We start from the raw sequence: 56,460 nt of genomic DNA on the forward strand, positions 1-56,460 counted from the left end.
CCGGGACGACCCACCGCGGGTCCACGACGGTGACGCCGATGCCCTGGTCGGCCAGGCGGTCCGCGGCCTCGAGCCCCAGGCCCGCGAACGCGCCCACCGACACCAGCAGCACGTCTTCGCGTTCGCTGCGGCGCAGCACGTCGACGGTGCCGAACCGCTCGGCCGCGGGCACCGACTCGACCACGCCGCCCTTGGAGAACCGTAGCGCCGTCGGCCCGTCGGACACGGCGACCGCCTCGCGCAGCTCCTCGCGCAGCGTGTCGGCGTCGCGCGGCGCGGCGACCCGCATGCCCGGCACCATGCCCAGCAGGGACAGGTCCCACATGCCGTGGTGGCTGGGCCCGTCGGGGCCGGTCACGCCGGCGCGGTCGAGAACCAGCGTCACGGGCAGCCGGTGCAGCGCGACGTCCATCAGTGTCTGGTCGAACGCCCGGTTGAGGAACGTCGAGTACACGGCCACGACCGGATGCCGCCCGTCCATCGCCAGCCCGGCGGCCGACGTGACCGCGTGCTGCTCGGCGATGCCGACGTCGAACCACCGGTCCGGGTGGGCCTCCGCGAACGTGTGCAGCCCCGTCGAGCGCAGCATGGCGGCCGTGACGGCCACGACGTCCTCGCGCTCGCCGCCGAGCCGGGTCAGCTCCTCGCCGAACACCGACGTCCAGCTCGGACCCTTCGCGGGCGGCAGCCCGGTCTCCGGGTCGATCGGGTCGGTCTGGTGCATCTGGTCGGCCTCGTGGTTGACGGCCGGTTCGTAGCCGTGCCCCTTCTCCGTGGCGACGTGCACGATCACGGGGCCGCCGAACGTCTTCGCGCTCTGCAGAGCCTTCTCGAGCGCGACGACGTCGTGGCCGTCCACCGGGCCGAGGTACTTGAGCCCCAGGTCGGAGAACATGACCTGCGGGGTGAAGGCGTCCTTGATGCCCGCCTTCGCGGCGTGCAACGCGGTGTAGATCGGCTTGCCGACCACGGGGGTGTGCTGCAGCAGTTCGCGGCCGCCGTCGAGAATGCGCTCGTACCCGGGGCGCAGCCGCAGCGCGGAGAGGTGTTCGGCGATCCCGCCGATGGTCGGCGAGTACGACCGGCCGTTGTCGTTGACGACGATCACCACGGGCAGGTCCGGCTGCGCGGCGATGTTGTTGAGCGCCTCCCAGCACATGCCGCCGGTCAGCGCACCGTCGCCGACGACCGCGACCGCGTGGCGGTCGGTGTCACCGGCCAGCCGGAAGGACTTGGCCAGCCCGTCGGCGTACGACAGCGCCGTGGAGGCGTGGCTGTTCTCGATGTGGTCGTGCTCGCTCTCGTCCCGCGCCGGGTAGCCCGAGAGGCCGCCACGGCGCCGCAGACCGTCGAACTCGCCCGCGCGCCCGGTGACGATCTTGTGCACGTACGACTGGTGGCCGACGTCGAACAGCAGCGGGTCGCGCGGCGAGTCGAACACGCGGTGCAGCGCGAGCGTCAGCTCGACGACACCGAGGTTCGGACCCAGGTGCCCGCCGGTGCGGCGAACGTTGTCGACGAGGAACGTCCTGATCTCCTCCGCCAGGGCGCCGACCTGCTCGTGGTCCATCGCCTTGAGATCCGCCGGCCCGTGCACGGACTCCAGCAACGTCACTCTCCACCTCATTCGCCGTCGGTTCCCGATGCCTGACCGCTCAGTCTAGAGAGGGATCGTCGGCCCCGAGCGGTGCCATGGCGTCGCGCACCTCGCCGAGCAGGTCGCGCATCGCCTCCTCCGCTCTGCGGTACTCCCCCGCGGAGACCGCCGCCGCGACGTTCTCGTGGGCGTCCAGCGCCTCGGGCACCGGCTGCTGCGGCATCAGTCCGAGGCGGGTCCTGCCCCGCAGCACGACGGCGACGACGTCGGCCAGCGCGGCGAACATCTCGTTGCCGCTGGCCTCGAGCAGCAACGTGTGGAAGGCGATGTCGGCGTCCAGGAAGTCCGCCAGCAGGCCGCGTTCGCCGAGGCCCCGCAGCCGCGCGCCGAGTTCGACGATGCGGGTGCGCTGTTCGGCCGAGGCGTAGTAGGCCGCCGCGCCCGCGGCGAGGGGTTCGACGGCGATGCGGAGTTCGGTGAGCGAGCGGAGCTGGGCGTCGCGTCCGCTGCCGGCGAGCCGCCACCAGATCACCCTGGGATCGAAGACGTTCCACGATGTGGCGTCCTGGACGGTGATGCCGACCCTGCGGCGGGAGGTGACGAGCCCCATGGATTCGAGGATGCGCATCGTCTCCCTGGCGACGGTCCGCGAGACGCCGAACCGCTCCTGGATTCCTTCGAGGGTCAGCGTGTCCCCCGGCGCGAGCTCGCCCTCGGTGATCTCGCGCCCGATGGCCTCCAGTACCGCGCCGTGCCTGCTCTCGAACCCCGCCCTGCTCACGACCGTCCAGGCTAGCCGTGGCAGGCGGGTCGTGGGGGCGACCCGCCGCGACGGCGGTCACCGTCACACCCGTGGCGGCCGTCGCGGAGGGCGGTCACGACCCCGAATCCGCAATGGTGTTACCTTTCGATCCCAAACGTAGTATCTTTCAGCGCGACACGGCGCCCCGTCCGCGGGGCACACGCCGCGCACGTTCACCGAGGAGCGCCCATGCCAGCCACCTGTCTCGTGGTGATGGGAGTGTCCGGCGCGGGCAAGAGCACGATCGCCGCTCGCCTCGCCGACGAGCTCGGCTGGCCCATGGCCGAGGCCGACGAGTTCCATCCCGAGGCCAACATCGCCAAGATGTCGGCAGGCACTCCCCTGACCGACGCGGACCGCATGCCGTGGCTCGAGGCGCTGCGGGCGTGGGTCGACCGCCGTGCCGACGCGGGCGAGAGCGTCGTCGTGACGTGCTCGGCCCTCAAGCGGACCTACCGCGACGTCCTCCGGGGCTCGGTGTCCCGGGTGCGGTTCGTCCACCTGCGCGGTTCGGTCGACACGGTGGGCGGACGACTCTCCGGCCGCTCCGGCCACTTCATGCCGCCCGCGCTCCTGGAATCCCAGTTCGCCGATCTGGAACCCCTCGGTGAGGACGAGGACGGCGTGGCACTCGACGTGTCCGCCGATCCGGACGCGATCACCGACGCCGCGCTGGACCGTCTCGGGCTCCGGTCCGGCGGCTCCGCCGAACCGGAGTCGGACCCGAACGCGCCACGCTGAAGCAACGACGACAACGACGTCGGAAACGGAGCCGGTATGAACACCGACGAGTGGACCCAGACCCTGGGAGCAGGGCCACTACTGGGCATAGCCGGGGCCGCGGTGGCGGTCCTGCTGGTACTGATCATCGGGCTGCGCGTGCACGCCTTCCTCGCCCTGGTCGCGGTCAGCATCGCCACGGCCTTCGCGGCGGGCATCCCCGCGGGCTCGGTCATGGACACCCTGACCGACGGCTTCGGCTCGACACTCGCGAGCGTGGCGCTGCTGGTCGGCCTCGGCGCGATGCTCGGCAGACTGCTCGAGATCAGCGGCGGTGCCCAGTCGCTGACCGACGCGATGATCCGGCGGTTCGGCGAGAAACGCGCCCCGCTGGCGCTCGGCGTCGCCTCCCTGATCTTCGGGTTCCCGATCTTCTTCGACGCGGGACTCGTCGTCATGCTGCCGATCGTGTTCTCCGTGGCACGGCGGCTCGGCGGCGGTGTGCTGCGCTACGGCCTGCCCGTGGCCGGTGCGTTCTCGGTCATGCACATCTACGTGCCGCCGCACCCCGGACCGGTCGCCGCGAGCGGACTGCTCGGCGCCGACGTCGGCCTCGTGCTGCTGTTCGGCCTGATCATCGCGGTGCCGACCTGGTACATCACCAGCTACCTGTACGGCGTCATGGTCGGCAAGCGAATCGCCCTGCCCGTGCCGGAGATCCTCCGCGGCGGATCCGACTCCGCAGAGCAGGACGAGAACCCGCCCGCGGCCTCCACGGTCATCGGCCTGCTGCTCATCCCGCTGCTGATGATCTTCGCCAACACCGGACTCGACACCGCGGGCGAGGCCGGCTGGATCGACGGCGACGCGAGCTGGGCGCAGGTCGCGTCGGTGATCGGCTCGACGCCGGTCGCACTGCTGGTGACCGTGTTCGTCGCGAGCTACGTGCTCGGCACCCGCCGCGACCGCAGCCGCGGCGTCATCGAGCGGTTGCTGGACTCCTCGCTCGGCCCCGTGTGCGCCATCATCCTCATCACCGGCGCCGGCGGCATGTTCGGCGCGGTGCTGCAGGCCAGCGGCATCGGTGACGCACTCGCCGACGCGCTGTCGGGCATCGGCATGCCGGTGTTCGTGGCCGCCTACGTCATCGCCGCGGTCCTGCGCATCGCCCAGGGTTCGGCCACGGTCGCCCTCACGACGGCGGCCGGCCTGGTGCAGCCGCTGGTGATGACGGGATCGTTCTCGAGCGTCGAGGTCGTGGCGATCGTGCTGGCGCTCGCCGCCGGTTCGGTGACGGCCAGCCATGTCAACGACTCGGGTTTCTGGCTGGTCGGCCGGTTCTTCGAAATGGACACCAAGACGACGCTCAAGACCTGGACGGTCATGGAGACCACGATCGGTCTCGTCGGTTTCGGCCTCGCGGGCGTGCTCTTCCTCGTCGGCTAGCGACCGCCGCACGGCCTCCGGCGATCACCGCTGTCCCCGGTCACGGCGCAGGAACGCGCCGTGACCGGGGGCCTCGTGTCGTGGCTGAGTACGTGCCGTCACGCTCGACGACGCGACCGCGGCGGTACGTGACGTGCGCGAGGCGTCGTGAGCCTGGCCGTCGTCGACGCGTCGGTACTGACGGCCTTCTACGCCGCCTACGTCGCGCTCGCCGAGCGCCTGAACGGGACGCTGATCACCGGGGACGGCAAGCTCGCGGCAGCGAGCGGGGCCCGGTGCCGCTTCGACCTCGTCGGCTGAGCCCGCAGCCGGTTCGGGTCGGCGCGCCCGTCGGCCCGCGCGTTCAGCGCTCCAGCAGCGCGACGCATTCGACGTGGTGGGTCATGGGGAACGCGTCGAACGCGCGCAGCGCCGTCATGCGGTAGCCGTGGCCCGCGAACGTGGCGACGTCGCGGGCCAGGGCCGCCGGGTCGCAGGCGACGTAGACGACGCGGTCGGGCGCGGCACCGGCGATCGCCTCGACGATCCCGCGCCCCGCACCCTTGCGCGGCGGGTCGAGGACGACAACGTCCGCCCGTTGCTCCACTGTGGACACGATCCGTTCGACCGTGCCACAGCGCCATTCCACCTGGGAAAGGTCGGCCAGATTGGACTGTCCGTCACGGACGGCCTGCCTGCCCGACTCGACAGCAAGCACCGTGCCGCCGGTGCCGACCTGGTCGGCCAGCACCGAGGCGAACAGGCCCGCACCCGCGTACAGATCCCACACCCGGCCCGCCGCGGGCGCCGCGGCCCACTCCCCCACGACCGCGGCCAGCGCCGTCGCCGCCTGCGGATGGACCTGCCAGAAGCCGTGGGCGGCCACCCGCCACGTGCGCCCGGCCGCGTGCTCGACGGCGACGCCGCCCGACAGCTGCTTCGGCCTGCCGCCCCGGCGGATCTCCGCCAGGTGCACGGTCCCGCGCGTGTCCTCGGCGACCTCGAACTCGGTGCCCGGCCGGGCACTGCGGGCGAGCCCTTCCCGGGCGGCGCCTTCGACGGTGATCGGGCAGTCGTCCAGCGCCACGACGTCGTGGCTCCGGTGGGCCCTCAGCCCCGGCGCGCCGTCCCGGCCGGTGACGAACCGCACGCGGCTGCGCCAGCGCAGCGGCCCGCCGGACAGCTCCTCCACCTCGACGGGCCACGTGAGGCCCGCGAGCCGTTCCAGCTGCTCGGCGACCACCCGTGCCTTCAGGTCACGCTGCGCTGCGGGTGCCGCGTGCTGCCAGTCGCAGCCGCCGCACAGGCCGGGCCCCGCGACCGGGCACGGTGGTTCGACGCGGTCCGGCGAGGCCTCGAGCACGGCGATCGCATCGGCCCTGCAGAAGGACTTGCCACGGTCCTCCGTCACCCGCACCCGCACGCGCTCGCCCGGCAGCGCGTGGCGGACGAACACGACCCGGCCGTCGGCGCGGGCCACACAGTGACCGCCGTGGGCCACGTCCCCGACGTCGACGTCGAACTCCCGGCCGGTCCAGTCGGTGTCGCTCATCGGTCGTCCTTCCCGTCCACGGAGGACCCGGTCCGGCCGCCGTCGCCACCGCCGGTCCCGCCGTTGGTGAGCCCGCGCCGCACGTCGCCGGCGACCGGCCGGGGTCCGTCGGAGTCGGAGCCGTGCGCCCGTTTCGACGACTCCAGCTGCCAGGGCACGCTCGTCACCATGACGCGGGACTGGAACAACAGCCGCGTCTTGAGCCGCAGTGCGCTCTGGTTGTGCAGCACCTGCTCCCACCAGCGGCCGACCACGTACTCGGGAATGAAGATCGTCACGACGTTGCGCGGGTTGTCGCCGCGGACCCGTTTGACGTAGTCGAGCACCGGCCGGGTGATCTCCCGGTACGGCGACTCGACGACCTTCAGCGGGACCGTGAACTTCCGCCGGTTCCAGTCGTCGGTGAGCCTGCGCGTGTCACCGTCGTCGACGTTGACCGTCACCGCTTCCAGCACGTCCGGCTTGGTCGCCTTCGCGTACGCCAGTGCACGCAGGGTGGGCCGGTGGATCTGGGAGACCAGCACGATGGCGTGGTTGCGCGCGGGCAACGTCACCTCTTCGCCCTCGAACTCCTTGATCTCCTCGGCCACGTGGTCGTAGTGCCTGCGGATGCCGCGCATGAGCACGTAGATCACCGCCATCGCGACGATCGAGATCCACGCGCCCTCCAGGAACTTCGTCACGAGGACGATCACCAGCACGGCCGCGGTCATCGCCAGGCCGAAGGAGTTGATGAGCTGCGCGCGCCGCATCTGCTGCCGCGCATGCTGGTCGGTCTCGACGGCGAGCCTGCGGTTCCAGTGCCGGATCATCGCGCTCTGGCTGAGCACGAACGAGACGAACACGCCCACGATGTAGAGCTGGATCAGCTCGGTGACCTGGGCGTCGAACACCGCGACCAGCACGATCGCCAGCAGCGCCAGGAAGAGGATGCCGTTGCTGAAGGCGAGCCGGTCTCCGCGTGTGTGGAGCTGCCGGGGCAGGAACCGGTCCTGCGCCAGGATCGAGGCGAGCACGGGGAAGCCGTTGAACGCCGTGTTGGCCGCCAGCACGAGGATCAGGCCGGTGAAGAAGATGATGTACCAGATCGCGGGCGAGAATCCCCCGAACACGGCTCCGGCCAGCTGGGCGACGAGGGTCTTCTGCTCGTAGCCCTCCGGTGCGCCGATGAGCTGGTGTGCCGGGTCCTCGGCCATGATCACGCCGGTGACGTTGGCCAGGAACAGCAGTCCGAGGAACATCGTCACCGCGAGCACGCCCATCAGCAGCAGCGTCGTGGCGGCGTTCCTGCCCTTGGGTTTGCGGAACGCGGGCACCCCGTTGGCGATCGACTCGACGCCCGTCAGCGCGGCACTGCCGGTCGAGAACGCCCGCAACACGACGAACACGAAGGCGAGTCCCGCGAGGTGGTGCCCCTCGGTCGCCAGCTCGAACCCGGCGCTCTCGGCGCGCACGTCCTCGTCCCTGACGACCGTGCGGACGAAACCCCACCCGATCATGGCGAGGATGCCCACCACGAAGGCGTACGTCGGGATCGCGAACGCGGTGCCGGACTCGCGTACGCCGCGCAGGTTCCCCGCCGCCAGCACCACGATGGCCCCGACCGCGAACAGCACCTGGTGCTCGGCCACGAACGGGACCACCGAACCGATGTTCGCCGCCGCCGCGGAGATCGACACCGCGACGGTGAGCACGTAGTCGACGAGCAGCGCGCACGCCACCCCGAGCCCCCAGTTCGGCCCGTGGTTGACGGTCGCCACCTCGTAGTCGCCGCCGCCCGAGGTGTAGGCGCGGACGTTCTGCCGGTACGAGGCGACGACCGCGGCCATCACGAGCGCGATGACGACGCCGACCCACGGGCTGTAGACGTACGCCGAGGCCCCGGCTATCGAGAGGACGAGGAGGATCTCCTCGGGCGCGTAGGCCACGCTCGACATCGGGTCGGAGGCGAAGACCGGCAACGCGATGCGTTTCGGGAGCCGGGTGTGCGCCAGGCGGTCGCTCCGGAAGGGGCGGCCCAGCAGCAACCGTTTCGTCGCGGTGGCGAACTTGGACACCCGTGCAGGGTAATCACCGCCCGCGGACCGCCGGACGCCGCGGCGCGGTAGGTTGCTTCGCAGTCGCCGGTAACGCACAAGGAGGCATCAGGCACCGTGCACGTGGTGATCATGGGATGCGGCCGGGTGGGCGCATCCCTGGCCGCCGCCCTCGAACGACTCGATCACGAGGTCGCCGTCATCGACCGCGATCAGGAGGCGTTCCGCAGGCTCGGCAGCGACTTCCACGGCCAGCAGGTCGTGGGGATGGGCTTCGACCGGGACGTGCTGCTCGAGGCCGGGGTCGAACGTGCGGGCGCGTTCGCGGCGGTCTCCAGCGGCGACAACTCGAACATCATCGCCGCGCGCGTGGCGCGCGAGCTGTTCGGCGTCGAACACGTCGTGGCCCGCATCTACGACCACAAGCGCGCCGCCGTCTACGAGCGCCTGGGCATCCCGACGATCGCCACCGTGCCGTGGACGACCGACCGGTTCCTGCGCACGCTGCTGCCGGACGGCGTGGCCACGTCGTGGCGCGATCCGACGGGGTCGGTGGCGCTGCTGCAACTGCCGCTGCACGAGGGCTGGATCGGCCGCAACGTGCGGGACATCGAACGCGCCGCGGGGGTCCGAGTGGCGTTCGTCGTGCGTTTCGGCACAGGCGTGCTGCCGACGTCCACGACCGTCGTGCAGGCCGACGACGAGGTGTACGTCGCCGCGCAGTCCGGCACCGTCGGCGACGTCACCGCCGTGGCCGCCCGCGCTCCCGAGGAGGACGACTAGATGCGTGTCGCGATCGCCGGTGCCGGCGCGGTGGGCCGGTCCATCGCCTCCGAGCTCATCGAGGCCGGGCACACCGTGCTGCTGATCGAACGGCTCTCCCGCCAGTTCACCCCCGAGGTCGTCGAGGCGGCCGAGTGGGTGCTCGGCGACGCCTGCGAGATGTCGACGCTCGAGGCGTCGGGTATCGAACGCTGCGACGTCGTCATCGCCGCCACGGGCGACGACAAGGCGAACCTCGTGCTGGCGCTCCTGGCCAAGACCGAGTTCGCCGTGCGGCGCGTGGTGGCGCGCGTGAACAACCCGGCCAACGAGTGGCTGTTCAACGAGAGCTGGGGTGTCGACGTCGCGGTGTCCACGCCGCGGATGCTCGCCGCGATGGTCGAGGAGGCGGTGAGCGTCGGCGACCTGGTGCGGCTCATGACGTTCCGCAAGAGCCAGGCCAACCTCGTCGAACTGACCCTGCCCGAGGAGACACCGCTCGCGGGCACGCCCGTGGAACGGCTCAACCTGCCCCGGGACGCCGCGCTGGTGGCGATCCTGCGCGGGGAACGCGTCATCGTGCCGCAGCCGGACGATCCGGTCGAAGGCGGCGACGAGGTGCTGTTCGTGGCGCCGGAGACGGTCGAACCGGACCTGCGCGCCGCACTCGGCCGCTGAGGCACCGCCGCGACGAGGCGGCCACTGAGGCACGGCGCCGAGGCGCCCTCAGCGGCCGGCGTTCTCGCACGACCGCGTACGGCCGGACCGCAGCTGCCGAGCGCTGCCGTGGGGGTCGTCAGCGAGTCGAGGTGTCGCCGGGGTCGTCGTCCGGTGCCGCGGCGCTGCGCGTCGCGCCTGCTCCCGTCGCGCCGGCACCCGTCGCGCCGGTCGAGACCGCACCGGTCGGCACGGTTCCGGACCGCACCGTGTCCGACGGGGCCGTGTCCGACGGGGCCGTGCCGGAGGCGTCCTGCGGCGGACGGTCGTACTTCGCGCGCAGTTCGGCCTCGATCTCGGCGTCGGTGCGCTGCGCACCCTCGCGCAGGTGTTTGAGCCTGCGGTCGGAACGGCGCACGGCCCACACGACGACCAGCAGTGCCAGGCCGTAGAGCGGGTAGCCCATCGCGATCTTCGCGAACGCCAGCCAGCCCGTGTGGTCCTCGTCGTAGAGCCACTGCTGGACGACGAACCGCGCCGCGAACACGGCGGCCAGCGCGAGCGTGGCGACGTCGTAACCGCGCCGCGACGGCTTGTCCTGACGCCAGTCCATGCCGGTGCCGTTGAGGGCGTTCCACACGACCCCGGCGAGCGGCCAGCGGACGAGCACCGACAGCGCCAGCACACCGAAGTACACCGCCGACGTCCAGATGCCGAACAGGAAGAAGCCCTTGGCCTCGCCCGTGCGGTAGGCGATGAACGCGGCGATCGCGACGCCCAGGAAGCCGGAGATCGCGGGCTGTACCGGCTCCTTGCGCACGATGCGGAGAACCGTGATGGCCACGGCGCTGCCGAGTGCGATCCAGATGGCGGGCATCAGCCCGAACATCGCGTTCGCCAGCACGAACACCACGACGGGAATGCCCGAGTAGATCAGCCCGGAGACGCCGCCCATCTGTTCGAGCATCGTCGGCGCCCGTTCGGCGCCGGTGTCCTGCTCGCCCGGTGCACCGCGCGGGCCCGGCCCGGAGCCGTGTGTCTCGTCCGGCGCTGCGGTGCGGTCGGGCTCACGGTCGGGTGCAGTCACGCGGAAGTACTCCGGATCCTCTCGTCGAGCCGGCTGCGGCGTCAGGTGGGCTGCAGCAGCTCGTAGTACGGGTTGTACAGCACTTTACGGCCTTCGCGGTCCGCCATGCGGCCACGGGCCTTGATGGACCGGCCGGGCTCGATCCCGGGAATCCGCCTGCGGCCGAGCCACACGAGCGTGACCTCGTCGGTGCCGTCGAACAGCTCGGCCTCCAACGTGGCTGCCTCGCTCGCGGGACACAATTCGACACTCCGCAACCGTCCGAGAACGGTCACTTCGTCACCGCAGCGGCAGTCGCACGCGCGCTGCGCGCCGCCCGCTTCGGATTTCTCGGAGAGATCGTCGGCGTCGAGGGTCTCGACGTCGCTGGTGAGTTTCTTGACCAACCGGCTGAAGTAGCCGCCGTCCTTGGCGGGCATGTGCCTGCTCCTGTACTTCGAGGGCCCCCGACTCGGCATTCCACGGCCCGTACGTGTTCAGCGTAGCTTCCGTACGGCACAGGGAAGCCGACGGAGGTCGACTCCCGCAAGACGCCACGACGTGAGCTGCGTTATGCCCGTTCGTGGGTCGTCACCGGTGCGGGGATCCGGGTCGAGCAGGATGTCGGGGTGCCCGCCACACCGTCTCCCCGCGCGGCCCCGCCCGCCCACGCCGCCGTCCTGCCCGGAACGGGGTCGGACGAGGTGTTCGCCCGTGCCGTGTTCGCCCCGGCGCTGACCGGGGCCGGGATCGCGGTGACCGCGCCGCGGCCCCGTGCGGGCCCGACACTCGTCCGCGAGTCCCTCGCGGGACTGGACGCCGCCGCCGGGGCCGCCGACGGGCCGATCCTCGTCGGCGGCGTGTCGCTGGGAGCCCAGCTGGCCGTCGAATGGGCGCTGCGCACTCGGACGCGGTGCGCGGGCGTGCTGGCGGTGCTTCCGGCATGGACCGGCGCACCCGGCGAGGCCCCCGGCGCGGTCGCCGCCCGCGCCTCGGCGGACCTGTTGGACCGCGAAGGTCTGGAGCGCGCACTCGCCCTCTCGACCGACGGCGTGCCACCGTGGCTGGCCGCCGAGCTGACCCGGTCCTGGCGCCGACACGGCGACGGCCTCGCCGCGGGACTGCGTGCCGCGGCCGCCCACCCCGCGCCGGATCTCGACGCTCTCGCCCGCTGCCCCGTCCCGGTCGGCGTCGTCGCCTGCACCGACGACCCGGTGCATCCGGCCGCCCACGCGCGCGCGTGGGCGGAAACGCTGCCCCGGGCCGGACTGCGGGAGATGCCGCTCGCCACGTTCGGCGCCGACCCCGCCTCGGCGGGACACGCGGCACTGACCGCGTGGCGAGAAGCCGCCGGACACGGCTGAACCCGGCCTCGCCCTCGCGGAGCAGGGCCACCCGGGCTGGGTCGCGTCAGCCCTGGCCGGACTGCTGGGCCGCGATGTGCTGGGCCACCTGGTCGGGCAAGCGCACCGGCAGGGGTGTGCGCACCGGCATCGGGGCGTCACCGCGGACGACGACCGTGCCGCGCACGATGTCACGGAGCACCTCGGGCGCCTCCGCGGCCTGCGTCTGCGGCCCGGCGATCACCCCGCGCAGCATCCACCGCGGGCCGTCGACACCGATGAACCGCAGCGCCATCTCACCGATGACGGCCGACAGCTCCATCCCCCATTCACCGCGGCCGAGCGACACCTTCGCACCGTCACCGCGCAGCTGTTCGGCGAGCTCGTCGCTGACCGACCGCCACTGCCCGCCCGAGCGGGGCGCGGCGTAGGCGCTCACCGTCACCTGGCCCTGCGGCACCACGATGTGCACGGCCCGTACGTTGCCGCCCTGCTGGTCCATCTCGACCTGCACCTGCGAGCCGTCCGGCACGGGCACGCGCACCGAGCCGAGGTCCATCCGCGGCACGCCGTCGTCGGGCGCGTCCGCCTCGTCGTACGGGCCCGACGCGCCGTCGACCCGGTCCGCGGGCGAGGCGCCCGCACCGTCGTCGGCGTCACCGGCGCCGTCCGCGGTGGCCACCCGCTCGTCGCCCGAACCGGCCTCCGCGCCGGCTTCCTCCGGGTCCTGCGCCTGTCGTCGTTTCCGTCCGAAAATCCCCACTAGTTCTCCGTTCCGAGGGTCGCGTGCCCACCCGTCGAACCGTAGCCGCCCGTCCCCCGCTCGGTCGGCTCGAGTTCGCCGGTCTCGACGAACTCCGCGCGGCTCACGCGCTGCACGATCAGCTGCGCGATCCGGTCACCCCGCGCGAGCTCGACCGGCTCGGCCGGGTCGAGGTTCACGAGGCACACCTTGATCTCGCCGCGATATCCGGCGTCGATGGTGCCCGGCGTGTTCACGATCGACAGTCCGACGCGCGCTGCCAACCCCGATCGCGGGTGCACAAAACCCGCGTAACCGGACGGCAGCGCGATCGCCACCCCGGTTCCCACCACGGCGCGCTCCCCCGGGGCGAGCACGACGTCCCGCGTGGTCACGAGGTCGGCTCCGGCATCGTCGGGCCGGGCGTACGACGGGACGGGAACGTCGGGATCGACGCGGGAGAACAGGACCTGCACGCTGGACACGGCTGGCGAGACTACCCTGGACCCGTGAGCACGAGTGCACGCGCGCGCCCCGACGGCGACGACCCGGCGCCCGACCCCGACGACGCCCAGGGCAACCACGGGAGCGACCGGGACACGAACCCCGCGGCCGACGCCGAGGTCCGATTCAGTGAACGGCTGTACATGGCGTGGTGGGGCTGGCCGCTGCCCCTCGTCGGCGCCGCCCTGCTCGCCGCGGAGGTCCACATGGGCTATCCCGGCGTGCGTGCCTGGCTGCCGTACGTCGTCCTGCTGCCGCTGGCCGCGCTGCTGCTGCTCGGCTTCGGGCGGCTGGAGGTCCGGGTCACCGGCGGCTCCGAGCCCGAGCTGTGGGTCGGCGACGCCCACCTGCCCCTCCGGCACGTCGGCGCGGTCGACGTCGTCGACAAGGACATGCGGCGCCGGACACTCGGGCCCGAGCTCGACCCCGCGGCGTTCGTCGTCAACCGTGGGTGGATCGCCACGCTCGTGCGCGTCGAGGTGACCGACCCGGAGGATCCGACGCCGTACTGGCTGTTCAGCACCCGCCACCCCGAGCGTCTCGCCACGCTGCTGCGGGAGGCGCGGCCGCCGCTCCGGGTCGACCCCGCGGCAGCGGACGCGCCGTCCGCCGACGACTGACGGGCCGTCCCGCCTCCGCGGTCCCCGCCGACACCGGCGGCTCGTCGGCGCCGGCGGCCCGTCGGCATCGCGACACGACCACCGCGCAACACGACGAGAGCGGCCGGGTGATGGCACCCATCACCCGGCCGCTCTCGTGTCGCCTGTGTCGCCCCCCTCCGCCGCCGGTCCCGCCGTGGGCGGGCCCGGATCACGCGCAGTCGCGGCAGATCAGCTCGGAACCCGATTCCTCCGCGAGCCTGCTGCGGTGGTGCACCAGGAAGCACACCGAGCAGGTGAACTCGTCGGCCTGCTTCGGCACGACCTTCACGGTCAGGTCCTCACCGGACAGCCCCGACAGATCGGCGCCCGGAAGCTCGAAATTCTCGGCGCTCACGTCCTCGTCCACGTCGACGACGCCGGACTGGTTCTCGTTGCGCCGCGCCTTCAGTTCCTCCAGCGAGTCTTCGGCGAGCTCGTCCGCTTCACTGCGGCGCGGAGCGTCGTAGTCGGTCGCCATTGTCCTTCACCCCTGCGATCAGCAATTCTCTCGATACGCGACCGTCGGAGGCGATCTCCGGCGGTCCTGTCGCTTCCGCTGGTCAACGTTCCAGCGCCTGTGTTTGTGCCCGGGAAAAAGGTGAGTGTCGTCTCATCGGTGTTGCCACCTGCGTCACACACCGCCACAGCCCGGGAGCCCGGAGAGGGTAGCCCACCGCGTACCCGGCTCCACAGCAGGTCACCCCGACCTTGCGGCATGTCACTCGAGCGGGTCATTTGATTTCGACAACGGCGGGCTACCCGGGATGTGGTGCCGCGACCCATGAACCTCGGAACACACCCTCACACCGGGCCGACGACCCCGTCGACGACGCCGTGACCGGGCCGGACGGGGTGTCCCCGGCGGGTCCCGGCCTGCGCCGCCGCTGTAACGCCTAAGCTGATCAGCGGCGACATGGACGGTAGTTGGGCGGGTATCGGCGAAGGGACGCGCAGTGGTGTCGGGGACCGGGGGCTTCCGGAGAAGCCGTGTCAAGCCGTACCGGAAGCGCAAGCCGCTGCCCGCACTGATCGTGGTGGCGGTACTGGGCCTGGCGGCGTCGGCGATCTGGATCAACGTGGTCACGTCCACGGAGGATCTGGACGAGGCGATCCGCTGCAGCCCCTCGGCACGTCCACCCGAAGGAGTGACCTTCAACCCGCAGCCGTACGACGCGCTGTCCAGCACCCAGCCCGCGCCGCCGCACCGGGTAAACGTCCAGGTGCTCAACGCCAGCGGGCTGCGCGGCGAAGCCGCGATGACCACGTCGGCCCTCGAACAGCTCGGGTTCACCCAGCTCGGCGAGCCCGCCAACGACGACGCCTACCCGAAGGGCGAAGCCTCCTGCCACGGCCAGCTCCGCTACGGCCCCAACGGCGAGGCCGCCGCCCGCACCCTCCGCCTCATCGACCCCTGCCTGCAGCTCGTCGAGGACGGCAGGAAGGACGCGACCGTCGACCTCGCCATCGGCTCGGCCTTCAACGACGTGCGGCCCACGAGCGAGGCCCTCGACGTCCTGGATCAGCTGAAGAGCTCGAGCAAGGGCGAGACGTCCGGTAGCGAGCAGTCCGCGGGCGGAGCGTCCGGCACGAGCTCACTCGTCGACCGCGAGCTCCTCGACAAGACCGAGCCCGAGCACTGCTGAAGCCGCTGTCCGCCGACGGGCACGTCCTACCCCCGGCGACCCGCGAGCGGACCGCCCGCTGCTGCGCCCACCGCCACCGGGTGCGAGCGCCCCGGTCAGATGCCGCCCATGCCGCAGTCGATCAGCGCCTCACGCAGCGGCCCGGCGATCACGGGCGAGGCCGCCAGCGTGCCGTCGATTCCGAGTTCGGCGTCCTGACCCGGCAGCGACACGACGGCACCGGCCTCCTCGGCCAGCAATGCGGCGGCCGCCCAGTCCCAGCGCGAGAGGCCGTGCTCGGCGTAGCCGTCCAGCCACCCCGCCGCGACGTGGCACAGGTCGAGCGCGGCCGAACCGCCCCTCCGGATGTCCCGCACCCGGCCGAGCAGCTCGGCGACCATGGCGGCCTGCTTCTTCCGACGCTCGGCCACGTAGTTGAAGCCCGTGCCGATCAACGCCATGTCCAGCCCCTCGGGCCGGGACACCGCCAGCCTGCGACCGTCCAGCCACGCGCCGCCACCGCGGGAAGCCGTCCACCGGCGGCCGCTCACCGGTTCCACGACCGCGCCCGCGACGGACACGCCGTCGATCTGCGCCCCGACGGACACGGCGAACTCGGGCAGGCCGTAGAGGAAGTTCACGGTGCCGTCGATCGGGTCGGCCACCCACGTGACACCGCCGTCGCCCGCGTCACCGCCTGCCTCCTCACCGACGACGGGCTCGCCGGGCCGCAGCTCGACGAGCCGGGCGCGGATGAGCTTCTCCGAGGCCACGTCCACGGCCGTGACGACGTCGGTGCGGCTGCTCTTCGTCCGCACGTCCACGCCCGCCCCGTCGAGCATCGACTCGCGTTCGGCGGCGACGAACGCGGCCGCTTCGACGGCGACGCGCTCGGCGACGTCGAGCAGGTCGGCGTGCGGCACGGCACCGGCACCGGCGGAGTCGTCCGCGGGGGCGGAACGGTGTGGTTCGGGGGTTTCGGATTCGGGTTCGATCGCGTCCACGGGACCTATAGGACCACACCCCGGCCCCGGTCCCGCTACAGTCTCCGGCCAGGAATCTGAATCGAGCAGGAAGGGGCGACGCCGATGGCGGCGACGCGGGGGTTCGGCATCGACGTCGGCGGGAGCGGGATCAAGGGCGCTCTCGTCGACCTCGACACGGGCGAGTTCATCGGCGACCGAATGCGCATCGAGACGCCGCATCCGGCCACGCCCGACGCCGTGGCGGACGTCGTGGGCGAGATCGTCCGGCACTTCGAGTGGGACGGCCCCGTCGGTGTGACGCTCCCCGCCGTCGTCAAGCAGGGGGTGGCCCACACCGCGGCCAACATCGACCCCAGCTGGATCGGCACGGACGCCGACGCCCTGTTCGCGGAGCGGCTCGGCCGCGCGCGCGAGGACGTCGCCATGCTCAACGACGCCGACGCTGCGGGCCTGGCCGAGATGCGCTTCGGTGACCCGGCGGTGCGTCGCGGCGTCGTCGCGCTGCTGACGTTCGGCACCGGCATCGGCAGCGCCCTGTTCGACGACGGCAAGCTCATGCCCAACACCGAGTTCGGCCACATCGAGGTCGACGGCCACGACGGCGAGACCAGGGCCGCCGCGTCGGTGAAGGACCGCGAGGGTCTCTCGTACCCGGAATGGGCGGCGCGCGTGGATCGTTATCTGACCGTGCTCGAGAACCTGATCTGGCCGGACCGGTTCGTCGTCGGCGGCGGGGTGAGCAAGAAGTCCGACAAATGGGTACCCCTGCTGACGAACCGCACGCCGGTCGTGGCGGCATCGCTGCAGAACAACGCGGGGATCGTCGGCGCGGCCGCGGCCGCCGCCGAGGGCATCGAACCCTGACCACCGGCCCGGCCGCACCACCGTCGACACCCCGGCGGCCGGGCGGACGGTGGGTTTCCGACGGCGAAAAACATGATCGCGCCCCGACTCCGTGGGGCGACGTCGTTACAATGGAACACGGCCCTCGACTGCGGGATGCGAAACCGCAGGCCGGGGGCATGTCCCCCGAATCCAAGGCAGCCGGGACGCATGCGTACCGGTTCGTCATGATCGACCGCTGCGAAAGGGCGTACGTGGCAGCCGCAAAGACCGCAACCCGAAGCGGGCCGAAGACAACGAGCGCCGCCGAGCAAGCGACAGCCGAGGAGACGGCGGCCGCCGACGGCGCCGAGGCGCCGGAAGCGACAGCGACCAAGCCTGCGCGCAAGACGGCCGCGAAGAAGTCTTCCGCCAAGTCCACCAAGACGGCCAAGTCGGAGGGTTCCGCCAAGGCGAAGCCCAAGGCCGACGGCGAGGAACCCGACCTCGACGGCGCCGATGTCGAGGACGTCGACCTGTCCGACCTCGACGTCGACGCGGTCGAGGTGGATGTCGTCGACGCCACGGTGACCGAGGAGGACGCCGAGGAGGCCGAGGCCGAATCCGAGGAGGCTCCGAGCGGCAAGAAGAAGCAGCAGACCGCCGACGGTGACTTCGTCTGGGACGAGGAGGAGTCGGAGGCCCTGCGGCAGGCCCGCAAGGACGCCGAGCTCACCGCGTCGGCCGACTCGGTCCGCGCCTACCTGAAGCAGATCGGCAAGGTCGCCCTCCTCAACGCGGAGGAAGAGGTCGAGCTCGCCAAGCGCATCGAGGCCGGCCTGTACGCCTCCGAGCGCATGCGCGTCATCGAGGAAAAGGGCGAGAAGCTCACCACTCAGATGCGCCGCGACCTGAAGTGGATCATCCGCGACGGCGAGCGTGCCAAGAGCCACCTGCTCGAGGCGAACCTGCGACTCGTCGTGTCGCTGGCCAAGCGCTACACCGGCCGCGGCATGGCGTTCCTGGATCTGATCCAGGAGGGCAACCTGGGCCTGATCCGTGCGGTCGAGAAGTTCGACTACACCAAGGGCTTCAAGTTCTCCACCTACGCCACGTGGTGGATCCGCCAGGCGATCACCCGCGCGATGGCCGACCAGGCGCGCACCATCCGTATCCCGGTGCACATGGTCGAGGTCATCAACAAGCTCGGCCGCATCCAGCGTGAGCTGCTGCAGGACCTCGGCCGCGAGCCCACCCCCGAGGAGCTCGCCAAGGAGATGGACATCTCCCCGGAGAAGGTCCTGGAGATCCAGCAGTACGCCCGCGAGCCGATCTCGCTCGACCAGACCATCGGCGACGAGGGCGACTCGCAGCTCGGCGACTTCATCGAGGACTCCGAGGCGGTCGTCGCCGTCGACGCCGTGTCGTTCACGCTGCTGCAGGACCAGCTCCAGTCGGTGCTGCAGACGCTGTCCGAGCGTGAGGCCGGCGTCGTCCGGCTGCGCTTCGGCCTCACCGACGGCCAGCCGAGGACTTTAGACGAGATCGGTCAGGTCTACGGCGTCACGCGCGAGCGGATCCGCCAGATCGAGTCGAAGACGATGTCGAAGCTGCGCCACCCGTCCCGGTCGCAGGTCCTGCGGGACTACCTGGACTGACGGACGAAACCGGCGTCACGGCCCGACCATGGCCGCCGATCCGCACAGCGCGGGTCGGCGGCCATTGTCATGTCCGGCCCGATCTCGTGTCCGGCACCCTGCCGCAGGGGACGTCGTGGCCGGGATTCCGTGGTGTCCGACGATTCCGTGGTGTCCGACGTGGACGGCCGGATCGTCCCGTATGGCCGGACCGATACGGCGACGGCGCGGTTTCTCACTCTCCCGGGGAGACCGCGCCGTCCACTGTGTCCTGAGTCATGGTCCTGAGTCATGACCGGAGGGCCTGCCGCCGGCGCCATGTCGGCGCCCGCCGCGGCACCGCCTCCGCCGCGGCACCGCACCACGTCCCGTCAGGGAGGTTCGCGCACCGACTCGTCGGGGCCGCGCGAGCGCAGCAGCACGCCGCAGACGACGGCGAGAATCCCGATCGCCTCCGTGACCGCGGGCACCTGTCCCAGTACGACCAGGCCGACGACCGTCGCGGTCACCGGCAGCAGCGCCAGCAGCACCGCGAACCGCGCCTGTCCGACGCGTCGCAGCACCACCTGGTCCAGCCCGTAGGGCACGACGGTCGACAGCAGGCCGACGCCGATGCCGAGCAGGAGCAGGTCCGGTTCTCCCCACACGCCTCCGGTACCGAGCGCCAGCGGGCTCAGCACCACCGTGGCGACGGTGAAGCCGACCGCGAGACTGTCGATGCCGTTACCGCCGAGCGCCACCTTCTTGCCGAGCACGATGTAGCCGGCCCAGGCCGCCGCGGCGGCCAGCGCGAACGCCACACCCGCCGGACTGCCACTCCACTGCACGTCGGCGATCGCCAGCACGCCCGCCACGACGAGGGTCAGTGCGGCGAAGTCCCGCCTCGTGCGCGAGCCGAGCGCGGCCACCAGGACGGGGCCCACGAACTCGATGGCGGTGGCCGTTCCGAGGGGCAAGCGGGCGATCGCCTCGTAGTAGACGACGTTCATCAACGCCGTGACCACGCCGAACGTGCCCGCCAGCAGCAGCGGCCTGCCTCGCCACGCCTCCCGTCCGGGCCTGCGCCATGCGAGAAGTATCACAGCGGCCCCGAGACAACGCAGCCACGCCACGCCTGCCGGGCTCGACGCCTCGAAAAGCCATACGGCGACGGCCGCGCCCACGTAGATCGAAATTCCGCTGAGAACGAACAGGGCCGGTGCGGGAACCGCGTCGATTCGCCGTTTCGCAGCCGAGATATTCACACGACGATGGTGCCCGACCACCGAAAATGCCCTGCTGAGGGGCCTACGCGTGCCGTGGCGGTGACCACGCACGAAACGGCCGTCGACACAAGGTCTGCCACGACGTGACACACCTCCCACCGACGCGGGAACACTTGCGAGCGCCACAACGTCTGTAAGAGTGGACGGCAGCGAACAACGAAAGCGGCACCAGAGCCGACTTCGTTCTCGCGGCTGAATTGATGGCATCGGCGCGCCGATGCCGGGACGGAGGGAGACTCCCATGACTTCACCGACGCTCACCCGCCCCGAACTGACCCGCGCGGACCGTTGCGACCGGTGCGGAGCCGCTGCCCAGTTGCGAGCGGTACTCCCCAGCGGCGGCGAACTGCTCTTCTGCGGACACCACGGCCGTGAGTACGAGGCCAAGCTGAAGGAACAGGACGCCGACATTCAGCGCTGAGAAGCCATCACCAGCCGTCGACACGGCTTGTCGGGCGGCCGGGGCGGGGCGCAGCGGAGCGGGACAGAGAGCGCCGTTGTGAGACTCGCACCGACATGACATCAGCAACCGACACGCAGAAGGGGCGGAACCCGAATAATTCGGGTTCCGCCCCTTCTCGGTGCGACGCCTCGTCCCGGTTCCACGCCCGGGTGGGGCGGTCACCAGGAACCGGTCACCAGGAACGCAGGGTCGCGATCCGCTCCTCGAGCTGCTCCACGGTCGCCATCGCCGTCGGCGGGCCCCCGCAGATCCGGCGCAGCTCGTTGTGGATCGCGCCGTGCGGCTTCTTCGTCCGGTGGTGGTAGACGCCCACCAGCGTGTTGAGCTCCTTGCGCAGCGCATGGATCCGCTCCCCGACCGCCTGGGGGCGCGCCGCGGGCTCGGGTGCCGGCTCGGGCTGTTTCGGCTTCCGCCGCTGTTCGTCGGCGAGCTGCTCCTCCTGCCGTTTCCGCAGCAGTGCCCGCACCTGGTCCGGCTCCAGCAGCCCCGGTAGCCCCAGGTACTCCTGCTCCTCCTCGCTACCCGAGAACACCGCGGTGCCGAACGAGTCGCCGTCGTAGATCACCTGGTCGAGCTCGGCCGAGGCGCCCAGTGAGGTGAACGCCTTCTCCTCCTCACCGGGCTCGTCCTCGGTCCGGTTGGCCGCGAGCAGCAGCTCGTCGTCCCAGCCCTCCTTCTCCCGGTGCGGTTTGCCCAGCACGTGGTCGCGTTCGGCCTCCAGCTGGCTCGCCAGCTCGAGCAGCACCGGCACGCTCGGCAGGAAGATGCTCGCCGTCTCCCCCGGCTTGCGCGCACGCACGAACCGGCCGATGGCCTGCGCGAAGAACAGCGGTGTGGACGCGCTCGTGGCGTACACCCCGACCGCCAGCCGCGGCACGTCGACGCCTTCGGAGACCATCCGCACCGCCACCAGCCAGCGCTCCGTCGAGTCCGCGAACTCGCCGATGCGCTGCGTGGCCTTCGGGTCGTCGGAGAGCACGACGACGGGCTGCTCGCCCGCGATGCGCTGCAGGATCTTCGCGTAGGCGCGCGCGGAGTCCTGATCGCTCGCGATCACCAGACCGCCCGCGTCCGGTATGCCGTTCGCCCGCAGCTGGGACAGCCGCGTGTCGGCGGCCTGCAGCACCGACGGCACCCACTCCCCGCCCGGGTCGAGGGCGGTGCGCCAGGCCCGCGCCGTCTGTTCGGCCGTCAGCGGTTCACCCAGGCGCGCGGTGAACTCGTCCCCCGCGCTGGTGCGCCAGGACGCCTCCCCGGAGTAGGCCAGGAACACCACGGGCCGCACGACACCGTCGGCGAGCGCGTCGGAATAGTTGTAGCTGCTGTCGGCCTTGCTGCGGAGGGCCCCGTCGGCGTCCGGCTCGTAGGTGACGAACGGGATCGGCGAGTCGTCGCTGCGGAACGGCGTACCGGTCAGGGCCAGCCTGCGGACCGCAGGCGTGCACGCCTCCTCGATCGCCTCGCCCCACGACTTGGCGTCGCCGGCGTGGTGGATCTCGTCGAGGATCACCAGCGTCTTGCGGTTCTCCGTGCGTACCCGGTGCAGGTTCGGATGCGCGGCGATCTGCGCGTACGTGACCGCGACGCCCTGGTAGTCCGACGAGGTGACGCCCGTGGTGTTGCGGAAGTTCGAGTCGATCGCGATGCCCGCGGCCGCTGCGGACGACGCCCACTGGTGTTTGAGGTGTTCGGTGGGCGTGACGATCGTGATCGCGTCGATCGTGCGGTCGGACAGCAGCTCGGCGGCCACCCGCAGGCCGAACACCGTCTTACCGGCTCCCGGCGTCGCGACGGCGAGGAAGTCCTTCGGCCGCTGCGTGAGGTACTTCGTCAGGGCCCGCCGCTGCCACGCGCGCAGCGGCCGCGCCGTCGCGTCGCTGTCGGGTTCCGGTGCGGCCACGGCGCGCTCCTCGCGGCGCGTCCGAGCCGCCTCCTGGTCCGACGTCGCCGACACAGCCGATGCACTCCCCTTTCCCACCAGAACCGACCACGGCCACCGGCTCCCGGTGACCCGCTCTCGGGCGCCCGCCACGCGGCGGGCTCGCACAGCAAAACCCTCCCGCGCCGGCCGGCTCCGGTGGCGGCCGCGTGGTGAGGGCGCGTCGGAAAGAGTACCCGGACCGTCCGACGGGACCGGGCCACGGCCGGGCCCCCGAGATCGCCCGGCGAGGCGTTTTCGTGCGACACGCCCGGGCCGATGTCCCGGGCGGACGCGCCAACGCCGCCCCGATAGAGCATGCTGGGACCCGTCATGAACGACCAGAACACCGGCAGGCCCACCGGCGACGACCCGCCCGATCGGCCGGACGGGGACGACGGCGGTGGCGACGAGCGTCACCCCGGTCCGCCCGCGCGCGCCGCGGAACGCTCGCCGTCGCAGAGCGGGACCGCGCCGCGCCGCCGCAAGGGCCCGCTGCGCCTGCTCGGCCGCACGCTGAACAAGGCCTGGGAAGGCAACGTCTTCTCCGAGGCCGCCGAGGCCGCGTTCTGGCAGACGCTGTCGCTGCCGCCGCTCCTGTTGGGCCTACTGGGCAGCATCGGCTACATCGGCGACTGGTTCGGTCGGCAGGTCGTGACGCGCGTCCACGACAACATCATCGGATTCGCCGAGACGGTCTTCAGCGACAGCGTGGTCCGGCGGATCATCGAGCCGACCGTCAACGACATCCTGACCACCGGCAAGGGCGAGATCGTCTCGGTCGGTTTCCTGATCTCGCTGTGGGCCGGCTCCTCGGCCATGGCCTCGTTCGTGGACGCGATCACGGTCGCCCACGACCAGTACGGCGTCCGCAACGAGGTGTGGCAGCGGCTCTTCGCGCTGCTGCTGTACATGGCGAGCCTCGCGCTGCTGATCGTCGGCCTGCCGATCATCGCGATCGGGCCGGATCTGCTGCCCGACTTCTTCCCCACGGACTGGAGACCGACGGTGTCGGCGTGGGTCGGCACGCTGTACTACCCGACGGCGGGCCTGGCGCTCGTGCTCGCCCTCGCGACGCTGTACAAGCTGTCGCTGCCGCGCAAGCTGCCGTGGCACCGGGGCCTGCCCGGTGCCGTGCTCGCCATGGTGATCTTCCTGCTGTCCAGTGTCGGCCTGCGCCTCTACATCGGCTGGATCACCACGACCGGCTACACGTACGGCGCACTCGCCACGCCGATCGCGTTCCTGCTGTTCGCGTTCTTCATCGGGCTGGCCATCGTCGCGGGCGCCTACTTCAACAGCGCCATCCAGGAACTCTGGCCTGCCAAGCCGACCCGGCGACAGCGTCGTTCCTGGCAACGACTCGAACGCGCACGCGTCGCGGAACGGATCGAGGCCGACGAGCGGTACTCCGTCGAGGACCGCACGACGTTGCCGATCCGCAGGCCCCGGCAGGACCGCACCCCGCCGGGCGCCGCGGCACGGGAGAACCCGCCACCGGAGGACACGGCAGAGCACGACCCGGCCGACGATGCGGCCCGGCGCGCCCCGGCACCGCACGACCCGCACGCGACGGGCGACCGGGCTACCGACGCCTGACGGCTCCGCAGGGCGTGTCCGCACGATCCCGGCCGGAGCCCTGCGACCCCGGCCGGAACGCGCTACCACCGCGCGGCCGGACCCGTCACCCGGCGGGCGGGCGTGTCACTCGTCGTCGTCGCCGCCGGGAGGCAGGCCCTCGAAGATCTTCTTGCAGTCGGGGCACACCGGCGAGCCCGGCTTCGCGGACTTCGTGACGGGGAAGACCTCGCCGCAGAGCGCCACCACGTGCGTGCCCGTGACCGCGCTTTCCGCGATCTTGTTCTTCTGCACGTAGTGGAACACCTCGGGGCGGTCGTCGTCGGTGCTCTCGGTGCCCTCGGGGCGGGTGTCGACATCAGGCAGCGTTGCAGTGCTCATGCCACCAGTTTGCCACCCGCGGACACGAGAGTGGATGCCTATGGGCCAGGATTGCGCGCTGTGACCAGTACTCCCCACCACGCCGCCCGCAGGGCCGCGGACACCGCCGCCGGTCCCGTCACACTCTCGACCGAGGTCGCCGAGGCGCTCGACGCAGGCGCCGCGGTCGTCGCGCTCGAGAGCACGCTCCTCTCGCACGGCCTGCCGCCCGGCCGGAACCTGGAGGTCGCGGCCCGGCTCGAGGACACGGTACGCCGCGCGGGCGCGGTCCCCGCCACGATCGCGGTGCTGGACGGCACACCGCTGGTGGGTCTGACGGGCGCCCAGCTCGAACGGGTGTGCGCGCCGGATGCGGAGCTCGACAAGCTCTCCGCGCGCGACCTCGGCCCCGCGCTGGCCGCGGGCGGTTCGGGGGCGACCACGGTGGCGAGCACCTCGGTGCTCGCCCACGCCGCGGGCATCGACGTGTTCGCCACCGGTGGCCTCGGCGGCGTCCATCTGCCCCTGCCGGGCGAGTCGACGACGTGGGACGTCTCGGCCGACCTCGCGGTGCTCGGCCGTACGTCGATCCTCGTCGTGTGCTCCGGGATGAAGTCGATCCTGGACATCCCCGCCACGCTGGAAGTGCTCGAGACCGGCTCCGTCCCGGTGCTCGGCTACGGCGTCGACGAGTTCCCCGCGTTCTACCTGCGCTCCTCGGGGCTGCCGGTGCCGCACCGGGTCGACGGCCCCGACCGGGTCGCCGGGGCGATGACCGCGCACCGCGCGTTCTCGTCGGCGGGCATGCTGCTGGCCAACCCGATTCCTGCCGAGGCCGAGATGGATCGCGACCTGCACGACCGCCTGCTCGCGGAGGGCCTGGCTAAGGTCGGCGACGCGGCGGTGAGCGGCGCCGACGTCACGCCGGTGCTGCTGGAGCACTTCCACACCGCGTCCGGCGGCGCGAGCCTCGACGCCAACGAGGAACTCGTCGTCGCCAACGCCGAGCTGGCCTCGCGGGTCGCCGTGGAGCTCATCCGATGAGGGTCGTCGTGGTCGGCGACGCCGGCCTGGACGTGGTGGCCCGGCACGAGGGGCCGCTGGTCCACGGCGGCGACACCCGGGCGAGCGTCGGACTCACCGGTGGCGGGGCGGGTGCCAACACCGCCCTGTGGCTGCGCGCGGCGGGCGCGGATCCGGTGCTGCTGGCCCGCGTCGGCGACGACCCGGGCGGCAGGCTGCTGCGGACCGAGCTCGAAGCCGCGGGCGTGACGTGCGCGTTCGCCGTGGACGCCGACGCCGCGACCTGCTGTGTCGTCGTCCTCGTCGATCCCGACGGACAGCGCACGATGCTGCCCGACCGGGGCGCGAACAAGCACTTCTGCGCCGCCGACGTGCACACGGTGGGGCCCGCGGCACTCGCGGGGGCAGAGCACCTGCACCTGTCCGGCTACGTCCTGCTGGACCCGTCGTCGCGGCCGGCGGGCCTGGCTGCGCTGGAGGCCGCACGGGCGGCGGGAGTGCCGACCTCGGTGGATCCGCAGGCGGCCGCGCTCATCACCGACCCCGAACGGTTCCTGGCCGACGTCCGCGGGGTCGACCTGCTGCTGCCGAACGCCGCGGAGCTGGCCGCGCTCACCGGGTCCGGCGACCCGGCCGCCGCGCGCGACCTGCTCGGGCACGTGGGTGCCGTCGCCGTGACCACCGGACTCGACGGCGCCGCCTGGGTCGACCGGGACGGACTGTGGACCGTGCCCGCCCGGCCCGCGTCGTGCGTCGACAGCACCGGCGCCGGCGACGCCTTCAACGCGGGCCTGCTCACGGCACGGCTGCGTGGCGAACCGGTCCGCGACTGCCTCACCTCGGGGGTGCGGTTCGGCGCACACGTCGTGAGCCGGGTGGGCGCGCAGCCTGCGCCCGGGTCGCTGCCCGCCTGAGCACGCCCACCCTCGGGGATCGCGGCGCAGCCGTGTGCCCACCGGAGCGGCGATCGGGCTAGCTGTCGCGTCCCGGAGCCGTACCGTCGCCGTACCGCGCCTGCGGTCCGGCCTGCGCCGCCGTCTCCCCGGCGGGCGCGCCCTGCGCTCCGGCGACGTCGATCACCTGGTGCGGCGTCGCCTCCAGCCGACGGTGCTCCCGTTGATAGCGGTTGACCTCTTCGGTCTTGCGGGGTGGCCGGTCGTTGGCGACCAGCACGGCGATCCACGGCAGCGGGATCGACAGCACGAGCAGCGCCAGCGCGAGCCACCAGGTCTGGTAGAAGACGCCCGCCAGGACCAGGCAGGGGAAGCGCATCCCCATGGTGAGGACGTACTTGCGTTTCCGGGCGGCGAGCTCGTCGTCGTGGGAGGGCGCCGCCTCGGTGATCAGGACCGGATCGTCGGACCTGTCGCGTTCCTCCACCGGCCTCACCTCCACCGATCCATGCTCCCACCGCGGCCCGCGCGGCGACAGGCGGGGCGCGGGCGAGGACGTGTGATCCGATCTTCGCTCGTGGCGACCACACGCGGGCCCACGGGCGCGAGCCGTGCGACGATGACGCACCGTGAACAGTGGCGAATCCTCCGAGACCGTTCCCGCACTCACGCCCGACGTCTGCGCCCGGCTGCGCGAGGCGCTGCTCCGCTGCCGGTACGACGCCGACGGCGTCACCGACGCCCTGGGCGCGGCGGCGCACGCCGCACTGGGCCGCGGTGAGCCGCTGCCCGCGTTGCGGGCGAGCGCCGACGCCGGGGAGCTCGGCACCCTGATCCGGCTGTTCCTGCTCGGCCGCCGCGAACCGGCCGAGCAGGTCACCGCGGCCTTCGCTCCCCTGTCTGCCGCCGACGCGGTCGCCGCGGGCATTCTGCGACCCGACGGTGACGGCTTCCGGGCAGGCCTGGACATCCGGCCCCACAGCGACGGCGAGACCTCGTGGTGGGTGGTCGCCGACCTGGACTCCGACCAGCTGGGCCGCCCGGTCGACCGGGAACACGTGCTCGGCGTCGGGCACGCGTCGCTGAGCCTCGTGCGGGCGACGAGCCGCAGGCCGGTCCGGTCGCTGCTCGACCTCGGCACCGGCAACGGCGTGCAGGCGCTGCACGCCAGCACGCACGCCGAGCACATCACCGCAACGGACGTCTCCGAGCGGGCGCTCGCGCTCGCCCGCGCGACCTTCCTGCTCAACGAGCTCGACGTGGAACTCGTGCGGGGCGAGTGGTTCACCCCGGTGGCACGCCGCCGGTTCGACCAGATCGTGTGCAACCCGCCGTTCGTCGTCGGCCCGCCGCGGGTCGACTACACCTACCGCGACTCCGGCCTGGGCGGTGACGACGCGAGCGCCCTCGTCGTGCGGCAGCTGCCGTCGCTGCTCACCGACGGCGGAGTGGGACAGCTGCTGGCGTCGTGGCTGCACGTCGGCGACGAGGACTGGTCCGACCGCGTGACCCGCTGGCTGCCGCACGGCACCGACGCGTGGTTCGTGCAGCGCGACGTGGCCGATCCGGCACTGTACGTCGGCACCTGGCTGCGCGACGAGGGTTTCGACCCCCGGTCGCCGGAGGGGATCGCCAAGGCCGAGGCGTGGCTCGACTGGTTCGCCGCCCACGACGTCCGCGGGATCGGCTTCGGGTTCGTCACGCTCCGCAAGACCGCGGGCGAACCGACGATCGTGTGCGAGGACCTGCGGCAGGCCTACGACGATCCGCTAGGCACCGAGGCTGCGCTGTGGCTGGACCGGGTGGAGTGGCTGCGGTCCCGCGACGACGCGGCGTTGCTGGCCACACCGTTCCGGGTGCCGGACAGCGTCGCGCTCGAACGGATCGACGCGCCGTCGGACGAGGGCTGGGAGACGTCGATCCGGCGGCTGCACCGGCTCGACGGCCCCGGCTGGCAGCACGAGGTCGACGAGCTCGTCACCGCGCTGCTGGGCGGCTGCCGCGGTCTGCTGCCGTTGGAGGACCTGCTCGAGTTGCTGGCCGCGGCGCACGGGGAGGACGTGACGCAGCTTCGGGAGACCGCGACGCCGCTGGTCCGGGAACTCGTCCGGCACGGCATGCTCGAACCGGCCGGGGGCATTCCCGTGACGGCGCCCGCCGGGGCGGCGGTGCGATGAAGGCGGTCGTGACGAGGGTCACCGAAGCGACGGTGACCGTGGGCGACGAGGTCGTCGGAACGCTCGACAAGCCGGGTTTGTTGGTGCTGCTCGGAATTCACGTCGACGATACGTCCGACAAAGCAGACATCATGGCGCGAAAACTGCACGAAATGCGACTGCTCCGCGACGAGGAGTCGTGTGCCACCGCCGATACGCCCCTTCTCGTCGTCAGCCAATTCACCCTCTACGGCGACACCCGCAAAGGTCGGCGTCCATCGTGGACGGCCGCGGCCCGCCCGGAACAGGCCGAGCCGCTCGTGGCCGCGGTCGTCTCCGCGCTGCGGGAACGCGGTGCACACGTGGAAACCGGCCATTTCGGGGCGATGATGCAGGTTCGCAGTGTCAATGACGGTCCGTTCACGGTGCTCGTCGAGGTCTGACGCCCCGCTCCACCACCTCCCCTGCGTCTGACGCCCATCGCTCCCCCACGTGCCCGTCGACGGCGCCAAACCCGAACGTGAGGCGTTGCACAGCACCGGAAAACCCCGGGAACGATTTCGCGTGGGTCGACGTTGTTCGAGGTAACCGGCCACGAAGCCGGCCGGTGCGTAACGGATCCCCGGGTCTGATCGACTTTTCCGGGGAACACCGCGCGGCAACACACAGGCGGCGGGCGCCCGCCGCATCGCACCGCACGTGAGCCCGCCATCCGGGGAGGCAGAATGACCGTCCAGACTCTCGAACGCGAGGCCCGGGACATCCGCGACCGCGACACCGCGGCCGACGTCCCGACGCCCACGGTCGGTGCGGTCGAACCGGCCACCGTCGGCACAGGGACCGTCGGCGACGAAGCCGCCGACGCCGACACCACGGGCGCGGAGAGCGCTCTGGCGTCGATACCGGAGCCCGCCGAGCCGACGGCACGCGCCGCCCTCCAGCTCGAGGACCTCGACGCTCAGGGCCCAGCGGCCGACCTCGTCCGCGTGTACCTCAACGGTATCGGCAAGACGGCGCTGCTCAGCGCCTCCGAAGAGGTCGACCTGGCCAAGCGCATCGAGGCGGGCGTGTACGCCCAGCACCTGCTGGACTCCACCGAGGACCTCGCCGACGAACGCGCGTGGGAACTGCGGCTGGTCGCCCGCGACGGCCGCCGCGCGAAGAATCACCTCCTGCAGGCGAACCTGCGGCTGGTCGTGTCGCTGGCCAAGCGCTACACGGGCCGCGGCATGCCGCTGCTCGACCTCATCCAGGAGGGCAACCTCGGGCTGATCCGTGCGGTCGAGAAGTTCGACTACGCGAAGGGCTTCAAGTTCTCCACCTACGCCACGTGGTGGATCCGCCAGGCGATCACCCGCGGGATGGCCGACCAGGGGCGCACCATCCGCCTGCCGGTCCACCTGGTCGAGCAGGTCAACAAGCTCGCCCGCATCAAGCGGGACATGCATCAGAAGCACGGCCGCGAGGCCACCAACGAGGAGCTGGCCGCCGAATCGGGCATTCCGGTGCACAAGGTCTCCACGCTGCTCGACCACGCGCGCGACCCGGTGAGCCTCGACATGCCCGTGGGCAACGAGGAGGACGCCCCGCTGGGCGACTTCGTCGAGGACGCCGAGGCGGCCGACGCCGAGACGAGCGTCATCTCGGGGCTGCTGCACGACGACATGCGGCGGGTTCTGGGCACGCTCGACGACCGGGAGCAGAACGTCATCCGCATGCGCTACGGCCTCGACGACGGCCAGCCCCGCACGCTCGACCAGATCGGCCGCCACTTCGGCCTCTCGCGGGAGCGGGTCCGGCAGATCGAGCGCGAGGTCATGGCGAAGCTGCGGCAGGGCGAGCGGGCCGACAAGCTCCGCGCCTACGCCGGCTGAGGCCCTCCCCGCAGGTGCCGCCGAGCACCGTGCGCACCGGAAACGCGTCCCCTGGAACGCCGCGCCGCCCGATGTAACCCGGATCACGACTGGTACGGACAATCCGATGCCGAAACCACGCAACCTTTCGGCCAACCGGACGTCTACCTAGTGGGGTTAGGGCAACGCGGCACGCGTTCCACGGAGCGTGCCGGCTGTCCGTCGAAGGCCGGGTCCCTCGGGGTGGGGCCCGGCCTTCATCGTGTTCGCCCCCGGTAGGCGGCCCCGGCGACGGTGAGTCCACTCGGGGTGCCGTGATCTGCATCGCCTGCCACGCCCGGCCGATCCACCCGGCCCCGCTGTCGTTGTACTGTCGGCTCGTTTCGTGAACCGTCCTTTACCGACCGCGTGCGAGGCGAGCAGCTACCGTGACCTCTTCCACTCCCCAGTTCGAGTACACCGACGTTCTCCCGAAGGGTAAGGACACCGAGACCGAGTACCGCCTCGTCACATCCGACGGCGTCACGGTCGTCGAGGCGGCCGGGCGCCGGTTCCTCGAGGTGTCGCAGGAGGCGCTGACCACGCTGGCGCGGACCGCGATCACCGACATCCAGCATCTGCTCCGCACGTCGCACCTGCAGCAGCTGCGGTCGATCGTCGACGATCCGGAGGCCAGCGGCAACGACCGGTTCGTCGCCATGGACCTGCTGCGCAACGCCGCGATCTCCGCGGGCGGCGTGCTGCCGATGTGCCAGGACACGGGCACCGCGATCACGATCGGCAAGCGCACCGAGGGTGTCCTCACCGGCGGTTCCGACGAGGAGGCCATCTCGCGCGGCATCTTCGAGGCCTACCGCGACCTCAACCTGCGCTACTCGCAGATGGCGCCTGTGAACTTCTGGGAGGAGCGCAACACCGGCACGAACCTGCCCGCCCAGATCGAGCTGTACCACAAGGACGGCACCGATCCCGCCGACGGAACCGACCCGTCGTACGAGTTCCTGTTCATGGCCAAGGGCGGCGGTAGCGCCAACAAGACGTTCCTCTACCAGGAGACGAAGGCCGTCCTGAACCCGAAGCGGCTGGCCAAGTTCCTCGACGAGAAGCTGCGCGGGCTCGGCACCGCGGCCTGCCCCCCGTACCACCTCGCGATCGTCGTCGGCGGCATGTCGGCCGAGTACAACCTCAAGGTCGCCAAACTCGCCTCGGCCCGTGACCTCGACACCCTGCCGACCGAGGGATCGACGCTCGGCCACGGCTTCCGTGACACCGACCTCGAACAGCAGGTCCTCGAGATGACCCGGCAGTTCGGCATCGGTGCGCAGTTCGGCGGCAAGTACTTCTGCCACGACGTGCGCGTCATCCGCCTGCCCCGGCACGGCGCGTCGTGCCCGGTGGGCATCGCCGTGTCCTGCTCGGCCGACCGCCAGGCCAAGGCCAAGATCACCGCCGACGGCGTGTTCATCGAACAGCTGGAACGCGACCCGGCGCGGTTCCTGCCGGACGTCACGGACGAGGACCTGTCCGACGAGGTCGTACCGGTGGACCTGAACCGGCCCATGGACGAGATCCGCGAGCAGCTCTCGCAGCTGCCGGTGAAAACGCGGCTGAGCCTGACCGGACCGCTCGTCGTGGCACGCGACATCGCGCACTCCAAGATCGCCGAGCGGCTCGATGCCGGCGAGGAGATGCCGCAGTACCTGCGCGACCACCCGGTGTACTACGCGGGCCCGGCCAAGACGCCGGACGGCTACGCCTCGGGCTCGTTCGGGCCGACCACGGCCGGGCGTATGGACTCGTACGTCAGCCAGTTCCAGGCCGCGGGCGGATCCATGGTCATGCTCGCGAAGGGCAACCGGTCGAAGCAGGTCGCCGAGTCGTGCCAGCGACACGGCGGCTTCTACCTGGGCTCGATCGGCGGCCCCGCGGCGCGGCTCGCGCAGGACTGCATCACCAGCGTCGAGGTGCTGGAATACCCGGAGCTCGGCATGGAGGCGGTCTGGAAGATCGAGGTGGAGGACTTCCCGGCGTTCATCGTCATGGACGACAAGGGCGGGGACTTCTTCGCCGAAACCTCCGAACCGGTGCTGCAGATCTCGTTCCGCTGAGCACGCGCGGGACCCGCCCTCGGGGGCGACGTCCCGCGGCTCCGGTGGTCTCCCGGCCGCGCCCCGATGCGGCCGGGAGACCACCGGAATCGGACCGCCCGGGCCGCCTGGGCGGGTTCACAGCGCCCGGTTCACAGTGCCACGGTGGCCCGCTCCACCGTCACCGCCCCGTCGGCCACCGTTCTGCTGTCGTCACCGTTCTCCGAAGTGCTCCGCCAGTCGTTCGAGGCTCTTGCGGATGGCTGCCTCGTTCTTGCGCGGGATCGGTGACCGGTCGAACACGAACGGGATCCGTGCCGGCGCCCAGTCGAACGTCTCGGTGACATCGGTGGTGCCGTCGTCGGCCGGGGCCAGTTCCCACCGCCAGCGGTGTCCGTAGAAGTGCCGCCAGGCGATGAGGCGGTCCTGTTCGAACTCGACGACCTTGTTCGTGATGCGGTACTTCGCGCCCAGTTTCATGTCCATCGCGAACCGGGAGCCGAGCACGAGCCGTTCCGGGTTGCCGCCGCGCGCGCCGCGCACGGTGCCGGAGCCGTCGAGGATCGGATGCTTGTCCGGGTCCGTGAGCAGGGCGAAGATCTCCGGCGCGCTCGCGGGGATCCTGCGGGTGAGGCTGACCTGTCGTGTCATGCGCCCACCCTAGCCTGAACCTACTCGCCGGTAGGCTCGTTCACTCCTTGCGTTTCGTGTGTTCGAGCACCAGCGTGCGCTCCCCCAGCGGCTGGTCCAGGTCCACCGTCACCGGCGGGTACCGCATGTCCATGGTGCACATCTTCTTACCCGCGGGTTCGGTTTCGACGAGCAGGACGGTCACCGTGTCGGCGCTCTGGTCGGTCACCTCGGCGCTCGCCTCGCCGCAGCCACCCTCCTGCGCGGTGATGGTCAGTTCGGTGTCGCGGGCCGAGGCCTCCCGCGGGAAGCCTTCCGGCAGGCCCCGCGCGTTGAGCTGGGATTCGGGTACCGGACCGTTCCTCGCCTCGTGCTCGGCGGGCTGCTTCTTGAACTGCTCCGACGCGGATTCCGGCGGACCTCCGCCCGCGTCCTGTTCGCCGGGCGCCTGGCCGCAGGCCGACAACACCAGCAGGCCGGCCACCGCGCCGAGGATCGTCTGTTTCCATCTCATGTTCCTCTGGACGTAACCGCGGCCCCGGTAGGTTGCACGCGATGACGGATCGACTCGCGCGCAGACTGGGCACTCGCCAAGCCGTGGTCGTGGGCCTGAGCGCCATGGTCGGCGCGGGTGTGTACACGGCGTTCGCCCCGGCCGCGGCGGCCGCGGGCGGGGCGTTGCCCGTCGCGCTGCTGCTGGCGGCGTTCGTGGCCCACTGCAACGCCACGTCGTCGGCCCGGCTCGCCGCGCGGTACCCGGAGTCCGGCGGAACGTACGTCTACGGCCGGGAACGCCTCGGCCCGTTCTGGGGCTATCTCGCCGGCTGGGGGTTCGTCGTCGGCAAGACGGCCAGTTGTGCGGCGATGGCACTGACGGTGGTCGCGTACGCGGCGCCCGGACTCGGCCAACCGTGGCGCGGACTGCTGGCCGTGGCGGTGGTCGCGGCGATCACGACGCTCGACTACCGCGGGGTGCACCGGTCCACGCGGACCGCGGCGGTACTGGTGACGATCAGCCTGCTGGCCCTCGCCACCGCGGTCGTCGCCGCGGTCACCGCGGGACGTCCGCAGGCGAGCGGGCTCGATCCGACCGCCGGCACCGGACCGTGGGGCGTCCTGGAGGCGGCCGGGCTGCTGTTCTTCGCCTTCGCCGGGTATGCGCGCGTGGCCACGCTCGGTGAGGAGGTTCGGGACCCGGCGCGGACGATCCCGCGCGCCGTGGCGTGGGCGCTCGGACTGGTGCTGGTGGTGTACGCGGTCGTCGCGGTCGCCCTGCTCGCGACGCTCGGCCCCGACGGGATCGCGGCCGCCGAGGACCCGGTCGCCGAGGCGGTCGCCGCCACCGGGTGGACCGGCCTCGTGCCCGTGGTGCGTGTCGGCGCCGTGCTCGCCGCGCTGGGCGCTCTGCTCGCGCTACTGCTCGGCGTGTCGAGGACGGTGTTGGCCATGGCCCGCGACCGGCACCTGCCCCAGGGGCTCGCCGCGGTGCATCCGCGGTTCGGCGTGCCGCACCGGGCCGAGGTCGCCGTCGGCATCGTCGTGGCGGTCCTGGCGGCGACCGTCGACCTGCGGGAGGCCATCGGGTTCTCGTCGCTGGCCGTGCTCGTCTACTATGCCGTCGCCAACGCGAGTGCGTTCACGCTCGGCCGCAGATTCGTCCCCGTCGCCGGATTCGCGGGATGCCTGCTGCTGGCTGCGAACCTGCCGACCGCCTCCGTCCTGAGTGGACTCACCGTGCTGGCGGTGGGCGCGCTCGCCTACGCGGTCAGGCGCCGTCGATTCCGGTGAGCCTGCCGACGGCGGCGGAGAAGCCGGAACGCAGCTCGGCGACGATGTCGGCGACCGGGCGCACCTCGTTCATGCGGCCCACGATCTGGCCGACGGGCATCGACACGACCGACGGGTCGGTCGAGGCGTGGATCCGGTTGTGCGCCGGCGCCACGAGCAGGTTCTGCAACGGCATCGGCAGCGGTTTCGGGGCGTCCGGCTGCGACCACGCCTCCGTCCAGCGCGTCTTCAGCAGTCGCGCCGGTTTTCCGGTGTAGATCCGGGTTCGCACGGTGTCGGCCGACGTCGCCGCCAGCAGAGCCTCCTGCATCGGCTCCGACGACGGCATCGTCTCCAGGTACTCGCGGGTGCCCAGCCAGATCGACCCGGTCCACACCCCGGACGCGCCGAGCGCCAGCGCCGCCGCGGCCTGCCTGCCCGAACCGATCCCGCCCGCCGCCAGAACCGGTGCCCGGTCGCCGACCGCGTCGGCGATCTCCGGCAACAGCACCATCGACGCGATCTCGCCGGTGTGCCCGCCCGCCTCGTGGCCCTGCGCCACGACGAAGTCCACGCCGTTGTCGACGTGGCGCACGGCGTGCTCGGCCTTGCCCGCGAGCGCCGCCACCGGCACGCCGCGGGCGTGGGCCTGCGCGATGACGTCCGGCGGCGGAGAACCGAGCGCGTTGGCGATCAGCGCGATCGGGTGTTCGAGCGCCACGTCGACGTGCGAACGAGCCACGGAGTGCAGCCAACCCAGCACGCCGTCGCGCCGCTCGCCCTCGGGCAGTTCCGGCACGCCCAGCTGCGCGAGCGTGCGGTCGACGAACTCCCGGTGCTGCTCCGGGATCAGCGTCTCGGGGTCGATGCCCTTGACCTCGTCGGGCACCTTCGCCGGCATCACCACGTCCACGCCGTACGGCTTGCCGTCGGTGTTGGCGTCCATCCACCCGAGCACCTTGTCGAGCTCGTCGGCGTCGTTGAACCGCACGCAGCCGAGCACGCCGAGCCCGCCCGCACGGCTGATCGCGGCCGCGACGTGCTCGGACGGGGTGAAGCCGATGATCGGCACGTCGATGCCGAGGGTGTCGCACAGGGCCGTGCGCATCGATGATCCTCCTACGCTGGGTCCGGCCGGACTGCGGAGCGGGCCTGCGGCCGACTCAGGCGGCCGTCTTCTCGGTGTCGGGTGCGTGGGCGGCGGCGTGCCGCTGGGCCCACGGATAGTCGGGCTTGCCGCTGGGGAGCCGCTGCACCTGCGACACGAGCCAGATGCTGCGCGGCACCTTGTACCCGGCGACCGCACCGCGGGCGTGCTCCTCGAGCGCGGCCAGGTCGACGTCCGCTCCCGGCCGTGGTTCGACGAGTGCGCCGACGCGCTGGCCCATGCGCTCGTCCGGCACGCCGATCACAAGGGCGTCGAACACGTCGGGGTGCGATTTGAGCGCGCCTTCGACCTCCTCGGGGAACACCTTCTCCCCGCCGGTGTTGACGCACTGCGACCCTCGGCCGAGCAACGTGACGGTGCCATCCTCCTCGTAGCGGGCGTAGTCGCCGGGCACCACGTAGCGCGCTCCCCCGGCCTCGACGAAGATCGTGTCGCTCTTGGCCGCGTCCTTGTAGTAGCCGAGGGGGACGTGCCCGCGCCTGCCAATCCTGCCGACCGCGCCCGGCTCGACGGGCACGATCCCGCCGTCGTCGTCGAGCAGCACGGCGTCCTTGCCGAAGTTCACCCGCGGGCCCGCCGAGTGGTCGTCGTCGCGGCCCATCATGCCGATCCCCGTGAAGCCGCTCTCCGACGAGCCGATCGCGTCGGTCAGCACGAGGTTCGGGAACTCGCCGAGGTACTCCTGCTTCACCGACTGGGAGAACAGCGCCGCGTGGCTCGAGACGGCGACGATCGACGAGGCGTCGTACGAGCCGGCCCGGTAGGCGTCGAGCAGCGGCCTGCCCATGGCGTCGCCGACGATGGTGAGCACGTTGACCTTGTGCCGTTCGACGGCGCGCCAGATCTCGTCGGCGTCGAACTGTGGCACGAACACGACCGTGCCGCAGGCGAACAACGCCCCGAAGGCGGCCCACTGCGCCGCGCCGTGGATCAGCGGTGCCGCGGGCAGGCGCACCATCGCGCCGTCGCGGCCCTGTTCGGCGAGCGCCCACTCGTCGGGCACGTACTCCCCGGTGACGAAGTCGATCCCGCCGCCCAGCGCACGGAAGACGTCCTCGTGACGCCACATGACGCCCTTCGGGTACCCGGTCGTGCCGCCGGTGTAGAGGATGTACAGGTCGTCGCCGCTGCGCTCCGGGAACCCGCGCTCCGGCGCACCACCCGCCATCGCGTCCTCGTACCGGACGGCACCGGGCGCCGCCTCCGCGTCGCTGCCGTCGTCGACGACGAAAACGTGTTTCAGTTCCGGCAGCGACGGCAGTACCGCGGCGACGCGGTCGGAGTACTGCCGCTCGTACATCAGTGCGACGACGTCGCCGTTGTCGAGCAGATAGCTCAGCTCAGCCTCGACGTAGCGGTAGTTGACGTTGATCGCGATGGCGCGGAGCTTGTACGCCGCGAACATCGTCTCGATCATTTCCAGGGAGTTTCGGGAGTACACGCCGATGTGATCACCCTTGCCGACCCCGACGGACGCCAGGTGGTGCGCGAGCCGGTTGGCCCGCTCGTCCAGTTCGGTGTAGGTCAGGCTCCGGTCACCACAGACGACCGCGGTGCGATCGCCCGCGACGTCGACGGCGTGCTCCAGCAGGTCTGCGATGTTGAAGGCCACGACGAACAAACTAGAACATGTTATTGTTTGCGGCAATGGTGGAGTTCCACGGAACCGATCCCGGAACTCCGCGGCCGCCGAGCCGCAGCGCCGCCGGCGCTGGCCGCGCACCACCCGGCACCGCATCCCCGACGGGCGAAAGGACCCTCATGACCGACCCGCACGCTCTGGTGGAACAACGGGGACACACCCTCGTGGTGACGATGAACCGGCCGGAGGCGCGCAACGCGCTCACGGCCGACATGCTCGCGATCATGACCGAGGCCTGGGACCGGGTCGACGAGGACGCCGAGATCCGCAGCTGTGTGCTGACCGGAGCGGGCGGGACGTTCTGCGCAGGCGCGGACCTGAAGGCGATGAACAGCAACCGGCCCTCGGACGCGTTCGACAAGGGGACGTTCGACCCCAGTCGCATGGACGGCCTGCTCAAAGGCCGCCGGTTGACCAAACCGCTCATCGCCGCCGTCGAAGGTCCCGCGATCGCGGGCGGCACCGAGATCCTCCAGGGCACGGACATCCGCGTCGCGGGCGAGAGCGCGACGTTCGGCGTCTCCGAGGCGCGCTGGGGCCTGTTCCCGCTCGGCGGCTCGGCGGTGCGCCTGCCGCGGCAGGTGCCCTACACCGTCGCGGCGGAGATCCTGCTGACCGGCAGGCACATCACCGCGGCCGAAGCCCGCGACATCGGGCTGGTGGGCCGCCTCGTGCCCAACGGCAGCGCCCTGGCCACGGCTCTGGAGATCGCCGAGGTGATCGCCGCGAACGGCCCGCTCGCCGTGCAGGCCATCCTCCGCACGATGCGCGACACCGAGGGCATGCACGAGGAGGAGGCCTTCAAGCTCGAGTCGCAGTACGGCGTCGGCGTGTTCGCCAGCGAGGACGCCAAGGAGGGCCCGCGCGCCTTCGCCGAGAAACGCACCCCGAACTTCCGCGCCCGCTGACGCCGACATGCCCCCGGGGCACCCTGGTAGCATTGAGTGCGACCAGGGTGCCCCTGGGGGCGGGCAGTCCAGGCGTGTCAGCCGAGGTCGATCCGGTGCCGATGGCCGACGTGGTTATCGACAACACCGTCTTCGACGAACCGGTGATCCTCCGGACGTAGCGACGAGCTGCCGATGCTCAGCCGGACAGGTCGACGTAGTTGGCCACGTCGGCGTCGATGCCCGCCTCACGGAAGAAGTCGGCGGGCCGGAATCCGTCGGCGCGGTGCAGCTCCTCGACGGCGGCCTTCGCACCGGCAAGCGCGTCCTCCGAGGACCACCGGACGATCGTCACGGCGTTGAACCGGCCGGGGCCCGAGTGTTGTTCGAGCAGCGCGTCGTCGAGAAAACCCGGCTGCTGCCGCAGCACGGCGTGCGTGCGCCGGACCTGCTCCCAGAACCGCTCCCGGGCAGCCTCCGGTACCGCGAACTTGTCCACCCGGTGGATGACCGGCATGTCGCCTCCCACGTTGTCTCCGACGATAGGACTTCGACAAGACTCGAGGTCAAGCGTCGGATCGCACAGTTGGCGCCACCACCCCGGAATCTCCCGGACTTAGCATAAACCTTGCCTAATATAAGCCGCTCTTAATACTATGTGCGCCGTGCATGCCTTCGATGTACTGGGGGACCCGGTTCGTCGCCGAATCCTGGAGCTGCTCGTCGACGGTGAACGTGCCGCCGGCGAGCTCGGCGCGATCGTGCAGGACGAGTTCGGGATCTCGCAGCCGGGCGTCTCGCAGCATCTCAAGGTGCTGCGGGACAACGGGTTCACCCGCGTTCGCGCAGAGGGCGCTCGCCGGTTCTACGCGGTCGACCCCGACCCGCTCCAAGAGATCGACACCTGGTTGGAACGCTACCGAGCGCTCTGGGCACAGCGCCTGGACGCGTTGGACACCGAACTGCGGCGGGGCCGCCGCGACAGGAGGACGACATGACCGCCACCACCCCGCTCGGCCAGGTGCTGCGCGACGAACACGGGATGCGGCTGGAATTCGTACGCACCTACGACACCGACCCTGCCGACGTGTGGTCGGCGCTCACCGATTCCGATCGGTTGGGCCGCTGGTTCGGCACCTGGAGCGGCGATCCCGCGACCGGAACGGTGGAGCTGCGGATGGGGTTCGAGAACGACGCCGAGCCGCAGACCGTCACCATCGTCGAGTGCGAGGAACCCACGCGGTTGGTCGTCGACCTGCCCAGCCCCGAAGACACCTGGCGTCTGCAGGTCTCGCTGACCGCGAACGCCGACGACTCCACCACCCTGATCTTCGTCCAACGCCTCGCCGAGCCCTACGACGCCACCGGCGTCGGCCCGGGCTGGCACTACTACCTCGACCGACTCGGCGCCGTCATTGCCCACGCCCCCGTCGACCAGGATTGGGACACCGACTACTACCCCGCCCTCAGCGACGCCTACACACCGCCCGACTAGAACGCGAGCGCGGTCACCGGCGCCACGGTGTCAACACCAGGCAATGGGCATCCGGCAACATCGACAACGGCTCCTGGGCTGACTCCAGGATCACCGCAGTGGTGTAGCTATCTCCCACCACGGAACACCTGCTATTAGGCACATGGCGGGCTAATCCGACTGTTCGCGGGCGCGGATCCAATCACGTCGGCCGGCCAGGTAGGGCTCGATGTCGTGCACCGGGATCAGTGCGACGTCAGCGGGGTCGACGTGACGGGCGGCAAGGACGACGGCGTGCTGCTGATCCAACTCGCAGGCCGCATACCAGCAATCGCCGGTTTCCCAGAACCGGAAGGTCCGTGGTCGTCCGTCGACGACGATCTCGACCTGACGTTGGTCGGACGGTGCGCGTTCGACCGGCACGGTGGCCCTGCGGTCGCGGCGTACCTGTTCGACGTGGAGGTCTCGGACCAGGGAATCCGCGGACCCACACGTGACCAGAACGTGCAGCCAGGGGGCCTGTTCGTCGTCGGGGTCGCCGTGCTCGAGGCCGATCGTGGTGGCACGCCCCGTTCCGTCGTCGCGGAACGACCACCGACCCGTCAGCAGGATCCCGGTCCAGGCCTGGTGCCCGAAAAGTGGCAGGTCTCCCGCGGTGTCACGCATCCGGGTTTCCATGCCGGCGTAGTGACGCCAGAAGCTTCTGGACGCGCGGCGGCGGGTCATGAACCGCTTCTGTTGATAGGCGGCATGGCGTCGACGCAGCCTGCGAAGCCTCATCGCGCCATGGTTTCACAGCCGGCAGCCAGTCAACCAGTTCACGGGAGAAGGTCTCCGTGCTCAGATGGCGCGGTCGCGGCCTTCCCAGTACGGGTCGCGCAACCGGCGCTTGTACAGCTTGCCGTTGGGGTCGCGCGGCAGGCTGTCGCGGTAGTCGATGCTCTTGGGCAGCTTGAACTTCGCCAACCGGCCGCGGGCGTGGTCGAGGAGTGCCTCGGTCAGCGCGGCCGAGCCCTCGACGCCCTCGGCCGGCTGCACGACGGCCTTGATCTCCTCACCCCAGTCGTCGTGCGGCACGCCGAACACGGCGACGTCGGCGACCTTGGGATGCACGGCCAGTTCGCCTTCGATCTCGGCGGGATAGATGTTCACACCACCGGAGATGATCATGTCGCTCTTGCGGTCGTGCAGGTACAGGTAGCCGTCCTCGTCGAGGCGGCCGATGTCGCCGAGCGTGAACAGTTCGCCGACCTTCGCGCGCTCGGTCTTCTCCCTGTCGTTGTGGTACTCGAAGCGCGAACCGCCCATCTGCAGGTACACCGAGCCGGTCTGTCCCGCGGGCAGTTCGTTGCCGTCGTCGTCGAGGATCTTCACCGTGGAGTTCGGCCACGGCCTGCCCACCGAGCCGGGTTTGCGCAACCATTCGGCGCCGCTGATGACGGTGCCGCCGCCCTCGGTGGCGGCGTAGTACTCGGTGACGACCGGTCCCCACCAGTCGAGCATCCGCCGTTTGATCTCGTCCGGACACGGGGCGGCGCCGTGGATCATCACGCGCAGCGACGACACGTCGTAGCGCAACCGGGTCTCCTCCGGCAGCGCCAGCAACCTGCGGAACTGGGTGGGCACCATGTGGCTGTGCGTCACGCGGTGCCGCTCGATGAGGCGCAGCATCTCCTCCGGATCCCACCGGTCCATCAGCACCGCCGGATGTCCGAGTTGGATGGAGATCGCGACGAAGTTCAGCACCGCCGTGTGATAGAGCGGCGAACCGCACAGGTGCACGTGCCCGTCGTGCGGTTCGATGCCGAAGATGGCGAAGAAGCCGCGGTTGGCGGGCGACACCTCGTCCGGATCGGCGCCCGTCAGCGGCCGGCGAACACCCTTCGGCTTGCCCGTCGTGCCGGAGGTGTAGAGCATCGGCGACCCGGCCGTGCGCCGCGGCGGCCTGCCGTCCCCCTCGCCAGCGCCGAGCTCTTCGATCCGGCGGAACCCGTCGACCGCGCCGACGGCGAACCGGCCACGCGGGTCGAGTCCCGCCTCGTCGGCGGCGGCGACCGCGGTGTCGGCGAACCGCTCGTGCACCAGCAGCGCCTTCGCCCCGGAGTCGGTGATCAGGTACGCCACCTCGGGCCCGGTCAGATGCCAGTTGGCCATCACCACGTACAGGCCGGACTGGATCGCCGCGAAGTAGGCGGCGACGAGCTCGACCCCGTTCGGCTGCAACACGACGACGGCGTCCCCGGTGTCCAGCCCGAGCGCCTGCAGTCCCCGCGCGTACGTGTTCGCCTTCGCCGCGAGCTGCCCGTAGGCGACCTCGGTGCCGTCGGGGTCGACGGCGGCGGTCAGCTCGGGCTGCTCGGCGGCGATGTTCCACAGTCCGACGGTCTCGGCAGGGCGGTCGGTCGCGGGGCGCGCAGCACTCGTCGAGGTCATGACCGCAAATCTAGAACTCGTTCCAGAGTTGAGCAACCCCACCGCTGGCGACGCAGGTGCGGGTTGCCTGGACTATCGAGAACGTGTTTCACTTTGCCGCGTGACTGCTGTCGAATCCGAACCAGCCGAGATGCCAGAGCAGCCGTTGTCCGCACCGCTCGACATCGGCTTCGACTACACCCGTTCGGTCGGCCCCGTACTGGGACGGTTCATGACCGCGCTCGCGCAGCGCCGCGTGCTGGGCGTCCGCGGCTCCGACGGCCGGGTCCACGTACCGCCGGTCGAGTACGACCCCGGAACCGCCGAACCGCTCGACGAGCTGGTCGACGTCGCCGCGGAGGGCACGATCGTGTCGTGGTCGTGGGTCGCCGAGCCGCTGGCAGGACAACCGGTGCAACGGCCGTTCGCCTGGGCGCTCATCCGCCTCGACGGCGCCGACACCGCGCTGCTCCACGCCGTCGACACCGGCGGCGACCCCGCATCCGTCCACACGGGACAGCGCGTGCGGATCCGCTGGGCCGACAAGCCGGTCGGGCACATCCGCGACATCGCCTACTTCGTCCCGATCACCGATCCGCCCGCCGACGCGGCACCCACCGCGCCCGCTCCCCCAGCGGCGACGTCCCCCGACGGCGACGCCGGCCCGGTCGACACGGTCATCACCCCGGTGCACCTGAACTACACGCACTCGGCCTCGCGCGAGGAGAGCCGCTACCTCAGGGCCCTCGCCGACGGCCGCCTGCTGGCCCAGCGCTGCCCCGCGTGCGGCAAGGTCTACATCCCGCCGCGCGGCGCCTGCCCCACCTGCGGGGTACCGACGACCGACGAGGTCGAACTGCCCGACACCGGGATCGTGACGACGTTCTGCATCGTCAACGTGCCGTTCCTCGGCCAGCGCATCACACCCCCGTACGTCGGCGCCTACATCCTCCTCGACGGCGCCGACATCCCGTTCCTGCACCTCGTACTCGGCTGCGAGGCCTCCGAGGTGCGCATGGGCATGCGCGTGCGCGCCGCCTGGACACCGCGCGAGGAGTGGTCGACGACCCTCGAGAACATCGCGCACTTCGAACCGACGGGCGAGGCCGACGCGCCGTACGCGTCCTACGCCCACCACCTGTAGAGAGGCCAGTCATGACGGAAGTCGCGGTGGTCGCGTTCGCGCAGGCACCCAATGTGCGGCGGACCCACGGCACCACCAACGGCGTCGAGATGCTCGTGCCGATCTTCGACGAGGTCTACACCCGCACCGGATTGTCCAAGACCGACATCGGGTTCTGGTGTTCCGGCTCCTCCGACTACCTCGCCGGGCGGGCGTTCTCGTTCATCTCGGCGGTCGACGCGATCGGCGCGTTCCCCCCGATCCACGAGTCGCACGTGGAGATGGACGCCGCCTGGGCGCTGTACGAGGCGTGGCTGAAGATCCGCATGGGGGAGGTCGACACCGCGCTCGTGTACGGCTTCGGCAAGTCCTCGGCGGGCGAGCTGCGGCGCGTGCTGTCGCTCCAGCTCGACCCCTACACGGTCGCCCCGCTGTGGCCGGACTCGGTGAGCATCGCGGCGATGCAGGCGCGGCTCGGCCTCGAATCCGGCCGGTGGACCGAGACGGACCTGGCCGAGATCGCCGCTCGGAGCAGGCGGGACGCCGCAGGCAATCCCCGTGCGCAGTTCGGCGGCGAGACCGACGTGGCGGCCCTGCTCGACACCGATCCCGTCGCGGACCCGCTGCGCCGCCACGACATCGCCCCCGTCACCGACGGCGCCGCGGTGATCGTGCTCGCCTCCGCCGAGCGGGCCCGCGACCTGGCCGACCGGCCCGCCGTGATCGGCGGCATCGAGCACCGCATCGACACCCCCTCCCTCGGGGCGAGGGACCTGACCACCTCGCCGTCGACGCGCCTCGCGGGTGAGGCGGTCGGCACCGACGGCGTCGAGATCGCCGAGCTCCACGCGCCGTTTACCCACCAGGAACTCATCGTGCGCGACGAGCTCGGACTCGCCGACGCGGTGCGGATCAACCCGTCCGGCGGCACGCTCACCGGCAATCCGATGTTCTCGGCCGGGCTCGCCCGGATCGGCGAGGCCGCGCAGCGCATCCTCGACGGCGAGGCCACCCGCACTCTCGGTCACGCCACCAGCGGCCCCGCGCTGCAGCAGAACCTGGTCACCGTCCTGGAGAGGGGCTGACACATGGCCAAGCAACGCGCCGCGGTCCTGGGCACCGGGCAGACGCACCACCGCAGCAAGCGCACCGACGTGTCGATGCCCGGCCTGCTCCGCGAAGCCGTGGACCGCGCGATGGTCGACGCCGACGTGGGCTGGGCCGACATCGACGCCGTCGTCGTCGGCAAGGCCCCGGACCTGTTCGAGGGCGTCATGATGCCGGAGCTGTTCCTCGCCGACGCGCTGGGCGCCAACGGCAAACCGCTGTTGCGCGTCCACACCGCGGGATCCGTCGGCGGGTCGACCGCCCTCGTGGCGGCGAGTCTCGTACAGTCCGGCGTGCATCGCCGCGTGCTGACCGTGGCGTTCGAGAAGCAGTCCGAGTCCAACGCGATGTGGGCGTTGTCCATCCGGGTGCCGTTCACGATGCCGGTGGGTGCGGGCGCGGGCGGCTACTTCGCCCCGCACGTGCGCTCCTACCTGCGCCGGTCGGGGGCTCCCGAACACGTCGGCGCGATCGTCGCGGCGAAGGACCGGCGCAACGGCGCGCTCAACCCGCATGCCCACCTGCGCCAGTCCGACATCACGGTTGAATCCGTGCAGGCCTCGCAGATGCTGTGGGACCCGATCCGCTACGACGAGACGTGCCCGTCCTCGGACGGGGCGTGCGCGATGGTCATCGGCGACGAACGGGCAGGCGACGACTCCCCCGCCCCGGCGTGGATCCAGGCGACGGCGATGCGCACCGAACCGACCACGTTCGCAGGTCGGGACCAGGTGAACCCGCAGGCGGGCAAGGACGCCGCCACCGAACTGTGGCGGCAGGCCGGCATCACCGACCCGCTGTACCAGGTGGACACCGCGGAGATCTACGTGCCGTTCTCCTGGTTCGAGCCCATGTGGCTGGAGAACCTCGGCTTCGCGGCCGACGGGGAGGGGTGGAAGCTCACCGAGGCGGGCGAGACGGCCCTCACCGGCCGGCTGCCCGTCAACCCCTCCGGCGGGGTGCTGTCGTCCAACCCGATCGGCGCCTCCGGCATGCTCCGGTTCTCCGAGGCCGCCAAGCAGGTCATGGGCCGTGCGGGCGACTACCAGGTCGACGGTGCCCGCACCGCGCTCGGCCACGCCTACGGCGGCGGTTCCCAGTACTTCTCCATGTGGCTGGTCGGCGCGGCCAAACCCGCTTGATGCCACCGGCGTACGGCTCCCGGTCACGTGCGATGGCCGGGAGCCGTACGCGCGACCTGGCTCCCGGCCAGGTGTGACGGCCGGGAGCCACCCGCACGACGTGCGCCCCTGAACCACACCCGGAACCCGCAACACCGTCCCCTGGAACCGCAACACGAGCCCAGGAAAGCGCAACACGGCCCCCTGGATCCGCAACACGGCTCGCGCCCCGGACCCTTGTGCGCATCGGTGTGTCGACGCGGGGTCCGGGGCGCGGCTGCGGGTGCGGGCAGGTGCGGGGTGCGGGTACAGGTGCGGGGGCGGTCGGCTTCCTGCCTACTCGTAGGCGACCTCGTAGTGCTTGATGCCGTTGAGCCAGCCGGAGCGCAGGCGCTGCGGCGGCGACACCTCGCGGATGTCGGGCATGGCGTCGGCGATCGCGTTGAAGATCAGGTTCATCTCGAGGCGGGCCAGGTTCGCGCCGATGCAGTAGTGCGCCCCGGTGCCGCCGAAGCCGACGTGCGGGTTCGGGTCACGCAGGATGTCGAACGTCTCCGGTTCGTCGAACACCTCGGGGTCGAAGTTGGCGGAGCTGTAGAACATCGCCACGCGATCGCCCTTGCGGATGTGCTGACCGCCCAGCTCGGTGTCGGCCGTCGCCGTGCGCTGGAACGCCACGACGGGCGTCGCCCAGCGCACGATCTCGTCGGCGGCCGTGTCCGGCCGCCTGCTCTTGTAGAGCTCCCACTGCTCCGGGTGGTCGAGGAACGCCTTCATGCCGTGGGTGATGGCGTTGCGCGTGGTCTCGTTGCCCGCGACGGCCAACAGGATGACGAAGAAACCGAACTCGTCGGAGGCGAGCGACTCACCGTCCACATCGGCCTGGACGAGCTTGGTGACGATGTCGTCGGTGGGGTTCTGCCGCCGCTCCTCGGCCATCGCGAACGCGTAGCTGACCAGTTCGGCCGAGGCCGTCAGCGGGTCCACGTCGTACTCGGGGTCGTCGTAACCGATCATCTGGTTGGACCAGTCGAAGATCTTCAGCCGATCCTCCTGCGGGATGCCGATCAGGTCGGCGATCGCCTGCAACGGCAGCTCGCAGGCCACGTCCTGCACGAAGTCGCCGGAGCCCTTCGCCTTCGCATCGGCGACGATCTGCCGTGCGCGTTCGCGCAGGCCGTCCTCGAGCTTGGTGATCGCGCGCGGCGTGAAGCCCTTCGACACGATGCGCCGCAGCTTGGTGTGCTGCGGGGCGTCCATGTTCAGCAGCACGAGCCGGTTGGCGTTGAGCCCGTCCTCGTCCATGTTCTCGTCGAACCGGACGATCGCGGTCTTCTCGCTCGACGAGAACAGCTCGCTGTCCTTCGACACGGTTTTCACGTCTTCGAGGCGGGTCACCACCCAGAAACCGTCGTCCCCGAATCCCGCGACGTTGTGGGGCTGGTCGTTCCACCACACGGGTGCGGTGCGGCGCAGCAGCGCCAGTTCGTCGAGCGGCAGCCGCCGCGCGAGCAGATCGGGATCGGTGAAGTCGAAACCTTCGGGCAACAGTGACGTCGTCATGCGCCGGACCTCCGCGAGCAGCGTCATGGAACTCGTTCTACCCGCCGAGTAGAGCATACGGTGTTAACTGAATGAAGGGCTTCAGTGAACCCCGTTAACTGAATCGATTGGGATCACGCTGTTCACCCACAGTCGCAGGCCGAATGCTCCAGGCGATACCTCCCTGGTCGCATTGATCTAGACAAGAACATGTTCTATTTTTAACGGGCACCGACACACTGGGTATGACACGAAGGAGTGCGACGTGGGCGATCCGGTCATCGTGGAAGCCGTCCGAACGCCGATCGGCAAGCGCGGCGGCGCCCTCGCCGGGGTGCATGCCGCCGAACTGCTGGGCGCGGCCCAGACCGCGGTCCTCGACCGCGCCGGCATCGACCCGGCCGAGGTCGAACAGGTCGTCAGCGGCACGGTCACGCAGGCCGGCGAGCAGGCGGGCAACGTCGCACGCACCGCCTGGCTGCACGCGGGCCTGCCGGAGGAGTGTGGCGCCACGTCGATCGACGCCCAGTGCGGCTCGGCCCAACAAGCGGCCCACCTGGTCGCCGGGCTCGTCGCCACAGGGGCGATCGACGTGGGCATCGCCTGCGGGGTCGAGGCCATGAGTCGCGTCCCCCTGGGAGCGAACGTCGCGGGCACGACACAGCGCAGGCCCGAATCGTGGTCGATCGACCTGCCCGACCAGTACGGCGCCGCCGAGCGCATCGCACGCCGCCGCGGCCTCACCCGTGACGACGTCGACGCCTTCGGTCTCGCGTCCCAGCAGAAGGCCGCCGCCGCGTGGGCCGAGGGCCGGTTCGACCGCGAGGTCGTCGGCGTCAAGGCACCGGTGCTCGGGGAGGACGGCACGCCGACCGGCGAGCACCGGCTCGTCACCCGGGACCAGGGCCTGCGCGAGACGAGCAGGGAGGCGCTCGGCCGCCTCACGCCGGTGGTGGAGGACGGGCTGCACAGCGCGGGGACGTCGTCCCAGATCTCCGACGGCTCCTCGGCCGTGCTGATCATGGACGCGGCGCGGGCCCGCGCCCTCGGTCTGCGCCCTCGGGCCCGCATCCGCGCCCAGGCACTCCTCGGCGCGGAGCCGTACTACCACCTCGACGGTCCGATCCGGGCCACGCAGCGGGCCCTCGACCGCGCGGGGATGACGATCGGCGATCCGGACCTGTTCGAGGTCAACGAGGCCTTCGCATCGGTGGTGCTGTCCTGGCAGCAGGTGCACGAGCCGGACCCGGACCGGGTCAACGTCAACGGCGGCGCGATCGCGCTGGGCCACCCGGTCGGCAACACCGGGTCGCGCCTGCTCACCACCGCACTGCACGAACTCGAACGCCGCGACGCCGGCACCGCCCTGGTGACCATGTGCGCAGGCGGCGCGATGTCGACGGCCACGATCCTCGAGCGGCTCTGAACTCCCCGGGTCAGCCGCGGCCGATGAACGGCATGCCGTTGGCCGTGATCGTCAGGAACGGCACGTTCGCCGACAGCGGCAGGTTGACCATCGTCAGCACCGCGTCGGCGACGTGCGCGGCGTCGAACGTCGGCTCCGGCTTGAGGCTGCCGTCGGCCTGCGGCATCCCGACGTCGGAGAACCCGCTGGTCAGCTCGGTGGCGGCGTTGCCGATGTCGATCTGCCCGCAGGCGATGTCGTGCGACCTGCCGTCGAGCGCGATCGACTTGGTCAGGCCGGTCAGCGCGTGCTTCGTGGCGGCGTAGGCGACGGTCTCCGGCCGCGGGGTGTGCGCGGAGACCGAGCCGTTGTTGATGATGCGCCCGCCGCGCGGTGACTGCTCCTTCATCATGCGCACCGCCTGCTGGGCGCACAGGAACATACCGGTGAGGTTGACGTCGACGATCGCCTTCCAGTCCTCGACCGGCAGCGTGTCCACCGAACCGCGCGTGCCGGTGGTGCCCGCGTTGTTGAACAGCACGTCCAGCCTGCCCCACCGCTGCCGCACCGCGTCGAACAGCGCCGCGACCGACTCCGGATCGGTGACGTCGGTGGGCACGACCAGCGCCTCTGCGGACTCGCCGGCCGCCTCCAGCAACGGTTCCCGCCTGCGCCCCGCCAGCGCGACGGCATACCCCTCGCCGAGCAGCGCCCGCGCGACCTGCCTGCCGATCCCTGTCCCTGCACCCGTCACCACGGCAACCTTCGTCATGGCTGCAGGCTATCCCCGGCGGCCGGGACTGCTGCCGGCGTGGTCACCGGTGCGGGCCGGATGGGGCCGGGCCGGTCAGAACCAGTCGTCCGGGCGGGGCCCTCCCGGCATCGCGTCCGGCCCGGTCTCGGTGACGGTGTAGCCGCCGCGGTAGAACAGCAGGGGCCGCCTGCCGGACGTCTCGCCGAGCCCGGTGACCCTGCCGATCACGACGTAGTGGTCGCCGGCCTCGTGGACGGCCTCGACCGCGCAGTCCACCCAGGTGAGCGCACCGTCCAGCAGCGGGGACCCGCTCGGCGCGCGGGTCCAGGAGACCGACGCGAACTTGTCCTCGCCGCGGGAGCCGAACACGGCACTGACGTTCTGTTGCTCGCCTGCCAGGACGTTGACCGCGAACCGTCCGACGCGCTCGATCACCGGCCACGTCCCGGACGTGCGGGCCGGGCAGAACAGCACCAGGGGCGGGTCGAGCGAGAGCGCGGTGAACGACTGGCACGCGAACCCCACGGGCTCGCCGTCCTCGCACGCGGTCACGATCGCCACCCCGGTGCAGAAGTGGCCGAGCACCGACCGGAACCGTGCCGGCACGTCCGTGTCGGCCACCGCCGCACCGGCCTGCCCCGCCGTGTCCGCGGCGGAGGTCATGACATGCCCACCGAGAAGTCGTGTCCCCACAGGCTCACGGCGGTGCTCTCGCGGGCGATCCAGGTGTCGTCGTCGACCTGTCGGCCCTCGCAGCCGAATTCGACGTCGAACCCGCCGGGGGTCTTCATGTAGAACGACAGCATCAGGTCGTTGACGTGGCGGCCGAGCGTGGCCGACATCGGCACCTTCCTGCGCAGTGCCCGGTCCAGGCACAGCCCGACGTCGTCGGTGCTCTCGACCTCGACCATGAGGTGGACGATCCCGCTGGGTGTCGGCATCGGCAGGAACGCGAGGCTGTGGTGCCGCGGGTTGCAGCCGAAGAACCGCAGCCACGCCGGATCGCCGTCGGCGGGCCTGCCCACGGCCTCCGGCGGCAGCCGCATCGAATCCCGGAGCCGGAACCCGAGGACGTCGCGGTAGAACTCCAGCGCCGCCGCGTCGTCGTGGGTCGACAGCACCACGTGCCCGAGCCCCTGCTCGCCGGTGACGAACCGGTGCCCGTACGGGCTGACGACCCGCCGGTGTTGCAGCGCGATGCCGTGGAACACCTCGAGCGTGTTGCCCGACGGGTCGGTGAACTCGATCAGCTCGTCCACCCCGCGGTCGGCCGCCTGCTCCGCGGCGGCCTCCTTGAACGGCACGCCGTGGGCCGACAGCCGCTGCCGCACCTCCTCCAGTCCGGCCGCGTCGGCCGTCTCCCAGCCGGCGACGGCGAGCCGGTCGGTCTCCCCCGGCACGATCACCAACCGCGCCGGGAAGTCGTCCATGCGCAGATACAACGCGTCCGGGTTCCGGCCCTCGCCCTCGACCATGCCGAGGACCTTGAGTCCGTACTCGCGCCAGGCCGCCATGTCGGTGGCCTCGATGCGCAGATATGCCAGCGAACGAATGCTCATCACGTGTCCTCGAGGAAGTCGGTCGCGATCCGGTTGAACTCGTCGAAACGCTCCAGCTGCGCCCAGTGGCCGCACCGGCCGAACACGTGCAACTGCGCGCGCGGAATCGTCTTGAGCGCCACCAGCGCTCCGTCGAGCGGGTTGACGCGGTCCTCCCTGCCCCAGATCAGCAGGACGCGTTGCCGGAGCCGGTGCGCCTCGCGCCACAGCATGCCCAGCTCGTGGTCCGGTCCGGCGAACGAGGCGCCCATCGCCCCCATCGCGGCGAGCGACTCCGGGGTGCTCGCCGCGGCGAACCGCTCCTCGACCAGTTCGTCGGTGATCAGCGACTGGTCGTACACCATCACCCGGAGGAACTCTTCGAGTTTCTCCTTGCTCGGCCCCGGCGGCGCGGCGAACCGGGCGAGGTTCTTCACGCCCTCGGTCGGATCCGGCGCGAAGAGGTTCACGCTCAGCCCGCCGGGCCCCATGAGCACGAGCCTGCCCGCGCGGTCGGGGTGGTCCAGTGCCAGCCGGACGGCCGCGCCGCCGCCGAGCGAGTTGCCGATCAGATGGGCCCGCTCGATGCCGAGCGCGTCCATCAGGCCCACGACGGCGGTCGAGCTGTGCACGAAGTACTGGGGATGGTCGGTCGGCTTGTCGGAACGGCCGAACCCCGGCTGGTCGACGGCGATCGTGCGGAACGACTTGGCCAGTTCCGGGATGTTGCGGGAGAAGTTGCTCCACGCCGACGCTCCCGGCCCGCCACCGTGCAGCAGGATCACCGTGTCGGCGTGCTCGGTGCCGGCCTCGTGGTAGTGCAGTCGCAGACCGTCGGCCGTCGTGACGTACGAACCCTCGCTCATGTCGCCCTACCTTTCAGCTGTGCCTCCTCGGCGGTGTCGGACATGCGCCCCTCCTAGACCATCGCGTTCTCGACCGGCAGGCCGAACTCGCCGGTGCCGAACATCGTGTAGGCGCGTTCGGGGTCGTTGGCCGCGTGCACCCGACCCGCGTGGGCGTCCCGCCAGAACCGCTGGATCGGCGTACCCGCCCGCAGCGCGCGGCCGCCGGAGTTCTCGAACAGCCGGTCGATCGCCGCGATGGCGCGTTCGGTTCCCCGCACCTGGTCCCTCCGGACCCGCAGCCGGGTGTCGAACGGCAACTTCTCACCGCGACAGGCCAACTGGTAGAGCTCGTCGATGTTGTGGGTGAGCTGCAGCCAGGCGGCGTCGATCTCGCTGGCGGCCTCGGCGATCCGCACCTTGGCGAACGGGTCCTCCTGCGACTTCTCCCCCGCGTACGCGGCACGCACCCGCTGCCGCTGGTGCTCGACGTGCGCGTCGTAGGCACCCTGTGCCATGCCGATGATCGGCGCCGTGATCGTGCTCGGATGCACCGAGCCGTACGGGAGGCGGTAGAGGGGCCCGGGGTTCACCTTCTGACCCGGCGTGTCCAGTCTGGACGTGAGCAGAAAGCTGAGCGTGCGGTGTTTCGGCACGAACACGTCGTCGACGACGATGTCGTTGCTGCCGGTCCCGCGCAGGCCCACGGTGTCCCACACGTCGTCGACCGTGTAGTCGGCGGCGGGCAGCAGGTACGTGCAGAAGTCGACCGCGTTGCCCTCGGCGTCGAAGGCGGGCCCGCCCAGCAGGACCCACGTCGCGTGCCCGCACCCGGACGAGAAGCTCCACGTCCCGCTGACACGGTAGCCGCCGTCGTCGGGCACCGGCCCGGTGACGGGCTCGCCCGCAGCGTCGACGACGGTCGCCTTCCCCATCGGCGCGTACGACGAGGAGACCAGCGTGTCGATACCGTCGCTGCCCTCGCCGCCCCAGACGTCCTCCTGCGCGCGGGCCTCGAACAGCCCCAGGTGCCACGGGTGCACTCCGAGGATCGAGGCGACCCAGCCGGTCGAGCCGCACGCGCTCGCGATGAGCTTCACGGCCGTGTAGAAGGTCACCGGGTCGGCCTCGAACCCGCCGTAGGGCTTCGGTTGCAGCAGCCTGAAGAACCCGGTCTCCTGCAGGGCCTTGATCGACTCGTCCGGAATCCTCCGCGCGTCCTCGGCCTCCTGCGCGCGCTCCCGCAGCACGGGCAGCAACTCCTCGATCCCGGCGATCACCGCGTGCGCGCCCTGCTCGCTCATACCTGCCTCGTTCCTTCTCCGCCGGACCGCTGGGATCCGCCTGCTCGGTGTACACACCAAGATTAGAACACGTTCTTGTTTTTGTCACTGCATTCCACCCTGACCAGGCGAGAACGCCCGTGAACCCTGCACCGCCAGGACGAAACGGTCCGGGCGCACTCCGGACGCCCCGCCGACCCTCTGAGGAAACCCGTTGCCGATCCCCGCTAGAACTGGAACACGTTCTCATCTATGGTAGGCATCGTCGACCGTCATTCACCACGAAAGGCATGCAACGCGTTCCAGTCGCCGCAGGCGGGAACACGCGACATGGGCCACGGGCAGAGCAGCCCGGAGAGCTGGAGGTTCGTCATGACGCAGGCAGGCTCCGTCCGCACGATCGACGTCGGCGCACCGCCCGAGCGGTTCGCCCGCGGGTGGCACTGTCTCGGACTCGTGGAGCACTTCGCCGACGGCACGCCGCACGCCGTCCACGCGTTCGGCACCAAACTGGTCGTGTTCCAGGGCTCGGACGGGCAGATCAACGTCCTCGACGGCTACTGCCGTCACATGGGCGGCGACCTGACCCAGGGCGAGGTCAAGGGCAACGAGGTCGCCTGCCCCTTCCACGACTGGCGCTGGGGCGGCGACGGCAAGTGCAAGTCCATCCCCTATGCGAAGCGGGTGCCGCTGCGGGCCCGTACCCGCGCGTGGCGCACGTTGCAGGAGAACAAGCAGCTGTTCGTCTGGCACGACCCCGAGGGCAACCCGCCACCCGAGGAGGTGACGATCCCCCGCATCAACGGCATCTTCACCGACGAGTGGAGCAACTGGACGTGGGACTCGGTCACCATCGAGGGCGCCAACTGCCGCGAGATCGTCGACAACGTCGTCGACATGGCCCACTTCTTCTACATCCACTACGGCATCCCGACGTACTTCAAGAACGTCTTCGAAGGCCACATCGCGTCGCAGTACCTGAACTCCAAGGGCCGCGCCGACATGGGCATGTCGTCCAACTACGGCGGCGAGGACAACCTCCTCGAATCCGAGGCGTCCTACTACGGCCCGGCGTACATGATCAACACGCTGCACAACGACTACAAGGGCATCAAGATCGACACCGTGCTGATCAACTGCCACTATCCGGTCAGCCCGACCTCGTTCGTGCTGCAGTGGGGTGTCGCCGTGCGCAAACCGCCGGGTGTCGACGACGCGCAGGCCGATAAGATCGCGCAGAAGTTCGCCGAGGGTGTCGGTGTCGGCTTCCTCCAGGACGTCGAGATCTGGAAGAACAAGACCCGCATCGACAACCCGCTGCTGTGCGAGGAGGACGGGCCGGTCTACCAGCTGCGGCGCTGGTACGAACAGTTCTACGTGGACGTCGACGACATCGACGAGGACATGACGCGGCGGTTCGAGTTCGAAGTGGACGTCACCCGCGCCAACGAGGTGTGGGAGCGGGAGGTCGCCGACAACCTCGCACGGCAACAGCAGGAGGCGGCCGACCGGGCGGGAGTGTCCTGAGTGGCCGCCGACGTGGCCGCCGCGGACCCCGGCGGCGGTGAGCTCGGAGGCACCGACGCCGTCCGCGCGCAGACCCGGGCCGACCGGGAGGAGTTCCTCACCGCGGGACTCGTCCCGGTGGCCTGCCACGCCTGCGCGACGACGGTGCTGGTCAAGAAGAACAGCCCCGAGCACACGAGCATCCAATGGGTGACCGATGCCGCGACGAGCTGCCCGGTGCTGGCCGACCGCGTCGCGGCGGGCACGCCCGGGGCGCGCGCGGGCACCTGCGAGCGGCTGCGCGAGAGCATCACGACCGCCGAACGGGACGGAGCATTCGGGTATGAGCGGTGACGGCGCCGTACCGGCGCAGCGGCTGCGGGTGGCCGAGGTGGTGGACGAGACCGCGGCGGCACGGTCGATCGTGTTCGACGCCGAGCTCGACTACCGCCCCGGCCAGTTCCTCACCGTGCGAGTGCCCGGGGACGACCGCGGACCGGTCGCACGGTGCTATTCGCTGTCGAGTTCGCCCTTCACCGGTGAGCGCCCGCAGGTGACGGTCAAGCGCGACGGGTACGCCTCCAACTGGCTGTGCGACCACATCACGGCGGGCGACGAGCTCGACGTGCTGCCCGCGAGCGGCGTGTTCACCCCGGCCAACCTCGATGCCGACCTCGCACTGTTCGCGGGCGGCAGCGGCATCACCCCGGTGCTGTCGATCGTCCGGTCGGTGCTCGCCCACGGGACGGGGTCGATGACGCTGGTGTACGCCAACGCCGACGAGTCGTCGGTGATCTTCGCGAGTGCGCTGCGCGAGCTCGAGGAGACGTATCCGGGCAGGCTCACCGTGGTGCACTGGCTGGAGACGCTGCAGGGGCTGCCCACGGCCGAACGGCTCGCACCCCTCGCCGGCACGCTGCAGGGCCGGGAGACGTTCGTCTGCGGCCCGGCGCCGTACATGCGTGCCGTCGTCGACGCGGCCAAGGCGGCGGGCACGCCGCGGACACGGATCCACCGGGAAACGTTCGTCTCCCTCGGCGGCGACCCGTTCGCCGTCGCCGATCCGGCCACGGGCTCGGCCGGCGTCGCAGCGGACGCCCCGGAGCAGACCGCGGCCGACGACGCCGGGGCTGGGGCTGGGGCAGGGGACGACGCCGGGGGCGCTGCGGGTGACGCGCCCGCGCGGGTGACCGTCGACCTGGACGGTACGACCACCGAGCACGCCTGGCCACGCGGCGCCAGGCTGCTGGACGTCCTGTTGGACGCGGGCCGCGACGCCCCGTACTCGTGCCGGGAGGGACAGTGCAGCGCCTGCGCGTGCCGGGTCGTCTCCGGCGAGGTGAAGATGCTGAACAACGAGGTGCTCGACTCCGACGACATCGCCGACGGGATCGTGCTGGCCTGCCAGTCCCTGCCGATCACCGACGACGTGTCGATCAGCTACGAGTAGGAGACGCCGTGCCCATCGACCCCGACCGCGCGATCGGCGCGGACCTCGGCGAGACCACGTTCGCGTGGACCGCCTCCGACGTGCTGCTGTACCACCTCGCGCTCGGCGCGGGTGCGCCGCCGACCGATCCGCGGGAACTGCGCTACGCCACCGAGAGCGACCTGCGGGTGCTGCCGACGTTCGCCACCGTCGCCGCCACGGTCCGCGCCACCGAGCCGCCCGAGGTGCGGTTCCCGGGCATCGACATCGACCTCGCGAAGGTCGTCCACGGGACGCAGCAGGTCGTCGCGCACCGG

Annotated in this window: 55 protein-coding genes and 2 pseudogenes (2 of these 57 only partly in view); 30 read left to right on the plus strand and 27 right to left on the minus strand. The window is 71.1% G+C overall.

The window, feature by feature from the left end; genetic code table 11:
* Both dxs and LY13_RS17085 read right to left on the minus strand, forming a co-directional pair.
* A protein-coding gene (gene dxs, locus LY13_RS17080) for a 1-deoxy-D-xylulose-5-phosphate synthase (RefSeq protein WP_253829467.1) crosses the window boundary here: on the minus strand, positions 1–1,615 show its 5' portion. 302 nt of this gene lie to the left of the window's left edge; 1,615 of the gene's 1,917 nt are visible here — the first part of the coding sequence; it begins with the start codon at positions 1,613–1,615; its stop codon lies off the left edge, out of view.
* A gap of 40 nt (positions 1,616–1,655) precedes the next feature.
* Positions 1,656–2,378 (minus strand): FadR/GntR family transcriptional regulator, encoded by a 723-nt coding sequence (locus tag LY13_RS17085; RefSeq protein ID WP_253829468.1) that lies wholly within the window; start codon positions 2,376–2,378, stop codon positions 1,656–1,658.
* Between the two features lie 210 nt (positions 2,379–2,588).
* Here LY13_RS17085 and LY13_RS17090 point away from each other — a divergent pair, with 210 nt between their 5' ends.
* The 3 genes from LY13_RS17090 (at position 2,589) to LY13_RS17100 (ending at position 4,865) form a co-directional block, all read left to right on the plus strand.
* On the plus strand, positions 2,589–3,140 hold the full coding sequence (locus LY13_RS17090; RefSeq protein ID WP_253829469.1) for a gluconokinase: 552 nt from the start codon (positions 2,589–2,591) through the stop codon (positions 3,138–3,140).
* A 36-nt stretch (positions 3,141–3,176) separates the two neighbouring features.
* The gene (locus LY13_RS17095; protein ID WP_253829470.1) at positions 3,177–4,565 is read left to right on the plus strand and encodes a GntP family permease; all 1,389 of its coding nucleotides are present in this window, start codon (positions 3,177–3,179) and stop codon (positions 4,563–4,565) included.
* 147 nt (positions 4,566–4,712) lie between these two features.
* Positions 4,713–4,865 carry a PIN domain-containing protein gene (locus tag LY13_RS17100; protein WP_253829471.1) on the plus strand — a complete coding sequence of 51 codons (153 nt, stop codon included), beginning with the start codon at positions 4,713–4,715 and terminating at the stop codon, positions 4,863–4,865.
* Between the two features lie 43 nt (positions 4,866–4,908).
* Here LY13_RS17100 and LY13_RS17105 read toward each other — a convergent pair whose 3' ends face one another.
* Positions 4,909–6,096 carry a class I SAM-dependent RNA methyltransferase gene (locus LY13_RS17105; protein WP_253829472.1) on the minus strand — a complete coding sequence of 396 codons (1,188 nt, stop codon included), beginning with the start codon at positions 6,094–6,096 and terminating at the stop codon, positions 4,909–4,911.
* Positions 6,093–8,153 (minus strand): APC family permease, encoded by a 2,061-nt coding sequence (locus LY13_RS17110; RefSeq protein ID WP_253829473.1) that lies wholly within the window; start codon positions 8,151–8,153, stop codon positions 6,093–6,095. The genes LY13_RS17105 and LY13_RS17110 overlap by 4 nt, the downstream gene beginning before the upstream one ends.
* A gap of 96 nt (positions 8,154–8,249) precedes the next feature.
* Here LY13_RS17110 and LY13_RS17115 point away from each other — a divergent pair, with 96 nt between their 5' ends.
* Together LY13_RS17115 and LY13_RS17120 are read left to right on the plus strand one after the other, a co-directional pair.
* On the plus strand, positions 8,250–8,915 hold the full coding sequence (locus LY13_RS17115; RefSeq protein ID WP_253829474.1) for a potassium channel family protein: 666 nt from the start codon (positions 8,250–8,252) through the stop codon (positions 8,913–8,915).
* A complete protein-coding gene (locus tag LY13_RS17120; RefSeq protein WP_253829475.1) occupies positions 8,916–9,572 on the plus strand; it encodes a potassium channel family protein in 657 nt (218 codons plus the stop codon).
* 295 nt (positions 9,573–9,867) lie between these two features.
* Here LY13_RS17120 and LY13_RS17125 read toward each other — a convergent pair.
* Together LY13_RS17125 and LY13_RS17130 are read right to left on the minus strand one after the other, a co-directional pair.
* Positions 9,868–10,638, minus strand: a pseudogene (locus tag LY13_RS17125) (DUF3159 domain-containing protein); the annotation flags it as partial.
* Between the two features lie 41 nt (positions 10,639–10,679).
* Positions 10,680–11,057 (minus strand): OB-fold nucleic acid binding domain-containing protein, encoded by a 378-nt coding sequence (locus LY13_RS17130; protein ID WP_183652659.1) that lies wholly within the window; start codon positions 11,055–11,057, stop codon positions 10,680–10,682.
* A gap of 189 nt (positions 11,058–11,246) precedes the next feature.
* Here LY13_RS17130 and LY13_RS17135 point away from each other — a divergent pair, with 189 nt between their 5' ends.
* The gene (locus tag LY13_RS17135) at positions 11,247–11,981 is read left to right on the plus strand and encodes an alpha/beta fold hydrolase (RefSeq protein ID WP_253829476.1); all 735 of its coding nucleotides are present in this window, start codon (positions 11,247–11,249) and stop codon (positions 11,979–11,981) included.
* A 46-nt stretch (positions 11,982–12,027) separates the two neighbouring features.
* Here LY13_RS17135 and LY13_RS17140 read toward each other — a convergent pair whose 3' ends face one another.
* Both LY13_RS17140 and dut read right to left on the minus strand, forming a co-directional pair.
* A complete protein-coding gene (locus LY13_RS17140) occupies positions 12,028–12,723 on the minus strand; it encodes a DUF3710 domain-containing protein (protein WP_253829477.1) in 696 nt (231 codons plus the stop codon).
* Positions 12,723–13,187: a dUTP diphosphatase gene (gene dut, locus LY13_RS17145; RefSeq protein WP_253829478.1), complete on the minus strand. Its 465-nt coding sequence runs from the start codon at positions 13,185–13,187 to the stop codon at positions 12,723–12,725. The genes LY13_RS17140 and dut overlap by 1 nt, the downstream gene beginning before the upstream one ends.
* A gap of 24 nt (positions 13,188–13,211) precedes the next feature.
* On the opposite strand from dut, the gene LY13_RS17150 reads away from it, so the two are divergent.
* Positions 13,212–13,826 (plus strand): DUF3093 domain-containing protein, encoded by a 615-nt coding sequence (locus tag LY13_RS17150; RefSeq protein WP_308216355.1) that lies wholly within the window; start codon positions 13,212–13,214, stop codon positions 13,824–13,826.
* Positions 13,827–14,016: 190 nt separating this feature from the next.
* Here the strand turns inward: LY13_RS17150 and LY13_RS17155 are convergent, their stop codons facing one another.
* Entirely contained in the window at positions 14,017–14,325 is a 309-nt protein-coding gene (locus LY13_RS17155) for a DUF4193 domain-containing protein (RefSeq protein ID WP_253829479.1), read from the minus strand.
* A 478-nt stretch (positions 14,326–14,803) separates the two neighbouring features.
* Between LY13_RS17155 and cei the strand changes: the two genes are divergently transcribed.
* Positions 14,804–15,490 (plus strand): envelope integrity protein Cei, encoded by a 687-nt coding sequence (cei, locus tag LY13_RS17160; protein ID WP_308216356.1) that lies wholly within the window; start codon positions 14,804–14,806, stop codon positions 15,488–15,490.
* Positions 15,491–15,585: 95 nt separating this feature from the next.
* On the opposite strand, the gene LY13_RS17165 is transcribed toward cei, so the two are convergent.
* Positions 15,586–16,377, minus strand: a complete 792-nt coding sequence (locus tag LY13_RS17165; RefSeq protein ID WP_301299239.1) for an inositol monophosphatase family protein — start codon at positions 16,375–16,377, stop codon at positions 15,586–15,588.
* Positions 16,378–16,557: 180 nt separating this feature from the next.
* Between LY13_RS17165 and ppgK the strand changes: the two genes are divergently transcribed.
* On the plus strand, positions 16,558–17,319 hold the full coding sequence (gene ppgK, locus LY13_RS17170) for a polyphosphate--glucose phosphotransferase (RefSeq protein WP_253829481.1): 762 nt from the start codon (positions 16,558–16,560) through the stop codon (positions 17,317–17,319).
* Between the two features lie 206 nt (positions 17,320–17,525).
* The gene (locus tag LY13_RS17175) at positions 17,526–18,935 is read left to right on the plus strand and encodes an RNA polymerase sigma factor (RefSeq protein ID WP_253829536.1); all 1,410 of its coding nucleotides are present in this window, start codon (positions 17,526–17,528) and stop codon (positions 18,933–18,935) included.
* 350 nt (positions 18,936–19,285) lie between these two features.
* On the opposite strand, the gene LY13_RS17180 is transcribed toward LY13_RS17175, so the two are convergent.
* The gene (locus LY13_RS17180; RefSeq protein WP_253829482.1) at positions 19,286–20,158 is read right to left on the minus strand and encodes an EamA family transporter; all 873 of its coding nucleotides are present in this window, start codon (positions 20,156–20,158) and stop codon (positions 19,286–19,288) included.
* 262 nt (positions 20,159–20,420) lie between these two features.
* On the opposite strand from LY13_RS17180, the gene LY13_RS17185 reads away from it, so the two are divergent.
* Positions 20,421–20,600: a DUF7455 domain-containing protein gene (locus LY13_RS17185; protein ID WP_183652685.1), complete on the plus strand. Its 180-nt coding sequence runs from the start codon at positions 20,421–20,423 to the stop codon at positions 20,598–20,600.
* A gap of 214 nt (positions 20,601–20,814) precedes the next feature.
* Here the strand turns inward: LY13_RS17185 and LY13_RS17190 are convergent, their stop codons facing one another.
* Positions 20,815–22,542 carry a DEAD/DEAH box helicase gene (locus LY13_RS17190; RefSeq protein ID WP_253829483.1) on the minus strand — a complete coding sequence of 576 codons (1,728 nt, stop codon included), beginning with the start codon at positions 22,540–22,542 and terminating at the stop codon, positions 20,815–20,817.
* A gap of 351 nt (positions 22,543–22,893) precedes the next feature.
* Between LY13_RS17190 and LY13_RS17195 the strand changes: the two genes are divergently transcribed.
* On the plus strand, positions 22,894–24,159 hold the full coding sequence (locus LY13_RS17195) for a YihY/virulence factor BrkB family protein (RefSeq protein WP_253829484.1): 1,266 nt from the start codon (positions 22,894–22,896) through the stop codon (positions 24,157–24,159).
* 105 nt (positions 24,160–24,264) lie between these two features.
* Here the strand turns inward: LY13_RS17195 and LY13_RS17200 are convergent, their stop codons facing one another.
* Positions 24,265–24,519 (minus strand): DUF3039 domain-containing protein, encoded by a 255-nt coding sequence (locus LY13_RS17200; protein WP_253829485.1) that lies wholly within the window; start codon positions 24,517–24,519, stop codon positions 24,265–24,267.
* A gap of 60 nt (positions 24,520–24,579) precedes the next feature.
* On the opposite strand from LY13_RS17200, the gene LY13_RS17205 reads away from it, so the two are divergent.
* Positions 24,580–25,542 (plus strand): pseudouridine-5'-phosphate glycosidase, encoded by a 963-nt coding sequence (locus LY13_RS17205; protein WP_253829486.1) that lies wholly within the window; start codon positions 24,580–24,582, stop codon positions 25,540–25,542.
* Positions 25,539–26,435, plus strand: a complete 897-nt coding sequence (locus LY13_RS17210; RefSeq protein WP_253829487.1) for a carbohydrate kinase family protein — start codon at positions 25,539–25,541, stop codon at positions 26,433–26,435. Before LY13_RS17205 ends, LY13_RS17210 begins: the two co-directional genes overlap by 4 nt.
* 157 nt (positions 26,436–26,592) lie before the next feature.
* On the opposite strand, the pseudogene LY13_RS17215 reads toward LY13_RS17210, so the two are convergent.
* Positions 26,593–26,901 (minus strand): annotated as a pseudogene (locus tag LY13_RS17215) (DUF3099 domain-containing protein); the annotation flags it as partial.
* Positions 26,902–27,043: 142 nt separating this feature from the next.
* Between LY13_RS17215 and LY13_RS17220 the strand changes: the two are divergent.
* From LY13_RS17220 to LY13_RS17235, 4 genes are all read left to right on the plus strand, one after another.
* A complete protein-coding gene (locus LY13_RS17220) occupies positions 27,044–28,591 on the plus strand; it encodes a DUF7782 domain-containing protein (protein ID WP_253829488.1) in 1,548 nt (515 codons plus the stop codon).
* Complete coding sequence (dtd, locus tag LY13_RS17225) at positions 28,588–29,013, plus strand: D-aminoacyl-tRNA deacylase (RefSeq protein WP_253829489.1); 426 nt, start codon at positions 28,588–28,590, stop codon at positions 29,011–29,013. Before LY13_RS17220 ends, dtd begins: the two co-directional genes overlap by 4 nt.
* A gap of 282 nt (positions 29,014–29,295) precedes the next feature.
* Entirely contained in the window at positions 29,296–30,444 is a 1,149-nt protein-coding gene (locus LY13_RS17230; protein ID WP_253829490.1) for a sigma-70 family RNA polymerase sigma factor, read from the plus strand.
* Positions 30,445–30,851: 407 nt separating this feature from the next.
* Positions 30,852–32,531, plus strand: coding sequence for a fumarate hydratase (locus tag LY13_RS17235; RefSeq protein WP_253829491.1), 1,680 nt, complete (start codon positions 30,852–30,854; stop codon positions 32,529–32,531).
* A gap of 192 nt (positions 32,532–32,723) precedes the next feature.
* Here the strand turns inward: LY13_RS17235 and LY13_RS17240 are convergent, their stop codons facing one another.
* Entirely contained in the window at positions 32,724–33,161 is a 438-nt protein-coding gene (locus tag LY13_RS17240) for an SRPBCC family protein (RefSeq protein WP_253829492.1), read from the minus strand.
* Positions 33,162–33,201: 40 nt separating this feature from the next.
* Complete coding sequence (locus LY13_RS17245; RefSeq protein ID WP_253829493.1) at positions 33,202–33,654, minus strand: hypothetical protein; 453 nt, start codon at positions 33,652–33,654, stop codon at positions 33,202–33,204.
* Between the two features lie 41 nt (positions 33,655–33,695).
* On the opposite strand from LY13_RS17245, the gene LY13_RS17250 reads away from it, so the two are divergent.
* A complete protein-coding gene (locus tag LY13_RS17250; protein WP_253829494.1) occupies positions 33,696–34,928 on the plus strand; it encodes an APC family permease in 1,233 nt (410 codons plus the stop codon).
* Here LY13_RS17250 and LY13_RS17255 read toward each other — a convergent pair.
* Positions 34,906–36,015, minus strand: coding sequence for an NAD(P)H-dependent flavin oxidoreductase (locus tag LY13_RS17255; protein WP_253829495.1), 1,110 nt, complete (start codon positions 36,013–36,015; stop codon positions 34,906–34,908). The genes LY13_RS17250 and LY13_RS17255 overlap by 23 nt on opposite strands.
* A 55-nt stretch (positions 36,016–36,070) precedes the next feature.
* Entirely contained in the window at positions 36,071–37,687 is a 1,617-nt protein-coding gene (locus LY13_RS17260; RefSeq protein ID WP_253829496.1) for an acyl-CoA synthetase, read from the minus strand.
* Positions 37,688–37,836: 149 nt separating this feature from the next.
* On the opposite strand from LY13_RS17260, the gene LY13_RS17265 reads away from it, so the two are divergent.
* Positions 37,837–38,625, plus strand: coding sequence for a crotonase/enoyl-CoA hydratase family protein (locus LY13_RS17265; RefSeq protein ID WP_253829497.1), 789 nt, complete (start codon positions 37,837–37,839; stop codon positions 38,623–38,625).
* Between the two features lie 178 nt (positions 38,626–38,803).
* Here the strand turns inward: LY13_RS17265 and LY13_RS17270 are convergent, their stop codons facing one another.
* Positions 38,804–39,121 (minus strand): antibiotic biosynthesis monooxygenase family protein, encoded by a 318-nt coding sequence (locus LY13_RS17270; RefSeq protein WP_253829498.1) that lies wholly within the window; start codon positions 39,119–39,121, stop codon positions 38,804–38,806.
* Between the two features lie 148 nt (positions 39,122–39,269).
* Here LY13_RS17270 and LY13_RS17275 point away from each other — a divergent pair, with 148 nt between their 5' ends.
* Positions 39,270–39,602, plus strand: a complete 333-nt coding sequence (locus LY13_RS17275; protein ID WP_253829499.1) for an ArsR/SmtB family transcription factor — start codon at positions 39,270–39,272, stop codon at positions 39,600–39,602.
* On the plus strand, positions 39,599–40,099 hold the full coding sequence (locus LY13_RS17280) for an SRPBCC family protein (RefSeq protein WP_253829500.1): 501 nt from the start codon (positions 39,599–39,601) through the stop codon (positions 40,097–40,099). The genes LY13_RS17275 and LY13_RS17280 overlap by 4 nt, the downstream gene beginning before the upstream one ends.
* Positions 40,100–40,249: 150 nt before the next feature.
* Here the strand turns inward: LY13_RS17280 and LY13_RS17285 are convergent, their stop codons facing one another.
* Both LY13_RS17285 and LY13_RS17290 read right to left on the minus strand, forming a co-directional pair.
* Positions 40,250–40,744, minus strand: coding sequence for a hypothetical protein (locus LY13_RS17285; RefSeq protein WP_253829501.1), 495 nt, complete (start codon positions 40,742–40,744; stop codon positions 40,250–40,252).
* Positions 40,745–40,918: 174 nt separating this feature from the next.
* On the minus strand, positions 40,919–42,511 hold the full coding sequence (locus LY13_RS17290; protein WP_253829502.1) for an acyl-CoA synthetase: 1,593 nt from the start codon (positions 42,509–42,511) through the stop codon (positions 40,919–40,921).
* A gap of 130 nt (positions 42,512–42,641) precedes the next feature.
* Here LY13_RS17290 and LY13_RS17295 point away from each other — a divergent pair, with 130 nt between their 5' ends.
* Genes LY13_RS17295 through LY13_RS17305 form a run of 3 tightly spaced genes read left to right on the plus strand, consistent with a single transcriptional unit; the run spans position 42,642 to position 45,862 of the window.
* Positions 42,642–43,634 (plus strand): Zn-ribbon domain-containing OB-fold protein, encoded by a 993-nt coding sequence (locus tag LY13_RS17295; RefSeq protein WP_253829538.1) that lies wholly within the window; start codon positions 42,642–42,644, stop codon positions 43,632–43,634.
* An 11-nt stretch (positions 43,635–43,645) separates the two neighbouring features.
* Complete coding sequence (locus LY13_RS17300) at positions 43,646–44,698, plus strand: thiolase family protein (RefSeq protein ID WP_253829503.1); 1,053 nt, start codon at positions 43,646–43,648, stop codon at positions 44,696–44,698.
* Between the two features lie 3 nt (positions 44,699–44,701).
* Positions 44,702–45,862 carry a thiolase family protein gene (locus LY13_RS17305; protein WP_253829505.1) on the plus strand — a complete coding sequence of 387 codons (1,161 nt, stop codon included), beginning with the start codon at positions 44,702–44,704 and terminating at the stop codon, positions 45,860–45,862.
* A gap of 315 nt (positions 45,863–46,177) precedes the next feature.
* Here LY13_RS17305 and LY13_RS17310 read toward each other — a convergent pair whose 3' ends face one another.
* Positions 46,178–47,404, minus strand: a complete 1,227-nt coding sequence (locus tag LY13_RS17310; protein WP_253829539.1) for a cytochrome P450 — start codon at positions 47,402–47,404, stop codon at positions 46,178–46,180.
* Positions 47,405–47,648: 244 nt separating this feature from the next.
* Between LY13_RS17310 and LY13_RS17315 the strand changes: the two genes are divergently transcribed.
* Positions 47,649–48,809 (plus strand): steroid 3-ketoacyl-CoA thiolase, encoded by a 1,161-nt coding sequence (locus tag LY13_RS17315; protein ID WP_253829506.1) that lies wholly within the window; start codon positions 47,649–47,651, stop codon positions 48,807–48,809.
* A gap of 10 nt (positions 48,810–48,819) precedes the next feature.
* Here LY13_RS17315 and LY13_RS17320 read toward each other — a convergent pair whose 3' ends face one another.
* The 5 genes from LY13_RS17320 to hsaA form a co-directional block, all read right to left on the minus strand.
* The gene (locus LY13_RS17320; RefSeq protein WP_253829507.1) at positions 48,820–49,560 is read right to left on the minus strand and encodes an SDR family oxidoreductase; all 741 of its coding nucleotides are present in this window, start codon (positions 49,558–49,560) and stop codon (positions 48,820–48,822) included.
* Positions 49,561–49,635: 75 nt separating this feature from the next.
* Entirely contained in the window at positions 49,636–50,205 is a 570-nt protein-coding gene (gene hsaB, locus LY13_RS17325) for a 3-hydroxy-9,10-secoandrosta-1,3,5(10)-triene-9,17-dione monooxygenase reductase subunit (RefSeq protein ID WP_253829509.1), read from the minus strand.
* A complete protein-coding gene (hsaC, locus tag LY13_RS17330; protein ID WP_253829510.1) occupies positions 50,202–51,101 on the minus strand; it encodes an iron-dependent extradiol dioxygenase HsaC in 900 nt (299 codons plus the stop codon). Before hsaC ends, hsaB begins: the two co-directional genes overlap by 4 nt.
* Positions 51,101–51,946 carry a 4,5:9,10-diseco-3-hydroxy-5,9,17-trioxoandrosta-1(10),2-diene-4-oate hydrolase gene (gene hsaD / locus LY13_RS17335; protein WP_253829512.1) on the minus strand — a complete coding sequence of 282 codons (846 nt, stop codon included), beginning with the start codon at positions 51,944–51,946 and terminating at the stop codon, positions 51,101–51,103. The genes hsaC and hsaD overlap by 1 nt, the downstream gene beginning before the upstream one ends.
* Before the next feature lie 53 nt (positions 51,947–51,999).
* Positions 52,000–53,229 (minus strand): 3-hydroxy-9,10-secoandrosta-1,3,5(10)-triene-9,17-dione monooxygenase oxygenase subunit, encoded by a 1,230-nt coding sequence (hsaA, locus tag LY13_RS17340; protein WP_253829513.1) that lies wholly within the window; start codon positions 53,227–53,229, stop codon positions 52,000–52,002.
* A 351-nt stretch (positions 53,230–53,580) separates the two neighbouring features.
* On the opposite strand from hsaA, the gene LY13_RS17345 reads away from it, so the two are divergent.
* The 4 genes in view from LY13_RS17345 to chsH3 are tightly spaced (at most 8 nt apart) and all read left to right on the plus strand, a layout consistent with a single transcriptional unit that may run on beyond the window.
* Positions 53,581–54,735 (plus strand): 3-ketosteroid-9-alpha-monooxygenase, oxygenase component, encoded by a 1,155-nt coding sequence (locus LY13_RS17345; RefSeq protein ID WP_253829514.1) that lies wholly within the window; start codon positions 53,581–53,583, stop codon positions 54,733–54,735.
* On the plus strand, positions 54,736–55,068 hold the full coding sequence (locus LY13_RS17350) for a hypothetical protein (RefSeq protein WP_308216357.1): 333 nt from the start codon (positions 54,736–54,738) through the stop codon (positions 55,066–55,068).
* Entirely contained in the window at positions 55,058–56,164 is a 1,107-nt protein-coding gene (locus LY13_RS17355) for a ferredoxin--NADP reductase (protein WP_253829516.1), read from the plus strand. The genes LY13_RS17350 and LY13_RS17355 overlap by 11 nt, the downstream gene beginning before the upstream one ends.
* 8 nt (positions 56,165–56,172) lie before the next feature.
* On the plus strand, positions 56,173–56,460 hold the start of the coding sequence (chsH3, locus tag LY13_RS17360) for an enoyl-CoA hydratase ChsH3 (protein WP_253829518.1). Its footprint extends 573 nt past the window's final position; only the first 288 of its 861 coding nucleotides appear in the window; it begins with the start codon at positions 56,173–56,175; its stop codon lies beyond the right edge, outside the window.

The sequence above is a fragment of the Prauserella aidingensis genome (assembly GCF_024171865.1).
Classification (GTDB): Bacteria; Actinomycetota; Actinomycetes; order Mycobacteriales; family Pseudonocardiaceae; genus Prauserella; species Prauserella aidingensis.

Bases quoted from the DNA above. Each gene is read 5' to 3' on its own strand.
- LY13_RS17155 (WP_253829479.1), bottom strand. From the start codon at position 14,325: ATGGCGACCGACTACGACGCTCCGCGCCGCAGTGAAGCGGACGAGCTC.
- LY13_RS17295 (WP_253829538.1), top strand. From the start codon at position 42,642: ATGCCAGAGCAGCCGTTGTCCGCACCGCTCGACATCGGCTTCGACTAC.
- LY13_RS17130 (WP_183652659.1), bottom strand. From the start codon at position 11,057: ATGCCCGCCAAGGACGGCGGCTACTTCAGCCGGTTGGTCAAGAAACTC.
- LY13_RS17255 (WP_253829495.1), bottom strand. From the start codon at position 36,015: ATGCGCACGGCCCTGTGCGACACCCTCGGCATCGACGTGCCGATCATC.
- LY13_RS17240 (WP_253829492.1), bottom strand. From the start codon at position 33,161: ATGACACGACAGGTCAGCCTCACCCGCAGGATCCCCGCGAGCGCGCCG.
- LY13_RS17245 (WP_253829493.1), bottom strand. From the start codon at position 33,654: ATGAGATGGAAACAGACGATCCTCGGCGCGGTGGCCGGCCTGCTGGTG.
- LY13_RS17195 (WP_253829484.1), top strand. From the start codon at position 22,894: ATGAACGACCAGAACACCGGCAGGCCCACCGGCGACGACCCGCCCGAT.
- LY13_RS17285 (WP_253829501.1), bottom strand. From the start codon at position 40,744: ATGCGTGACACCGCGGGAGACCTGCCACTTTTCGGGCACCAGGCCTGG.
- hsaB (WP_253829509.1), bottom strand. From the start codon at position 50,205: ATGACCTCCGCCGCGGACACGGCGGGGCAGGCCGGTGCGGCGGTGGCC.
- hsaD (WP_253829512.1), bottom strand. From the start codon at position 51,946: ATGAGCGAGGGTTCGTACGTCACGACGGCCGACGGTCTGCGACTGCAC.
- LY13_RS17105 (WP_253829472.1), bottom strand. From the start codon at position 6,096: ATGAGCGACACCGACTGGACCGGCCGGGAGTTCGACGTCGACGTCGGG.
- LY13_RS17305 (WP_253829505.1), top strand. From the start codon at position 44,702: ATGGCCAAGCAACGCGCCGCGGTCCTGGGCACCGGGCAGACGCACCAC.
- LY13_RS17250 (WP_253829494.1), top strand. From the start codon at position 33,696: ATGACGGATCGACTCGCGCGCAGACTGGGCACTCGCCAAGCCGTGGTC.
- LY13_RS17270 (WP_253829498.1), bottom strand. From the start codon at position 39,121: ATGCCGGTCATCCACCGGGTGGACAAGTTCGCGGTACCGGAGGCTGCC.
- LY13_RS17320 (WP_253829507.1), bottom strand. From the start codon at position 49,560: ATGACGAAGGTTGCCGTGGTGACGGGTGCAGGGACAGGGATCGGCAGG.
- LY13_RS17300 (WP_253829503.1), top strand. From the start codon at position 43,646: ATGACGGAAGTCGCGGTGGTCGCGTTCGCGCAGGCACCCAATGTGCGG.
- LY13_RS17310 (WP_253829539.1), bottom strand. From the start codon at position 47,404: ATGACGACGTCACTGTTGCCCGAAGGTTTCGACTTCACCGATCCCGAT.
- LY13_RS17355 (WP_253829516.1), top strand. From the start codon at position 55,058: ATGAGCGGTGACGGCGCCGTACCGGCGCAGCGGCTGCGGGTGGCCGAG.
- LY13_RS17230 (WP_253829490.1), top strand. From the start codon at position 29,296: ATGACCGTCCAGACTCTCGAACGCGAGGCCCGGGACATCCGCGACCGC.
- LY13_RS17210 (WP_253829487.1), top strand. From the start codon at position 25,539: ATGAGGGTCGTCGTGGTCGGCGACGCCGGCCTGGACGTGGTGGCCCGG.
- LY13_RS17265 (WP_253829497.1), top strand. From the start codon at position 37,837: ATGACCGACCCGCACGCTCTGGTGGAACAACGGGGACACACCCTCGTG.
- LY13_RS17200 (WP_253829485.1), bottom strand. From the start codon at position 24,519: ATGAGCACTGCAACGCTGCCTGATGTCGACACCCGCCCCGAGGGCACC.
- ppgK (WP_253829481.1), top strand. From the start codon at position 16,558: ATGGCGGCGACGCGGGGGTTCGGCATCGACGTCGGCGGGAGCGGGATC.
- dtd (WP_253829489.1), top strand. From the start codon at position 28,588: ATGAAGGCGGTCGTGACGAGGGTCACCGAAGCGACGGTGACCGTGGGC.
- LY13_RS17290 (WP_253829502.1), bottom strand. From the start codon at position 42,511: ATGACCTCGACGAGTGCTGCGCGCCCCGCGACCGACCGCCCTGCCGAG.
- LY13_RS17280 (WP_253829500.1), top strand. From the start codon at position 39,599: ATGACCGCCACCACCCCGCTCGGCCAGGTGCTGCGCGACGAACACGGG.
- LY13_RS17345 (WP_253829514.1), top strand. From the start codon at position 53,581: ATGACGCAGGCAGGCTCCGTCCGCACGATCGACGTCGGCGCACCGCCC.
- hsaC (WP_253829510.1), bottom strand. From the start codon at position 51,101: ATGAGCATTCGTTCGCTGGCATATCTGCGCATCGAGGCCACCGACATG.
- LY13_RS17090 (WP_253829469.1), top strand. From the start codon at position 2,589: ATGCCAGCCACCTGTCTCGTGGTGATGGGAGTGTCCGGCGCGGGCAAG.
- LY13_RS17120 (WP_253829475.1), top strand. From the start codon at position 8,916: ATGCGTGTCGCGATCGCCGGTGCCGGCGCGGTGGGCCGGTCCATCGCC.
- LY13_RS17185 (WP_183652685.1), top strand. From the start codon at position 20,421: ATGACTTCACCGACGCTCACCCGCCCCGAACTGACCCGCGCGGACCGT.
- LY13_RS17175 (WP_253829536.1), top strand. From the start codon at position 17,526: ATGATCGACCGCTGCGAAAGGGCGTACGTGGCAGCCGCAAAGACCGCA.
- hsaA (WP_253829513.1), bottom strand. From the start codon at position 53,229: ATGAGCGAGCAGGGCGCGCACGCGGTGATCGCCGGGATCGAGGAGTTG.
- LY13_RS17095 (WP_253829470.1), top strand. From the start codon at position 3,177: ATGAACACCGACGAGTGGACCCAGACCCTGGGAGCAGGGCCACTACTG.